The organism is Musicola paradisiaca NCPPB 2511 (assembly GCF_000400505.1).
GTDB lineage: Bacteria > Pseudomonadota > Gammaproteobacteria > Enterobacterales > Enterobacteriaceae > Musicola > Musicola paradisiaca.
In genome coordinates this window covers 924,838-982,508 of sequence record NZ_CM001857.1, presented here as the reverse complement: position 1 = coordinate 982,508, position 57,671 = coordinate 924,838, and the positions used below count along the sequence as shown (strand labels likewise).

Annotated in this window: 46 protein-coding genes (1 of these 46 running past the window's edge); 10 read left to right on the top strand and 36 right to left on the bottom strand. The window is 57.1% G+C overall.

What is annotated here, in order from left to right; genetic code table 11:
* From nlpD to cysJ, 14 genes are all read right to left on the bottom strand, one after another.
* Nucleotides 1-500: the beginning of a murein hydrolase activator NlpD gene (gene nlpD, locus DPA2511_RS04465; protein ID WP_012764499.1), read on the bottom strand. 706 nt of this gene lie to the left of the window's left edge; 500 of the gene's 1,206 nt are visible here — the first part of the coding sequence; its start codon is at nt 498-500; its stop codon lies beyond the left edge, outside the window.
* Nucleotides 501-757: 257 nt separating this feature from the next.
* Nucleotides 758-1,384 (bottom strand): protein-L-isoaspartate(D-aspartate) O-methyltransferase, encoded by a 627-nt coding sequence (locus tag DPA2511_RS04460; RefSeq protein ID WP_012764498.1) that lies wholly within the window; start codon nt 1,382-1,384, stop codon nt 758-760.
* 107 nt (nt 1,385-1,491) lie between these two features.
* A complete protein-coding gene (gene truD, locus DPA2511_RS04455) occupies nt 1,492-2,565 on the bottom strand; it encodes a tRNA pseudouridine(13) synthase TruD (protein ID WP_012764497.1) in 1,074 nt (357 codons plus the stop codon).
* Entirely contained in the window at nt 2,559-3,056 is a 498-nt protein-coding gene (ispF, locus tag DPA2511_RS04450; protein WP_012764496.1) for a 2-C-methyl-D-erythritol 2,4-cyclodiphosphate synthase, read from the bottom strand. Before ispF ends, truD begins: the two co-directional genes overlap by 7 nt.
* A gap of 29 nt (nt 3,057-3,085) precedes the next feature.
* Nucleotides 3,086-3,787, bottom strand: a complete 702-nt coding sequence (gene ispD / locus DPA2511_RS04445) for a 2-C-methyl-D-erythritol 4-phosphate cytidylyltransferase (protein WP_012764495.1) — start codon at nt 3,785-3,787, stop codon at nt 3,086-3,088.
* Between the two features lie 2 nt (nt 3,788-3,789).
* On the bottom strand, nt 3,790-4,137 hold the full coding sequence (gene ftsB / locus DPA2511_RS04440; RefSeq protein WP_012764494.1) for a cell division protein FtsB: 348 nt from the start codon (nt 4,135-4,137) through the stop codon (nt 3,790-3,792).
* Between the two features lie 152 nt (nt 4,138-4,289).
* Complete coding sequence (locus DPA2511_RS04435; RefSeq protein WP_012764493.1) at nt 4,290-4,613, bottom strand: DUF3561 family protein; 324 nt, start codon at nt 4,611-4,613, stop codon at nt 4,290-4,292.
* An 82-nt stretch (nt 4,614-4,695) separates the two neighbouring features.
* A complete protein-coding gene (gene cysC / locus DPA2511_RS04430) occupies nt 4,696-5,319 on the bottom strand; it encodes an adenylyl-sulfate kinase (protein ID WP_012764492.1) in 624 nt (207 codons plus the stop codon).
* A gap of 1 nt (nt 5,320) precedes the next feature.
* Entirely contained in the window at nt 5,321-6,751 is a 1,431-nt protein-coding gene (gene cysN, locus DPA2511_RS04425; RefSeq protein ID WP_012764491.1) for a sulfate adenylyltransferase subunit CysN, read from the bottom strand.
* Nucleotides 6,752-6,762: 11 nt separating this feature from the next.
* Entirely contained in the window at nt 6,763-7,671 is a 909-nt protein-coding gene (cysD, locus tag DPA2511_RS04420; protein WP_012764490.1) for a sulfate adenylyltransferase subunit CysD, read from the bottom strand.
* 9 nt (nt 7,672-7,680) lie between these two features.
* Entirely contained in the window at nt 7,681-9,099 is a 1,419-nt protein-coding gene (gene cysG / locus DPA2511_RS04415) for a siroheme synthase CysG (RefSeq protein WP_012764489.1), read from the bottom strand.
* Nucleotides 9,100-9,395: 296 nt separating this feature from the next.
* On the bottom strand, nt 9,396-10,130 hold the full coding sequence (locus tag DPA2511_RS04410; RefSeq protein WP_012764488.1) for a phosphoadenylyl-sulfate reductase: 735 nt from the start codon (nt 10,128-10,130) through the stop codon (nt 9,396-9,398).
* A 12-nt stretch (nt 10,131-10,142) separates the two neighbouring features.
* Nucleotides 10,143-11,858 (bottom strand): assimilatory sulfite reductase (NADPH) hemoprotein subunit, encoded by a 1,716-nt coding sequence (gene cysI / locus DPA2511_RS04405; RefSeq protein ID WP_012764487.1) that lies wholly within the window; start codon nt 11,856-11,858, stop codon nt 10,143-10,145.
* A complete protein-coding gene (gene cysJ, locus DPA2511_RS04400; RefSeq protein ID WP_012764486.1) occupies nt 11,858-13,675 on the bottom strand; it encodes an NADPH-dependent assimilatory sulfite reductase flavoprotein subunit in 1,818 nt (605 codons plus the stop codon). The genes cysI and cysJ overlap by 1 nt, the downstream gene beginning before the upstream one ends.
* A gap of 416 nt (nt 13,676-14,091) precedes the next feature.
* On the opposite strand from cysJ, the gene queD reads away from it, so the two are divergent.
* Nucleotides 14,092-14,457 (top strand): 6-carboxytetrahydropterin synthase QueD, encoded by a 366-nt coding sequence (gene queD / locus DPA2511_RS04395; RefSeq protein WP_012764485.1) that lies wholly within the window; start codon nt 14,092-14,094, stop codon nt 14,455-14,457.
* Between the two features lie 8 nt (nt 14,458-14,465).
* On the opposite strand, the gene queE is transcribed toward queD, so the two are convergent.
* Nucleotides 14,466-15,140, bottom strand: a complete 675-nt coding sequence (gene queE, locus DPA2511_RS04390; protein WP_012764484.1) for a 7-carboxy-7-deazaguanine synthase QueE — start codon at nt 15,138-15,140, stop codon at nt 14,466-14,468.
* A gap of 295 nt (nt 15,141-15,435) precedes the next feature.
* On the opposite strand from queE, the gene DPA2511_RS04385 reads away from it, so the two are divergent.
* Entirely contained in the window at nt 15,436-16,410 is a 975-nt protein-coding gene (locus DPA2511_RS04385) for an MBL fold metallo-hydrolase (protein ID WP_012764483.1), read from the top strand.
* A 41-nt stretch (nt 16,411-16,451) separates the two neighbouring features.
* On the opposite strand, the gene bglB is transcribed toward DPA2511_RS04385, so the two are convergent.
* The 7 genes from bglB to rlmD form a co-directional block, all read right to left on the bottom strand.
* Nucleotides 16,452-17,591: a beta-galactosidase BglB gene (bglB, locus tag DPA2511_RS04380; RefSeq protein WP_012764482.1), complete on the bottom strand. Its 1,140-nt coding sequence runs from the start codon at nt 17,589-17,591 to the stop codon at nt 16,452-16,454.
* Between the two features lie 31 nt (nt 17,592-17,622).
* Entirely contained in the window at nt 17,623-19,194 is a 1,572-nt protein-coding gene (locus tag DPA2511_RS04375) for an MFS transporter (RefSeq protein WP_012764481.1), read from the bottom strand.
* A 469-nt stretch (nt 19,195-19,663) separates the two neighbouring features.
* Nucleotides 19,664-20,962 carry a phosphopyruvate hydratase gene (eno, locus tag DPA2511_RS04370; protein ID WP_012764480.1) on the bottom strand — a complete coding sequence of 433 codons (1,299 nt, stop codon included), beginning with the start codon at nt 20,960-20,962 and terminating at the stop codon, nt 19,664-19,666.
* An 80-nt stretch (nt 20,963-21,042) separates the two neighbouring features.
* Nucleotides 21,043-22,680, bottom strand: a complete 1,638-nt coding sequence (pyrG, locus tag DPA2511_RS04365) for a glutamine hydrolyzing CTP synthase (protein ID WP_012764479.1) — start codon at nt 22,678-22,680, stop codon at nt 21,043-21,045.
* Between the two features lie 232 nt (nt 22,681-22,912).
* A complete protein-coding gene (mazG, locus tag DPA2511_RS04360) occupies nt 22,913-23,713 on the bottom strand; it encodes a nucleoside triphosphate pyrophosphohydrolase (protein ID WP_012764478.1) in 801 nt (266 codons plus the stop codon).
* Nucleotides 23,714-23,848: 135 nt separating this feature from the next.
* Nucleotides 23,849-26,089 carry a GTP diphosphokinase gene (relA, locus tag DPA2511_RS04355; RefSeq protein WP_012764477.1) on the bottom strand — a complete coding sequence of 747 codons (2,241 nt, stop codon included), beginning with the start codon at nt 26,087-26,089 and terminating at the stop codon, nt 23,849-23,851.
* Nucleotides 26,090-26,103: 14 nt separating this feature from the next.
* Nucleotides 26,104-27,432: a 23S rRNA (uracil(1939)-C(5))-methyltransferase RlmD gene (rlmD, locus tag DPA2511_RS04350; RefSeq protein ID WP_012764476.1), complete on the bottom strand. Its 1,329-nt coding sequence runs from the start codon at nt 27,430-27,432 to the stop codon at nt 26,104-26,106.
* A 63-nt stretch (nt 27,433-27,495) separates the two neighbouring features.
* Here rlmD and barA point away from each other — a divergent pair, with 63 nt between their 5' ends.
* On the top strand, nt 27,496-30,252 hold the full coding sequence (gene barA / locus DPA2511_RS04345) for a two-component sensor histidine kinase BarA (RefSeq protein WP_012764475.1): 2,757 nt from the start codon (nt 27,496-27,498) through the stop codon (nt 30,250-30,252).
* Nucleotides 30,253-30,358: 106 nt separating this feature from the next.
* On the opposite strand, the gene DPA2511_RS04340 is transcribed toward barA, so the two are convergent.
* The 6 genes from DPA2511_RS04340 to DPA2511_RS04315 form a co-directional block, all read right to left on the bottom strand.
* Nucleotides 30,359-31,501: a glycerate kinase gene (locus tag DPA2511_RS04340; protein ID WP_012764474.1), complete on the bottom strand. Its 1,143-nt coding sequence runs from the start codon at nt 31,499-31,501 to the stop codon at nt 30,359-30,361.
* Between the two features lie 102 nt (nt 31,502-31,603).
* A complete protein-coding gene (gene garR, locus DPA2511_RS04335) occupies nt 31,604-32,494 on the bottom strand; it encodes a 2-hydroxy-3-oxopropionate reductase (RefSeq protein ID WP_026595118.1) in 891 nt (296 codons plus the stop codon).
* Nucleotides 32,495-32,684: 190 nt separating this feature from the next.
* A complete protein-coding gene (gene garL, locus DPA2511_RS04330; RefSeq protein ID WP_012764472.1) occupies nt 32,685-33,455 on the bottom strand; it encodes a 2-dehydro-3-deoxyglucarate aldolase in 771 nt (256 codons plus the stop codon).
* 52 nt (nt 33,456-33,507) lie between these two features.
* The gene (gene gudD / locus DPA2511_RS04325) at nt 33,508-34,848 is read right to left on the bottom strand and encodes a glucarate dehydratase (RefSeq protein ID WP_012764471.1); all 1,341 of its coding nucleotides are present in this window, start codon (nt 34,846-34,848) and stop codon (nt 33,508-33,510) included.
* Between the two features lie 16 nt (nt 34,849-34,864).
* Nucleotides 34,865-36,226 carry an enolase C-terminal domain-like protein gene (locus DPA2511_RS04320; protein WP_012764470.1) on the bottom strand — a complete coding sequence of 454 codons (1,362 nt, stop codon included), beginning with the start codon at nt 36,224-36,226 and terminating at the stop codon, nt 34,865-34,867.
* A 22-nt stretch (nt 36,227-36,248) separates the two neighbouring features.
* Nucleotides 36,249-37,601: an MFS transporter gene (locus DPA2511_RS04315; protein ID WP_012764469.1), complete on the bottom strand. Its 1,353-nt coding sequence runs from the start codon at nt 37,599-37,601 to the stop codon at nt 36,249-36,251.
* Between the two features lie 531 nt (nt 37,602-38,132).
* Between DPA2511_RS04315 and garD the strand changes: the two genes are divergently transcribed.
* The 4 genes from garD to DPA2511_RS04295 all read left to right on the top strand — a co-directional run bounded on the left by garD (nt 38,133) and on the right by DPA2511_RS04295 (nt 43,192).
* Nucleotides 38,133-39,707 carry a galactarate dehydratase gene (gene garD, locus DPA2511_RS04310; RefSeq protein ID WP_012764468.1) on the top strand — a complete coding sequence of 525 codons (1,575 nt, stop codon included), beginning with the start codon at nt 38,133-38,135 and terminating at the stop codon, nt 39,705-39,707.
* 818 nt (nt 39,708-40,525) lie between these two features.
* Nucleotides 40,526-42,061 (top strand): methyl-accepting chemotaxis protein, encoded by a 1,536-nt coding sequence (locus DPA2511_RS04305; RefSeq protein ID WP_012764467.1) that lies wholly within the window; start codon nt 40,526-40,528, stop codon nt 42,059-42,061.
* Nucleotides 42,062-42,201: 140 nt separating this feature from the next.
* The gene (locus DPA2511_RS04300) at nt 42,202-42,585 is read left to right on the top strand and encodes a FlxA-like family protein (protein WP_012764466.1); all 384 of its coding nucleotides are present in this window, start codon (nt 42,202-42,204) and stop codon (nt 42,583-42,585) included.
* A 220-nt stretch (nt 42,586-42,805) separates the two neighbouring features.
* On the top strand, nt 42,806-43,192 hold the full coding sequence (locus DPA2511_RS04295; RefSeq protein ID WP_012764465.1) for a FlxA-like family protein: 387 nt from the start codon (nt 42,806-42,808) through the stop codon (nt 43,190-43,192).
* Between the two features lie 192 nt (nt 43,193-43,384).
* On the opposite strand, the gene DPA2511_RS04290 is transcribed toward DPA2511_RS04295, so the two are convergent.
* The 5 genes from DPA2511_RS04290 to DPA2511_RS04270 all read right to left on the bottom strand — a co-directional run bounded on the left by DPA2511_RS04290 (nt 43,385) and on the right by DPA2511_RS04270 (nt 51,618).
* Nucleotides 43,385-43,597, bottom strand: coding sequence for a DUF3820 family protein (locus tag DPA2511_RS04290; protein ID WP_012764464.1), 213 nt, complete (start codon nt 43,595-43,597; stop codon nt 43,385-43,387).
* A gap of 4 nt (nt 43,598-43,601) precedes the next feature.
* Nucleotides 43,602-45,638, bottom strand: a complete 2,037-nt coding sequence (gene ligA, locus DPA2511_RS04285; protein WP_194250219.1) for an NAD-dependent DNA ligase LigA — start codon at nt 45,636-45,638, stop codon at nt 43,602-43,604.
* 29 nt (nt 45,639-45,667) lie between these two features.
* Nucleotides 45,668-47,095: a bifunctional D-glycero-beta-D-manno-heptose-7-phosphate kinase/D-glycero-beta-D-manno-heptose 1-phosphate adenylyltransferase HldE gene (gene hldE / locus DPA2511_RS04280; RefSeq protein ID WP_012764462.1), complete on the bottom strand. Its 1,428-nt coding sequence runs from the start codon at nt 47,093-47,095 to the stop codon at nt 45,668-45,670.
* Nucleotides 47,096-47,310: 215 nt separating this feature from the next.
* On the bottom strand, nt 47,311-50,160 hold the full coding sequence (glnE, locus tag DPA2511_RS04275; RefSeq protein WP_012764461.1) for a bifunctional [glutamate--ammonia ligase]-adenylyl-L-tyrosine phosphorylase/[glutamate--ammonia-ligase] adenylyltransferase: 2,850 nt from the start codon (nt 50,158-50,160) through the stop codon (nt 47,311-47,313).
* A gap of 126 nt (nt 50,161-50,286) precedes the next feature.
* Nucleotides 50,287-51,618: a CYTH domain-containing protein gene (locus DPA2511_RS04270; RefSeq protein ID WP_012764460.1), complete on the bottom strand. Its 1,332-nt coding sequence runs from the start codon at nt 51,616-51,618 to the stop codon at nt 50,287-50,289.
* A 187-nt stretch (nt 51,619-51,805) separates the two neighbouring features.
* Here DPA2511_RS04270 and DPA2511_RS04265 point away from each other — a divergent pair, with 187 nt between their 5' ends.
* Together DPA2511_RS04265 and DPA2511_RS04260 are read left to right on the top strand one after the other, a co-directional pair.
* Nucleotides 51,806-52,420, top strand: a complete 615-nt coding sequence (locus tag DPA2511_RS04265) for a TIGR04211 family SH3 domain-containing protein (protein ID WP_023638161.1) — start codon at nt 51,806-51,808, stop codon at nt 52,418-52,420.
* A 231-nt stretch (nt 52,421-52,651) separates the two neighbouring features.
* Nucleotides 52,652-53,890 carry a multifunctional CCA addition/repair protein gene (locus tag DPA2511_RS04260; RefSeq protein ID WP_012764458.1) on the top strand — a complete coding sequence of 413 codons (1,239 nt, stop codon included), beginning with the start codon at nt 52,652-52,654 and terminating at the stop codon, nt 53,888-53,890.
* Nucleotides 53,891-53,955: 65 nt separating this feature from the next.
* Here DPA2511_RS04260 and bacA read toward each other — a convergent pair whose 3' ends face one another.
* Nucleotides 53,956-54,774: an undecaprenyl-diphosphate phosphatase gene (gene bacA / locus DPA2511_RS04255; protein WP_012764457.1), complete on the bottom strand. Its 819-nt coding sequence runs from the start codon at nt 54,772-54,774 to the stop codon at nt 53,956-53,958.
* Nucleotides 54,775-54,917: 143 nt separating this feature from the next.
* Entirely contained in the window at nt 54,918-55,271 is a 354-nt protein-coding gene (folB, locus tag DPA2511_RS04250) for a bifunctional dihydroneopterin aldolase/7,8-dihydroneopterin epimerase (RefSeq protein WP_012764456.1), read from the bottom strand.
* Nucleotides 55,272-55,380: 109 nt separating this feature from the next.
* On the opposite strand from folB, the gene plsY reads away from it, so the two are divergent.
* Nucleotides 55,381-56,013 carry a glycerol-3-phosphate 1-O-acyltransferase PlsY gene (gene plsY / locus DPA2511_RS04245; protein WP_012764455.1) on the top strand — a complete coding sequence of 211 codons (633 nt, stop codon included), beginning with the start codon at nt 55,381-55,383 and terminating at the stop codon, nt 56,011-56,013.
* Nucleotides 56,014-56,055: 42 nt separating this feature from the next.
* Here plsY and DPA2511_RS04240 read toward each other — a convergent pair whose 3' ends face one another.
* The gene (locus DPA2511_RS04240) at nt 56,056-57,645 is read right to left on the bottom strand and encodes a methyl-accepting chemotaxis protein (RefSeq protein WP_012764454.1); all 1,590 of its coding nucleotides are present in this window, start codon (nt 57,643-57,645) and stop codon (nt 56,056-56,058) included.
* Between the last annotated feature and the right edge of the window lie 26 nt (nt 57,646-57,671).

Sequence of the window (57,671 nt, the reverse complement as noted above, 5' to 3'; positions counted from 1 at the left end):
CCGCCACTATTCATATTATTTCCCAGCGACAGACTTTGCCCCACATTCAGGCTATAGGGCTCGGCAATATTGTTGCGCTGAGCCAAATCCCGGTAATCAGTGCCGGTGATCCACGCAATATAAAACAGGGTATCGCCGCGTTTAACGGTATAGCTATTGCCGGTATAACTCCCTTTGGGGATAGAGTTATAGCTGCGGTTATAGACAATCTTACCGTCATGAGTGGTAACTCCGGCCTCATCGGAGGACTGAGATGAAAGCACGCCATCACTTGCCGCGCTCACCGGCTTGATGGAAGGCTGGGCCGCCGGCGCACTATTGATGGAGGAAATCCTGGGAGGCGGTGTATAACCGGTATTATTACTCCGACTGGCAGCACTGTTATCACCTATGTTACTGATCGGCGCCGACTGACTACTATCATTGCTACAGCCAGTCACTCCCAGTACAACTGCCGCACATAAAGCGATCTGACGCCAACTTACAATCTGGCTTCCCATGCGCCGAACTCCCCCTATAACTCTTAAAGTCGACTATTCTATCCAGCCACCCTGTCACCAGCATCCCTAAACATCATGAAATACTGGTAAACAATTCCGAAATCGATGCCCCCTCCTTCCACGCCTTCCTATGAGCATTTTCCAGACGAACAAGGAGAGCTGACTGCGCTGATGCTAACAATATCAAGCCATTGCTGCTACAAAACGGTTGTATTGAAATTTTAAAAGTCGGCCCGGTATCTTGCGATGCCACGGTATCAGGCCAGTTCGCCTTTGACCAGAGGAACAAAGCGAACGGCTTCCACCGTTTGCACCAGAAATTCCCCACCGCGACACACAACCATCTGCAATGTCTGCTGATGCTCTCCGACCGGCAACACCATCATGCCGCCGTCGTCCAGTTGTTCCATTAAAGCGGAAGGGATTTCAGGTGGTGCCGCCGTAACGATAATGGCGTCAAACGGCCCTTTGGACGCCCACCCTTGCCAGCCATCGCCATGCCGGGTAGACACATTATGAAGATCGAGTTGCTTGAGGCGCCGCTTGGCCTGCCACTGCAACCCTTTGATACGTTCAACAGAAAAAACATGACGCACCAGATGCGCCAGAATGGCGGTCTGATATCCGGAACCCGTGCCAATTTCCAATACCCGAGATTCCGGCGTCAAATGCAGCAACTCCGTCATTCTGGCGACCATATAAGGCTGAGAGATCGTCTGGCCAAACCCGATCGGCAGAGCAATATTGTCATAAGCTTTATGCTCGAAAGCTTCGTCAACGAAACGCTCACGGGGAACCGCAGTGATCGCCTCCAGCAGGCGCTCATCCTGAATGCCCTGCCGACGCAACTGCGACAGCAATGTTTGCATACGTTTGTTCACCATCCCCTGCAAACTCCAACGTTGGCTAACGTCATCAACGTGCCCAGTCCTCTGCAGAAAAATCATCCGCCCGAACAACGCCGATCGACATGATTACGCGCCAGGAAGCATCAACCGACAACGTTTTCCCGATGCTCGTCGGCATTCTGTACCCGCTCACACACCAGTTCTCTCACCACGCTGGTGGCGAAACAACCGGCCGGCAACCAAAAGCCAAGTTCCAGCGTCTGCTCGTCAAGCCACGACCATGTCATATGCTGCGGATAAAGCATGATGGCACGTCTGGCGGGCTCCACACGCTCGCGCCGTAGCAGAGACAACAATGCGGCATGATGCGACAGACAGTCCAGTTCGAACGCCAATGCGTCACCCTGTGTTCCCGGTTCGCCATCGCCAGGAAGGGGAGCGGTTATCTGCAACTCTCCGGCAGCCACCCGTGGTTCAACGCTGTCGAGCTCCTCCGGTTTAACCACAAACCAGCTGCCGCGACCGCTTAGCTGCAACGCATCGCCGCAAAACACTGTTCCAACGCCATAAGCCGCCAGACGTTTGCTGACAACCTGATTAAACAGCTCACTACGGGCGGCGGAGAGATAGAAACTGCGCTTGCTGCGTTCCCTGATACGGATTTCGTCATTGGCCCAGCGCAGCGCCTGAACCAGATTATTTCCTTCGCGGCCGAATCGCTGATTGCCGAAATAATTGGGAACGCCATGGCGGGCGATCAGACTAAGCCGAGCATCCACATCCGCAGTATTGCTGATATGCCGCAGCACCAACGTGAAGGCATTGCCTTTCAGCGCGCCGGTGCGCAGTTTACGACGATGTCTGGTCGCTTCAAGAATCTCACATCCTTCCAGCGTAAATGATGACCAGTCCAGTTCCGCTTTTCCGGGCATATGCAGGCAAAACCACTGCTCAGCGACGGCATGACGATCTTTCAGCCCAGCGTAGCTCACAGAACGAGCCGGAATGCCGGCAAATTTGGCCAGCGCTTCGGCGACGAAAACCGTATTGCAGCCACGCTTCCTCATCCGCAACAACACATGTTCGCCGTCGCCATCCAGCGCAAACCCGAGATCTTCCATGACGACAAAGTCCTCTGGCGCCGCTTTCAACACCCCTGAGGCCAGGGGGTGCCCGTGGAGCCAGAACAGAGCCTCATCGACTGCCGCCATCACCATGCCACCACTCCGGCGGTATCGTTTTTCACCAACAGTACCACCGCTTCGCAGGCAATCCCCTCGCCGCGCCCGGTAAAGCCCAGTTGCTCCGTCGTCGTCGCCTTCACGTTGACGTCATCCATATGGCTCTGCAAATCTTCCGCCAGATTAACGCGCATCTGTGGAATATGCGGCGCCATCTTCGGCGCCTGCGCAATGATGGTGACATCCAGATTACCCAAGGCGTATCCCTTGGACACAATGCGACGCCAGGCTTCACGCAGCAACTCGCGGCTGTCGATCCCCTTATATGCCGGATCGGTATCCGGGAACAATTTGCCGATATCACCCAGAGCGGCGGCGCCCAAAAGAGCGTCAGTTACCGCATGCAAGACAACATCGCCATCGGAATGCGCCAGCAAACCGCGCTCATAGGGAATTCGCACCCCGCCGATCACCAGCGGGCCCTCGCCGCCGAACTTATGCACATCAAAACCGTGACCGATACGCATCGCACAGGCTCCTTTTTTATTGTTGTGGATTATTCACTGCGGCGTGTCAGATAAAACTCTGCCAACGCCAAATCTTCCGGCCGGGTCACTTTGATATTGTCAGAACGCCCCGGAACAAGCCGCGGCTGGTAGCCACAATACTCCAGCGCCGAAGCTTCATCGGTGATGGTCGCTCCGTCCTGCAACGCCTTCGACAGGCAATCTCTTAATAGCGCCAGAGGGAAAAGCTGTGGCGTTAAGGCGTGCCAGAGTTCATCTCTGGATACGGTGTGGGTGATCCGACCATTGTCACCGCGCTTCATGGTATCACGTACCGGCACAGCCAGAATGCCGCCAATCTCACTCTCCCGCGTCAACATCAACAGACGATCAAGATCATCCGGATGCAGGCAAGGCCGGGCGGCGTCATGCACCAACACCCATTCGGCATCCTGAATCTGCGCCAGCCCGGCGAGTACGGAATCCGCGCGCTCACGCCCGCCGGTCACTACCTGAATACGCGGATCGGACGCCAGCGGCAAACGCGCGAAATAAGTATCCCCAGCGCTGACGGCAACCACTATTCGCCGGATACGAGGGTGCTGGAGCAAAGCGGACAGCGTATGCTCGATAATAGTTCGGTCATGGATAGTCAGATACTGTTTGGGGCGGTCGCTGCACATCCGGCTGCCGTTACCGGCTGCCGGCAAAACGGCCACGACGTCTGGCAAAGAATCAAGGGAAATAGACATACCTAACGAGACGTTGATGTAGAAGAAGAAGTACCAACCGGGGCTGAAGATGAAACGGCGCCGACGCGACGAGCGGACTGGTCAGCCACCAGACGGTAAAAACTTTCGCCCGGCTTCGTCATCCCCAGTTCATTACGCGCGCGCTCTTCAATAGCTTCCTGACCGCCGTTAAGATCGTCGATTTCGGCAAATAACTGCTCGTTACGGGATTTTAGTTTGACGTTATTGGCTTGCTGCACCGCCACATCATCCTTCACCCGCACATAATCGTGGATACCATTTTTCCCCAGCCAGAGCGAATACTGCAACCAGCCAAGAATAATCAACAATAACAGCGAAAGTTTTCCCATCCAGCCCCCTGAAAAGCCGCCTAATCATCCCATAACTTTTATCAGGACTCCACACTACAAAGGGAATTGACCATCAGGCCCGCCGTGCGCAGACGTCGAACAATCACCTGCAACATGAGGGTTCAGAACCATGGAATACGGGGAAAATCAGGCTACCAACCGACAATCAGTGAAAAAACCAGCCAGAACATAGCGAAAATGCTGCCGCCGCAACACAGCAACATCAGCACCACATGATGGGGCCACAGCACACGGCAGACCACGCCGGCCAGTATCGAAAGCGGCATCAATGCCAGAAAGAACGGCCAGGTATACAGCATCAGCAGCAGGGTGCTGCCAGGTTCGTACATCAGCAGCAACAGGGAAAACACCAGCAGATAAAAACAGAATCCGGCCAGCGCGCCGGAGGAAGATGAGGTATCCTCCTCCAGGTCGCTATGCGCATCACTGCCAGACAGGGGGGTTACACTCTGCATCGTCAAACTGCTCTGCCTCGTCACATCAGGAGTGATGCTCACGCCCAGAGAGCGAATGCCTCAGGACAGACCATCGGAATAATCAGTTTTTGATGATAGCGCGATTGTGTAACACAACTAATAACTCGGCGACCAAATTTGTTACCAATTGTTGGCCATCAAGGCGCAATTCCGGCTGTTCCGGCGCCTCATAAACCGAATCGATACCGGTGAAATTACGCAGCTCGCCGGCGCGCGCTTTGCGGTAGAGGCCTTTCGGATCGCGGTTTTCACACACTGCCAGCGGCGTATCCACAAACACTTCAATAAATTGTCCCTCGCCCAGCAGTTCCCGCACCATCTGACGCTCGGCACGGTGCGGAGAGATAAAGGCGGTTAATACAACCAGCCCGGCATCCACCATCAACCGCGCCACTTCCCCGACCCGACGGATATTTTCACGCCGGTCATCGTCGCCGAAACCCAGATCACGACACAGCCCATGTCGGACGTTATCGCCATCCAATAAATACGTACCGACCCCCTTGGCATGCAACGCCTGTTCAAGCGCCCCGGCCAGCGTAGACTTGCCGGAACCGGACAACCCGGTAAACCAGACCACGACGCCCCTGTGCCCGTGCAGGCGCTCACGATCCTCACGGGCAATCGCATGGGAATGCCAGACAATATTTTCATCCGTCGTCGAACGGGAATGCGAATCCACCACGCTATTTTCCCCCCAACAGGTCGCGCGCGCCCCAATGCGGGAAATGACGACGAATCAGCGCATTCAATTCCAGCTCGAACTCACTATAACGGCCACTATTCCGCGCATCATCCTGTTCGATAGGCTCACGCACCAACCCCGCGCCCACGGTGACATTACTCAGCCGGTCGATAAAAATCATCCCGCCGGAAACATGATTCTGTTGATAGCGATCCAGCACCAGCGGCTCGTCAAACGTCAATGCCACCAGACCGATACCGTTCAACGGTAGCGACTCCGTCACACGCTGAGTCAGGGTATTGATTTCCACCTGGTAACGAATATTCTCCACCCGCGCACGGGTTTTCCTGCCGGCGATCTTGATATCGTAGCTCAGCCCCGGCACCAGCGGTTGCTCCGCCATCCACACCACATCCACTTGCGCACCGCGCACCGCGGTCAGCGACTCACCGGCATCCACCAGCAAATCACCGCGGCTGATATCGATTTCATCATTCAGCACCAGCGTCACCGCCTCGCCCGCCTGCGCCTGCGGCAGATCGCCGTCAAACGTCACAATCCGGCTGACGGACGACTCTACACCGGAAGGCAACACTTTCACACGCTGACCGACGCTCACCACGCCGGAGGCCACCGTGCCGGCATAACCACGGAAATCCAGGTTCGGCCGGTTCACATACTGCACCGGGAAACGCATCGGCTTTTGCAGCGCCACGCGGTTCACTTCAACGGTTTCCAGCACATCCAGCAACGTCGGGCCGGTATACCAGCTCATGGCGGTACTGCGCGCCGCAACGTTATCCCCGTCCAGCGCCGAGAGCGGCACAAAGGTAATATCGAGTTCAGCCGGAAGCTGCCGGGCGAAATCCAGATAGTCCTGTTTGAACTGCTCAAACACCGCCTGCTGGTAATCCACCAGATCCATCTTGTTCACGGCGACCACCAGATGGCGAATGCCCAGCAAAGTGGCGATAAAACTGTGGCGACGGGTTTGATCCAAGACCCCTTTACGGGCGTCGATCAGCAGAATCGCCAAGTCACAGGTCGATGCGCCGGTCGCCATATTGCGGGTGTACTGCTCATGTCCAGGGGTATCAGCAATGATGAATTTGCGTTTTTCCGTCGAGAAATAACGGTAGGCCACATCAATGGTGATGCCCTGCTCGCGCTCGGCCTGCAGGCCGTCCACCAGCAGCGCCAGATCCAGCTTTTCTCCCTGAGTCCCCAGACGTTTGCTGTCGCTATGCAGCGTGGAAAGCTGATCTTCATAAATCTGGCGGGTATCGTGCAGCAAACGGCCGATCAGCGTACTTTTGCCATCGTCAACGCTGCCGCAGGTCAGAAAACGCAGCAGGCTCTTGTGTTGCTGAGCCTGCAGATAGGCTTCAACCCCGCCCTGTTCGGCAATCTGTTTTGCAATGGAATGGTTCATTCGATGATTCCTCAGAAATATCCCTGACGCTTTTTCAACTCCATGGAGCCGGCCTGATCGCGGTCGATAACCCGTCCCTGACGTTCGCTGGTGGTGGAGACCAGCATCTCCTCAATGATTTCCGGCAGTGTTTGCGCCTGGGATTCCACCGCACCGGTCAACGGCCAGCAACCCAACGTGCGAAAGCGCACCATACGCTCGGCCACAACCTCGCCGGGCTGCAGGTCGATACGGTCATCGTCCACCATCAACAGCATGCCGTCACGCTCCAGCACCGGGCGCGGCGCCGCCAGATACAAAGGGACAATATCGATATTTTCCAAATAGATGTATTGCCAGATATCCAGTTCCGTCCAGTTGGAGAGCGGAAACACGCGGATGCTCTCCCCTTTATTAATCTGGCCGTTATAGTTGTTCCACAGCTCCGGCCGCTGGTTTTTGGGATCCCAGCGATGAAAACGGTCGCGAAAGGAGTAGATACGCTCTTTGGCGCGGGATTTTTCCTCATCGCGCCGCGCGCCGCCGAACGCGGCATCAAAGCCGTACTTGTCCAGCGCCTGCTTCAGCCCTTCGGTTTTCATGATGTCGGTATGCTTGGCGCTGCCATGCACGAAAGGGTTAATCCCCATCGCCACGCCTTCAGGGTTACGGTGCACCAGCAGTTCGCAGCCATAAGCCTTGGCGGTACGATCGCGAAATTCATACATCTCGCGGAATTTCCAGCCGGTATCCACATGCAGCAGCGGGAACGGCAATGTACCCGGATAAAACGCCTTGCGAGCCAGATGCAACATGACGGAGGAATCCTTGCCGATGGAATACAGCATCACCGGATTGCTGAACTCCGCCGCCACCTCGCGAATGATATGAATACTTTCCGCTTCGAGCTGTTTTAAATGCGTAAGCCTTTTCTCGTCCATAACGCTACCTTAAGCCAAATTCACTACCGCTGGACGACCGTCTGACGCCGCCTGCGAATGTTCACCAAACCAGGCAATGTGCTGATGCAGAGTCACCACTTCGCCAATCACCACCAGCGCCGGGCGCGGTGCCTGTTGCGCCAGCGCATCCAGCTGGGCCAGTTCGCCCGTCAGCACCTGCTGATCCTGTCTTGTGCCGCGGCTGATCACCGCTACCGGCGTTTGCGCCGCCCTACCGTGGACGATCAACTGCCGGGCGATTTCCGCCGCATTGACCGTGCCCATATAAATCGCCAGCGTCTGCCGTCCCCGCGCCAGCGTCGACCAATCCAACGCATCGCCGTCCGGCCGACAGTGTCCGGTGATAAACACCACGCTTTGCGCGTAATCCCGGTGCGTCAACGGAATGCCGGCATACGCTGTCGCTCCCGACGCAGCGGTAATACCCGGCACAATGTGGAAGGGAATGCCGGCCTGCGCCACATGCTGTATCTCCTCGCCCCCACGGCCGAAAATAAACGGGTCGCCCCCTTTCAGCCGCACGACTCGCTTACCCTGTCGGGCCAGCGTCACCATCAGTGCGTTGATGTCCTCCTGCGGCAACAGATGCGCGCTGGCACGTTTGCCGACGCAAATCCGCTCCGCATCGCGCCGCACCAGCTCCATCACGTCATCGCTCACCAGATGGTCATATAGCACCACGTCTGCTTGCTGGATCACCTGCAACCCGCGTAGCGTCAGCAATCCGGCATCACCGGGCCCGGCGCCCACCAGCGCCACCTCCCCCAGCGGCGTTTCCGGTTGAGCCAGCTGCCGACCTAACTCCTGCTCGGCCTGAGTCAGTTGCCCCGACGCCACCAGGCTGGCGAAACGCCCACCGAACACCCGCTCCCAGAAACGGCGACGGGCGGTAACGGAAGGCAAATGCTGCTTAATACGCTCGCGCCAGACGCCGGCGATTTGCGCCATCACGCCCAAACGCGCAGGCAGCAGCGCCTCCAGCTTCTCTCGCAGCAGACGCGCCAACACCGGCGCCTGTCCGCCGGAGGAAATCGCCACCATCAAAGGGGAACGATCGACCAGCGACGGGAAAATAAACGAGCACTTAGGCTGATCGTCCACCACGTTGACCAGCAAATGCCGTTGGGCTGCCGCTTCAGATACGCGGGCATTCAGTTCGGCATCATCCGTGGCGGCAATCACCAGAAAGACATCGTCCAGCAATGCAGGCATAAACTCTCGCGCCACCCAGGCTAATTGCCCGGCAGTATGCGCTTTATCGACAGCGTCGCTCAACGCCAGCGCCGCCACCCTCACCTCGGCGCCGGCGCGCAGCAGCAGACTGATTTTACGGGCCGCAATGTCTCCGCCCCCAACCACCAGTACGGGGCGCTGCCGGAGATCAGCGAAAATAGGGAGATAGTTCACAGATGCCTTTACTAAGCTAAAAATTTTATAAAGCGACTATAGAACGGGAAGAGAAACGTTCTGAAATGCCGAATTCGCATGATTAGTTCCGTAATGGAATAAAAAACCATGCAGGAAATAATAAAAAGGCTTAGCACCGTTCCCCCTCGTCAGAAGCAGCCACAGGCCATTTGAGTACCCCGTCAGAACCAGATTGGGCGGAAAAAACAGGGACATGCCAGAAAGACATATCCCCAATACCGCCGCACCGGCCTCGTTCGGCCATCGGCAATCAATCGGTCATAAACCGCAAGGCATTACCCTTCATGCAGCCCGCATTCACGTTTCAACCCGAAGAAGCGGGTCTCTTCTTCGCTCATGCCGGGCTCCCATTTACGGGTGGTATGGGTATCACCCACGGAAAGGTAGCCTTGCTCCCACAGCGGGTGATAATTCAGGCCATGAGTTTTGAGATATTGGTACACCTGACGGTTATCCCAGTCGATGATCGGCAGAAATTTGAACACGTCATGTTGCACCGCCAACACCGGCAAATGACTGCGACTGCCGGATTGCTCACGGCGCAGCCCGGCGAACCAGGTACTGGCGCCCAGATCCTGCAACGCACGGTTCATCGGCTCAACCTTGTTGATGTGGTTGTATTGTTCGATGCCTTCCACACCGTTCTCCCACAACTTGCCATAGCGCGCTTCCTGCCAGGCGGGCGTCAGCGGGGAACGGTAGACCCGCAAGTTCAGACTCAGCTGTTCGGTCAACTCGTCGATAAAGCGATAGGTTTCCGGAAACAGATACCCGGTATCGGTCAGGATCACCGGAATCTCCGGCCGTTGACGTGTAACCAAATGCAGACAGACGGCCGCCTGAATACCAAAACTGGAAGAGAGTACAAACTCGCCCGGCAGATTATCCAACGCCCAGTTCACCCGTGCTTCGGCGGACAGCGTTTCCAACTGACCATTGACGACGGCCAGTGCCGCGTCCTGTTCGGGGGCAGACAAGGCGCGCAGCGCCTCCAGATTGAATTCAGACATCAGGCTCTCCTGTCAGTCATAAAAATCGACGGCCGGATCCAGCACCGGGCGAACAATCCCGGCACGAATGGCGAAATCACCGAATCCTTCATCAGGTTGACGCTCGGCGGCCCAACGGCCGACCAGGGCGTCGATCTCTCTGAGGATCTCCGCTTCGGTAATATTTTCCCGATACATGCGCGGAATGCGCGTCCCTTCGCGGTTGCCGCCGAGATGCAGGTTATAGCGGCCAATCGCCTTGCCCACCAGGCCGATTTCCGCCAGCAGAGCACGGCCGCAGCCGTTCGGGCAGCCGGTGACGCGCAGCACGATATGCTCGTCGCCGACGCCGTGATTACGCATGATGGCTTCCACTTCCGTGACAAACTGCGGCAGGAAACGTTCGGCTTCCGCCATCGCCAGCGGACAGGTCGGCAATGAGACGCAGGCCATCGAATTTTTGCGTTGCTCGGTTACGCTGTCGTCCATCAAGGCGTATTGGCGCGCCAACGCCTCGATACTGGCCTTATCGCGACTGGCGACGCCCGCCACGATCAGGTTTTGGTTGGCGGTCAACCGGAAATCCCCTTTATGGATTTTGGCAATCTCCGCCATCCCGGTTTTCAGCGGCCGGCCGGGATAATCAAGAATACGGCCGTTCTCGATAAACAGCGTCAAATGCCATTTTTTATCGATCCCTTTCACCCAACCGATGCGATCGCCGCGACCGGTAAATTCATAGGGGCGAACCGGCTCGAAAGTCACCCCCGCGCGCCGCTCCACTTCCTGCCGGAACGTATCGATGCCGACACGCTCCAGCGTGTATTTGGTTTTGGCATTCTTGCGGTTGGTACGGTTGCCCCAATCACGTTGCGTCGTTACTACCGCTTCGGCGATCGCCAGCGTATGGTCTACGGAAATATAGCCCAGCTCGCTGGCAGTGCGCGGGTAAGTCGCTTTATCGCCGTGCGCGATGGACAAACCGCCGCCCACCAGTACGTTGAAGCCGACCAGACGGCCGTTATCCGCAATCGCCACAAAATTCATATCATTAGCGTGCAGATCAACATCATTCTGCGGCGGGATCACTACCGTGGTCTTGAACTTACGTGGCAGATACGTCGGCCCGAGGATCGGCTCTTCATCGGTCGCCGCCACCTTTTCCTGATCCAACCAGATCTCGGCATAGGCACGGGTACGCGGCAACAGATGCTCGGAAATGCGTTTCGCCCATTCATATGCCTGGCTGTGCAATTCCGACTCCACCGGGTTAGAAGTACACAGCACATTGCGGTTGACATCGTTGGCGGTCGCCAACGCATCCAGCCCCAGTTCATGCAGCAACTGATGAGCGGATTTCAGATCAGACTTCAAAATGCCATGAAACTGAAAGGTCTGACGGTTGGTGATACGAATGCTGCCATACAGCGTATTTTCGCCGGCGAATTTATCAATGCCCAGCCACTGCTGCGGCGTCATGACGCCGCCAGGCAAACGGCAACGCAGCATCATGGCATGGCGCGGCTCCAGTTTCTGTTCCGCGCGCTCGGCACGAATATCCCGATCATCCTGCTGATACATGCCGTGAAAGCGGATCAACAGAAAATTGTCGCCGTTGAACCCGCCGGTCAGGCCGTCGTTCAAATCCTCTGCGATGGTGCCGCGCAAATAATGGCTTTCCTGCTTCAGGCGCTCGGCATCAGCCAGTTTGCCTTCCACCACCAACGGGCCGGAGTATCTTTCGCTCATCAGTACACATCTCTCTGGTAACGCCGCTCAAGACGCAGCTCACTCAAAAATTCATCCGCTTGCTCCACATCCATACCGCCCTGTTCAGACAGCACCGCCAGCAGCGCCTGCTCCACATCCTTCGCCATACGGTTGGCATCGCCGCACACATAGATATGCGCGCCATCCTGGATCCAACGCCACACGTCGGCGCCCTGCTCGCGGATCCGATCCTGCACATAGACCTTGTGCGCCTGATCGCGCGACCAGGCCAGATCGATACGAGTCAGCAGGCCGCCCTTCACGTAGCGCTGCCACTCCACCTGGTAAAGAAAATCCTCGGTAAAGTGCGGATTGCCGAAAAACAGCCAGTTTTGACCACCGGCGCCCTGTGCTTCACGCTGCTGCATAAAGGCGCGGAACGGCGCGATACCGGTGCCGGGGCCAATCATGATCACCGGGGTCTGCGGGTCGGCCGGCAGGCGGAAATGGTCATTGTGTTCGATAAAGACCCGTACCTCGCCCTCCTCACCCACGTAGTCGGCAAGATAACCGGACGCCCCGCCGGTGCGGGCCCGCCCTTCATATTCATAGCGCACCACGCCCACGGTGATATGCACTTCGCCGCCAACCTCATCCTGCGCGGACGCGATGGAATACAAACGGGGCGTCAGCGGGCGCAGCAGGCCGGTCAGTTGCTCCGGCGTCAATTCCACCGGCGCTTCCCGTACCATGTCGACCAGCGGCGTCCGCTGCGCGTACTGTTGCAGCGCCGCCTTATCCGCCAGCAGCCCGAGCAGTTTCTCGTTGCGCGCCAGCGCCGCATATTTTTCCACCAGCGGCGCGGTATTCTGCGTCAGCTCGAAGTGCCGCTGCAACGCCTGCTCCAACGGCAGCGTGGCGCCATTCACCACGACCGGTTCATCCCCTTTCAGCCACAGCAGCGCCAACAGTTCGCGCACCAGTTCGGGGGCGTTTTCATACCACACGCCGAGCGCGTCGCCGGGCTGATACTGTAAGCCGGATTCGCCCAGGTCGATTTCAATATGACGGATGTCCTTTTCGGAATGGCGGCCGGTGATCTTCTGATTCACCGTCAGCGATGCGGTATAAGGCGATTCTTTGCTGTAGATGCTGGCGGCCGCGGCCGGTGCCGACGCAATCCCAGCAGTCGTCGTCACGGGTTGAACGGCCAGTCGGCCTTTCAATGCGTCAACCACCTGACGACGCCACTGCTCCGCCTGCGGCTGGAAAGCGACATCCGCATCCACACGCGCCAGTAGCCGAGTCGCCCCCAGCTCCGCCAGACGGCTGTCGAAATCTTTACCCGCCTTGCTGAAAAATTCATACGACGTATCGCCCAGCCCGAACACGGCGAATGCGGTATCCGTCAATTGGGGGGCTTTTTTCGAGAACAGAAACTTATACAGCGCCACCGCCTCTTCCGGCGGCTCCCCCTCGCCCTGCGTGGAAGTCACTATCAGCAGGAGTTTTTCCTGCCCAATTTGCTTGAACTTGTAGTCGCCTGCATTGACCAGCGAGACCGGTAGACCGGCTGCCTGTAGATCGTCACGCATCTGTTCGGCCACACGCCGGGCATTACCGGTCTGCGATGCGGCGATCAGGGTGATACTGATGGGCGGCGCGGCAGCGATCGCTGTAGACGCGGCGTCTGCCGTCTGGGCAACCGCGACGCCGGGCTGCTGCGCCACACCCCAGAAATAACCGGACAGCCAGGCCAGCTGGGTAGGCGACAAATCGCCGATCGCCGCCTGAAGACGCGAAAGTTGCTCCGCGCTCAACGGGAGCAGCGGAGTCGAAGAAACCGGGCTTGTCATTGTGATGTTTATTTCCTTGTTCTGATTCGCGGGCGCTAATGCCAATTTGGGGCAATAGATAGTTGAACGGAATATAAAGTAACCATCCTTATGCTAACAATTAAAGACGGTATGGAAATATTAAATAACCAAAATACCTAAGTGGTTTTTTTGATAAACCTTATTGGTTTAAGTGTTATTAACTGCGGTTTATCACGTTGATTATTTAAATTTTTTTGCTGCATTACACCGACTGAGCCCCCCCTTCTTTAGCCGCAGAACATCACGTCGTGGCGGGCGCTGGCAAGGAATAGTTCGTGTTTTAGCGGGCAAACCCGCGGCCCCCCACGCAAACCGACGAAAACGTGCTTCAACCGGCACTTTCCGGTAGTATGCGACGGTTTTTTGATTGATCCGACTGATACGAGAACGTCACTATGGCAACCACGCTATTCAAAGATTTCCAGTTCGAAGCCGCCCACCGGCTGCCCCACGTTCCTGAGGGACATAAATGCGGCCGTCTGCATGGGCACTCTTTTATGGTTAGGCTGGAAGTGACCGGCGAGGTTGACCCTCATACCGGCTGGGTGATGGATTTCGCCGAACTGAAAGCCGTGTTCAAACCGATCTGGCAACGGCTGGATCACTACTATCTCAACGACATCCCTGGGCTGGAGAATCCGACCAGCGAAGTGCTGGCCCAATGGATCTGGCAGCAGTTGAAACCCTCTCTGCCAGAACTGAGCGCGGTGACGGTCAAAGAAACCTGCACCGCCGGATGCGTCTACCGCGGCGGTGCCTGACCGCCGCCTCAGGCGATATTCAGGTACTTGTGCGTCTGCATCGATAACCGCCAGTTGCGGGCGATGCAGGTCGCAATACAAAGCCGAGTCGCCTCTTCTTTCTGACTGACCGGTTGCAGCGCCACGACCCGCGATTTATCGTCATCAAGACGCGCCAGCAAGGCATCCAACGCGTCCACATCACGCTCCCGCGCCACAGGGTGCTTAATCTCATCGGCGCGTTGCAGCGCTGACAACAACACCGCCATACCGCCGCGCATATTCACTTTAGGCGATACCGTCACCCAGGTTGCGGGCGAACAGCGCACATCATGGGTACCGCTGGTTTCAATCTGCGTGCTGAACCCTTGCTGCTCCAGCGCCAGCGTCAGCGGCGTCAGATCGTGAATACAAGGCTCGCCGCCGGTAATCACCACATGCCGGGCGGTATAGCCCAGTTCACGCATCGACGACAGAATCTCCGTTGCATCAGCCGCGCCCCACACATCGCTTTCAGCGGTTTTCGCCAGCACCTCCGCCAATGAGCTTTGTCGCTCAGCGAGCTTCTCCCAGGTATGTTTGGTATCACACCAGCTGCACCCTACCGGACACCCCTGCAGGCGTATAAACACCGCCGGAACGCCGGTAAAATAACCTTCGCCCTGCAAGGTCTGGAACATTTCATTAATCGGGTACTGCGGCATGGTGATTCATCATTCCTTCTGGTCAAACCGCTATTATCACCGATAGACGGCCACATGCCAAACCGCGCCATTCGGGAACACATATCGGTTAAGCGCCCTGGCGCCGCCAGCCTCATCTCCCGTCGTGTTTCTCCGCCCAACCGGGCTTGAATGCGGGTACTACGCCAGCTCGGAAACCCTGTGTGCGCTCGGCAAAGGGAACTGAGAAGCGTTTATTTGTATAACCGGTATTCACCGTCAATAATCAACAGGCGGCGATTACCGGCAACGCCGTCCTCAAATAAGGAAATGTAAGATGAATCTATTGAAACCTATCGCTTTTTTATGCCTCTCATTCTCCGTCGCTCCGGTACTGGTTCATGCCGACGCGGTGACGCAGGTCAAAACCCAACCAGGTTACTACCGTATCCTCGTCGGGCAATATGAAATCACCGCGTTATCCGATGGCACCAACGTCATGCCGATGGACAAGCTGCTGATCAAAACGCCGCAGGAAAAAGTCGTCAGCCTGCTGGAAGCCAGCTACCTGAAACCGCAAGTGGAAACGTCCATCAACGCCTATCTGATCAATACCGGTGACAACCTGATTCTGGTCGACGCGGGAACCGGCGCGTTGGGCGGTAAAAATACCGGTAAGACGCTGAGTAACCTGAAAGCGGCCGGTTATCAGCCCGAACAGGTAGACACCGTACTGATAACCCACCTGCACGCCGATCATTTCGGCGGGCTGGTTAGCAATGACAAGCTGGTTTACCCCAACGCCACCGTGTACGTGAATCAAAAAGACACCGATTTCTGGCTGAGTCAGGACAACCTGAAGGCCGCACCGCAAGATAAAAAAGCCGGCTTTGAGCGCGTGCAGTCGGTATTCCGCTATATTCGCGACGCCGGCAAGCTGAAAACTTTCGGCGATAACCCATCGTTGCCTGCCGGTATTGCCGCCGTACAGACACCGGGCCATACCCCCGGTCACACCTCATTCCTGGTGAGCAGCAACGGACAGAACATGCTGTTGTGGGGTGACATTGTCCACGCCGAGGCGGTGCAAATGCCGCTGCCGGGCACCGCCATCGCGTTCGACGCCGATAGCGATCAGGCGGTACGCACCCGCGACGCCTTGCTGAAAGAAACCGTGAAGCAGGGATATTGGGTGGCCGGCGCGCATTTGCCGTTTCCCGGTATCGGGCATGTCGCGGTGAAATACGACACAGCAGGAAACGCCAACGGCTATCGTTGGGTACCAGCCAACTACAGCCTGGCCGGTTTGTAAGCATAGAAAAAATGGGCTTCCGCAAGGAAGCCCGAAAGGACTTACAGGTAGACTCGTAAATATTCGGAAAGACACAGGATGGCCATCGCCTGACCATAGGGCATCGACGTCAGCGGGATCTGGCGATAGTAGTCCAGATCCTTGCCCATGGCGGTGCCAAACGACACCTGCAGCAGTTCGCCTTCGGCATTGATGTTGCCCACCACGCCGCGCACCGCTTTCTCCGCCATTTCAGCATAGCGACGGTCGATATAGCGTTTGCGTACCGCTTTCAGAATGCCGTAGGCGAAACCGGCGGTTGCGGAACTCTCCAGATAGGAATTGGGGTCGTCCAACAATGTGTGCCACAGACCGCTGTCATCCTGATACGTCGCCAGCGCTTCAATTTGGCTTTCCAACACCTGAACCAGGAAACGGCGGGTGGCATTGTGTTCCGGCAGATCCAGCAACTCGATGAATTCCGGAATGACCATGGTCAGCCAACTGTTGCCACGCGCCCAGCGCGCCTGAGCAAAGTTGTGGTTGCCGTCGAAGGTCCAGCCGTGGAACCACAACCCGCTTTGACGATCCATCAGATACTGGACATGCAGCAAAAACTGGTAGGTCGCTTCTTCGACAAACTCCGGCCGGTTGAACAACTTGCCGATCTTCGCCAGCGGCAACACGCTCATCATCAGAGTATCGTCCCACAGTTGATCAGTGTTTTCGCTGTTGTAGACAATATGCTGCAGGCCGTTTTTGCGGGTACGCGGCATGTCGTACATCACCCATTCGGCCCAGCGTTCCAGATAAGGCTGCCAGTGACTGTTACCAGTCTCTTCGTAGCGGTAAGCCAGCGTCAGGAACGGACATACCGTGTTGACATTTTTGGTGGGCGTCCCTTCCGCCAGACGGGCGCTAAACCAGTCGTCAATGATGGCGCGCATGCTGTCATCGCCGGTCTGACGGTAATACTGATACATCCCGTACAGCCCGATACCGTGCGTCCACTCCCAGCCGGCCCAGCCCTTGGTGTCAATCACCCGACCATCATCCAGCCGCAGCAGAAATTCGCCGGTCTTATCCTCAATATTGATCAGATTGTCAGTAATGCGGCAAATCAGCGCCTTCAGTTCCTCGCGGGAGATGAAATACTCCGGCTGACACAGCAGCGCACTCTGTTTTACAGGGAATATGGTCATAACGTATATCCAGTTGCAGTCTCATTACACATCAATGAATGCCATGCTGCGCCGTATGACTGAGCGGTCGAGCGGGCGCCTTGTGGCGGTTAAGGTAGCCAATATTGTTGTTCCCCCACAGCGACGCATAAGGCAGGCCGGCCAGCATTTCTACGGTGGCACGCGCCTCCGGGGTAATCTTTTCAGGCACAATACGGCCGGCTTCGCGCATTTTCGCCGTCTCATCACGCAGCACGCCGTGCGTCTGCAGGTTCAGCTTGAAGCGCAGCGAAACCAGGAAACCCAGAGTCAAAACGATGACCGTACCGAAGCACAGCACCATCAGGATGGTATGGCTGACGCCCGGCGCCTGGGTCGCCTGGCCGGACACAAAACCGGAGAACTGCAGAATCACCCCGACCAGCATCACCGCGCCGGCCTGGGACGCTTTGCGGGTCAAGGTCATAATGCCGGCGAAGATCCCCTCACGGCGTTGGGCAGTAATGATTTCATCGATATCCGCGATATAGGTATAGGTGTTCCAGGGAACATAGTTGATACCACCGCGCCCCAGCCCCGCCAGCGCGGAAACCAGCAACAGCAGCGTGAAGGTGTTGTGCATGCCGCTGTAATACAAGAAACCGTAGGAAAGCGCGCTCAGGCCGAACAGGCAGACCACCATCCGATAAGACGGGGCCGGGCCGAATTTGATGCACAGCGGGATCATCAACAGTACGGAAATAAACTGCAGGATCGCCATGGTACCCATCAGGTTGGAAGCCATGGTCGGGCTTTGCATCAGCACGAACACCACATAATAGGTAAATACGGCGTTGAAAACGTCCTGCGCGATGTAGCCGCCCAGATACATCCCCAAATGCTGGCGGAAAATGCGAATTCTGAGCGTCGAAAGCAACTCGACATTCAGGCGTTTTAGGCTCTGCCCCAACGTCAGCGATTGGCGTTCTTTTTCCGCCCGCAGCGACGCTTCCGACATCTGTTCGCGCGGCCGCTCCCAGGTAAAGAAGTACACCATGGTCAATACGAAGGCGCAGATCACCGAGAACACCAGGCTGGAGTAGAAGAAGGAAACGGCGTTGTCCTTACCAAAGTAGCCCAGCAGAATACCCGGCAAAAACGCCGCCAGAATCGCCGACAGCTGAGCCAGCGCGATACGCGCACCGGAAAATTTGGTTTTTTGTTTGAAATCGTCGGTCATTTCCGGCACCAACGTTTCATACGGCACCAGCACCATGGTGTACACCACGTCAAACAACAGGTAGGTCAGCAGGTAGTACCAGTAACTCATGTGACCGACCCACATCAAGCTGTAGCTGAATACCAGTGGAATGCCCAGCAGGATAAAAAATTTGCGGCGACCGAAGCGTTTTCCCAACCAGGTAGAACCGAAGTTGTCGGTCAGGAAACCCATCAACGGGCTGACAACCGCATCTAGCACCCTGGCCATGGCAAAAATGAAGGTCGCCTGAATCGGCGTCAGCCCGCAAAAGGTCGTGTAGAAGTAGAGTAGCCAGCCGGCCGTCAGCGCGGTGGTTCCCGCACCGAGGAAATCGCCTGACCCATAGGCCAGGTAATTCGCCAGCCCAATCTTACGTGTTTTCATCGCCGTCCTTCCTCATTCATTGTATTTATGAAGGTATCGTGGCAGGCACAGGAGTGTTGCCGCCGTAGCGTTAAGGTAGCCGCCGGGCTATGTAAAAACCTTTGCACTTTTGCCATCACACTGCCGCCGCTGGCACCCGCAGGAAGAACAGCCCGATCTGCTTCAAATTTCCGGTCGAAATACAGTTTCAATTCATTAGAACCCACAGTCCGCAGCCACTCTACTGGCTACCGACGCTAACGACATGCCGGGAAAACAGGATTTGGGATCGGGTTCATTGTTTGTCGCTGTCAGGATTCAAACAAGGAGCAACGCCTGGAAATGGCTTCACATTTCAGACGGTCTGCGCGGTGGCGACGAGTGACGAGATACCGGCGGGAAGACGGCGGACAAAAAAAATCCGGCAGCCGCGAAGCTACCGGATTTTCCATTACGATGCCCGGCGCACAGCACGCCGGACGGCAGGCGCTTATGCCTGGCCTTTCACTTCTTTCAGGCCGTTGAACGGTGCAGCAGCACCCAGCGCTTCTTCGATACGAATCAGCTGGTTGTATTTAGCCACACGGTCAGAACGGCTCATGGAACCGGTCTTGATCTGGCCAGCCGCAGTACCTACCGCCAGGTCGGCGATGGTAGCGTCTTCGGTTTCGCCGGAACGGTGAGAGATAACCGCAGTGTAGCCCGCGTCTTTCGCCATCTTGATAGCCGCCAGCGTTTCGGTCAGAGAACCGATCTGGTTGAATTTGATCAGGATGGAGTTAGCGATGCCTTTCTCAATACCTTCTTTCAGGATCTTGGTGTTGGTGACGAACAGGTCGTCGCCCACCAGCTGGATTTTGTCGCCCAGCACTTTGGTCTGGTAAGCAAAGCCAGCCCAGTCGGATTCGTCCAGACCGTCTTCGATGGATACGATCGGGTACTGTTTGGTCAGCTCTTCCAGGAAGTGGGTGAATTCTTCAGAGGTGAACGCTTTGTTGCCTTCGCCAGCCAGAACGTATTTACCGTCTTTGTAGAATTCAGATGCAGCGCAGTCCATCGCCAGCGTGATGTCTTTGCCCAGCACGTAACCAGCCGCTTTCACCGCTTCAGCGATAACAGCCAGCGCTTCGGCGTTGGAACCCAGGTTCGGCGCGTAGCCGCCTTCGTCGCCAACGGCAGTGTTCAGGCCTTTGCCTTTCAACACTTTCGCCAGGTGATGGAACACTTCAGAACCCATACGGATGGCTTCTTTCACGCTTGAAGCGCCTACCGGCTGAATCATGAACTCCTGGATGTCGACGTTGTTGTCGGCGTGTTCACCACCGTTGATGATGTTCATCATCGGCAGCGGCATGGAGTATTTGCCCGGGGTGCCGTTCAGTTCAGCGATGTGAGCATACAGCGGCAGGCCTTTGGATGCCGCAGCGGCTTTGGCGCTGGCCAGGGAAACCGCCAGAATGGCGTTGGCGCCGAAGTTGGATTTGTTTTCAGTACCATCTAGGTCGATCATGATTTTGTCGACGGTAGCCTGATCCTTGGCGTCTTTGCCCAGAATAGCCTGTGCAATCGGGCCGTTAACCGCAGCAACCGCTTTGGTTACGCCTTTGCCCAGGAAACGGGATTTGTCACCGTCACGCAGTTCCAGCGCTTCGCGAGAACCGGTAGACGCACCTGACGGTGCCGCAGCCAGACCAACGAAGCCGCCTTCCAGATGCACTTCAGCTTCAACAGTCGGGTTTCCGCGTGAGTCGATGATTTCGCGGCCGATGACTTTAACAATTTTGGACATTAGATTTTCCTCAGTACAAGTTAAACTAAAACCTCAGACAAACAACGCGCGTTCAGAGAACCGCGCGTTGCTGCAAAACCTTATTTCACCTGACCTTTCTGGTACGCCCCGGCGGCTTTCACAAAACCGGCGAACAGCGGGTGTCCGTCTCGTGGGGTGGAGGTGAATTCCGGGTGGAATTGACACGCCACAAACCACGGATGATCAGGCAGCTCAACAATTTCCACCAGTTTGCGGTCGGCGGAAACGCCTGCAACGCGCATCCCAGCAGCCTCAATCTGCTTCAACAACATATTGTTGACTTCGTAGCGATGGCGGTGACGCTCGATAATGGTCGGCTCCGCATAGAGCTGACGCACCAGACTGCCCTCCACAAGATGGCATTCCTGGCCGCCAAGGCGCATGGTACCACCGAGATCGCTATTTTCGTTACGCACTTCAAGATTGCCTTCTGCATCGCGCCATTCGGTAATCAGCGCCACCACCGGGTACTTACAGTCCGGCATAAACTCGGTAGAGTTTGCCCCTTCCATACCGGCGACGTTACGGGCAAACTCCATCAATGCGACCTGCATTCCCAGGCAAATGCCCAGATACGGGATCTTGTTCTCGCGGGCATAACGCGCCGCCATCACTTTCCCTTCAACGCCGCGGTAGCCAAAGCCCCCCGGGATCAGAATCGCATCCAGCCCCTTGAGGACATCCACGCCGCGTGTTTCAACATCCTGCGAATCAATCAACTTGATGTTGATGGTGAGGCGATTTTTCAGACCGCCATGGCGTAACGCCTCAATCACCGACTTATAAGCGTCCGGCAATTCCACATATTTGCCGATCATCCCGATAGTGACTTCACCAACCGGGTTGGCTTCCTGATAAATGACCTGCTCCCATTCTGACAGATCGGCTTCCGGACAGTTCAAGCTGAATCGTTTACAAATATAATCGTCCAGCCCCTGAGATTTCAATAGCGCTGGAATTTTATAAATAGAATCAAGATCCTTCAGTGAAATAACCGCTTTCTCCGGCACGTTGCAGAAAAGCGCGATTTTTGCGCGCTCGTTCGCGGGTACGGTGCGATCGGAACGGCAAATCAGTACGTCGGGTTGAATCCCGATCGACAGCAGTTCTTTCACGGAGTGCTGGGTCGGTTTGGTTTTCACCTCGCCGGCTGCCGCCATGTAAGGCACCAGCGTCAAATGCATGAACAACGTATGCTCGCGGCCCACATCCACCGCCATCTGGCGAATGGCTTCCAGGAACGGCAGGGATTCGATATCACCCACAGTACCGCCGATTTCCACCAGCACCACGTCATGACCTTCGCCGCCTTCGATAATGCGTTCTTTAATCGCGTTGGTGATATGCGGAATAACCTGAATGGTCGCACCCAGATAATCGCCACGGCGCTCTTTGCGCAGGACGTCAGAATAAATGCGTCCGGTGGTGAAGTTATTGCGGCGCGTCATTTTAGTGCGAATAAAGCGCTCATAGTGGCCCAGATCGAGATCAGTTTCGGCGCCGTCTTCCGTCACGAACACTTCGCCGTGCTGCGTCGGGCTCATCGTTCCCGGATCCACATTGATGTACGGGTCCAGTTTCATGATGGTCACGTTGAGGCCACGGGCTTCGAGAATAGCCGCCAGAGAGGCTGCGGCAATGCCTTTACCCAGAGAGGATACGACCCCGCCGGTCACAAAAATATAATTAGTTGTCATGCTGAACCTGAGAATTTGGGTTTATTTAAGGACGATAAGAAAAGACCAAGACGGGAAAGTAGTATACCCTAAGCCGCTGAACGCCACAAATGTTCGTTTTGCTGAACCAGCAGCGCACATCCGGTTGTTGACAGGTTTCTCTTTGCGAAAGAACAGATTAAAAACACAATTTAAAAACAAACAGATAAAAATAAAGAGCGGCAAAAAGACATTTTTCCCCGCTCTTTTTTCATCAAAGTGCTTTTTCTCGTTCTTTCACCTGCTGCCATGCGGCATCCATCTCGTCCAGACTCGCCTCGGCAAGGGTTTTCCCTTGTTCGGTAATCAACTGTTCTACCTGCCGGAAACGGCGGCAAAATTTATGATTAGCCTGCTGCAGTGCGATTTCCGCCTTATGCCCCAGATGGCGGGAAAGATTCACCGCTGCAAACAGCATATCGCCGAGCTCCTCCCCCAACCGTTCCGGATCGACGACAGCCTGCTGCGCTTCATGCATCACCTCGTCGATTTCCTCGTACAGCTTGTCCACCACCGGCCCCAGCGTATGCCAGTCAAACCCGACGGCGGCGCAACGCTGCTGGATTTTATGCGCGCGCATCAACGCAGGCAGCGCGTCGGGAATATCATCCAGCTGTGAGTGGCGATCTTTCTCAGCCCGCTCCTGCGCCTTGGTTTGTTCCCAATTGGCCAGTACCGCTTCGCTGTCTTTCAGCACCGGGCGCTGTGTGCCAAAAATATGCGGATGCCGACGCTCCAGTTTGTCGCTGATGGCATCGCAAACATCTGAGAAATCAAACAGATTCTCTTCTTCCGCCATGCGTGCGTAGAACACCACCTGAAACAGCAAGTCGCCTAACTCGCTGCGCAAGTCGTCAAAATCCTTGCGGCTGATGGCGTCCAACACTTCGTAGGTTTCTTCCAACGTGTAAGGCGCGATGGTGTCAAACGTCTGTTCCCGATCCCACGGGCACCCGTTTTCCGGGTCGCGCAGTTGCTTCATGATGTCGAGCAGACGTTCCGTCGATGAAGGCATTTTTCTATCCTGAGTGTATTTCGGTGAAAGTATGTCGGTGTGGCTGGCCGCATCACCTGCCGGACTGTTCGCAGACGACGCCGTCAGCCGATAAACGCGGCCTCCCGATGCAGGGAGGCCGAAGGGGCCGTGTGCTTAGCTATTCCCCTGCAAACGGCGGGCATCGATCACATCCGGCAGCTGATTCAGCTTAGCCAGCACTCGCCCCAACACCTGCAGGTTATAGATCTCCATCTCCATATCGATGGTCGCCAGTTGCTGCTTCACATCGCTACGGCTGGAAACGCCCAGCACATTGACTTTTTCGTTGGCGAGGATCGTAGTGATATCGCGCAGCAAGCCGCTGCGGTCATTGGCCGTGACCCGAACCACCAGCGAATAACCGCTGGAGTAGCTTTCGCCCCACACCGCTTCCACAATGCGTTCCGGCGCATGACCACGCAGATCGTCCAACTGCTCGCAATCGGCGCGATGGATGGAGATCCCCCGGCCGCGGGTGATAAAACCGATAATGTCATCGCCAGGAATCGGCTGGCAGCAGCGGGCGATGTGATGCATCAGATTACCGACGCCTTCTACTACGATGCGGCCATTATCCTTGGCGGCGGCGCGTGTCGCCGGCTGCTGCGATTTTTGCGTCAGTTGGCGCAATGCTTCGCGATCCTGCTCTTCCGCGCTGGGCTGGTTCACCTTCGACTGCAGGAAATTCACCATCTGGTTCAGGCGAACATCGCCGCCGCCGATGCCGGCCAACAGTTCGTCCATCGAATTCATGTTGTAGCGCGGCAGCAGCAGTTTCTCCGCCATCTTCAGGCTGATGCCCAGATGCTCCAGCTCATTGTCCAGGATCTGTTTGCCCGCCAGAATGTTCTTGTCCCGATCCTGCTTGCGGAACCAGTTATGGATCTTGGAGCGGCCGCGGCTGGTGGTGATGTATCCCAGATTCGGGTTCAGCCAATCCCGGCTGGGGTTCGGCTGTTTCTGGGTGATAACTTCAATCTGATCGCCCATCTGCAACTGGTAGGTGAACGGCACGATACGCCCGCTCACTTTGGCGCCGATGCAGCGATGACCGATATCGCTGTGAATATGGTAGGCGAAATCCAGCGGCGTCGACCCGGCGGGCAGATCCACCACGTCGCCTTTCGGTGTAAACACATACACGCGATCGTCGAACACCTGGCTGCGCACCTCGTCGAGCATCTCGTCCGAGTCAGCCATCTCCTCCTGCCAGGACAACAGTTTACGCAGCCAGGCAATACGTTCTTCGTAGCCGGAACGGCCGGCAGAGGCGGTGCCTTCCTTGTATTTCCAGTGGGCGGCGACCCCTAACTCAGCGTCTTCGTGCATCTGACGGGTACGGATCTGAATCTCCACCGTTTTACCGCCCGGCCCCAATACCACGGTATGAATGGACTGGTAGCCGTTGGGTTTGGGGTTGGCGACATAATCGTCGAACTCGTCCGGCAAATGGCGGAAATGCGTATGCACGATCCCCAGCGCCGCGTAGCAATCCTGCAAACGTTCCACCACCACGCGCACCGCGCGCACATCGAACAGCTCATCGAACGACAGCGATTTTTTCTGCATCTTGCGCCAGATGCTGTAGATATGCTTGGGACGGCCGTACACATCCGCCTTCAGCCCTTCCAGCTCCATGGTGCCGCGCAGGTTTTTCACAAAAGTCTCGATATACTGCTCGCGATCGATACGGCGCTCATGCAGCAGCTTGGCGATGCGTTTGTACTCATCCGGATGCAGATAGCGGAAACAGAAATCCTCCAGTTCCCACTTGAGCTGGCCGATACCCAGCCGGTTGGCCAGCGGCGCATAGATATTGGTACACTCTTTGGCCGCCAGTACACGCTCTTCTTCTGGGGCGTCCTTCACCTCGCGCAGGTGGGCGATACGCTCCGCCAGTTTGATGACCACGCAGCGGAAATCTTCCACCATCGCCAGCAGCATGCGACGAATGTTGTCGACTTGCTCGGAACCGACCGAATCGTTCTGGGTGGCTTTCAGCTGGCGGATCGCATCCATATCGCGCACGCCATGCACCAGGTTAACAATGTTCTTGCCGAAGGTTTCGCGCAGCGTGTCTTCGTCCACCACGTTGGCGTTAGCCAGCGGGAACAGCATGGCCGCACGCATACTGTCGTTATCCATGCTCAGCGTAGAAAGGATCTCCACCATCTCGATGCCACGCCACAACAGCAGCATGGCGTCGGGGTGTCCTTGCGTCTTTTCTTCGCAATAACGCCAGGTTTCGGCGAGGCGGTCACACGCCTGCTTGCTGGCGATCCCCAACGAAGCAATCCAGGCGTCCGGCACAAATTTGCCTTCGGTATTCAAATGCGCACTTCTTACCGCAACCATAATTTCTCCCTGTTTTACCGCACGTTGGAGTCAAGCAAAAACAGTGCCATCGACTCAAGATGTCCGGTATGTGGAAACATGTCCAGCATCGCCAGCTTCTCCAACCGGTACCCTGCCGCCAGCAGTACCCGGCTGTCACGCGCCAGCGTAGTCGGATTACAGGATATATAAACCACGCGGCCGGGGGTCAACTTCACAATCTGTGACATCACACCGGGCGCACCGGCTCGCGCCGGATCGAGCAATATCTTATCAAAACCCTGGGCGGCCCACGGCTGCCGTGTCACGTCTTCTTCCAGGTTCTGGTGAAAGAATGTGACATTACCGAACGCATTGCGCTCGGCGTTTTCACGCCCTTTCTCCACCAGAGCGGCCACACCTTCCACGCCGACCACGCTGGCTGCCCGGCGCGCCAGCGGCAGCGTAAAGTTTCCCATGCCGCAAAACAGATCGAGCACCCGCTCATGCGGCTGCGGGTCAAGCCATTCCAGCGCTTGCGCCACCATGCGCTGATTAACCTCGTCGTTGACCTGAATAAAATCGCGCGGGCTGAATGCCAGCGATAACCCATCGATCCGGTACGAAGGCGCTGCGCCACGCAGACACGCCAGCGCACCCGCCTCCGGCGCCAGAAACAACGCGCAGCCAACGCGAGCGCCAAAATCGTTCAGCGCCTGCCGATCGGCCTCCTGCAATACATCCAGATGACGCAGCACCACCAACGGCCCCTGCTCCGCCATCACCAGTTCCACATGCCCAAGCCGTTTGGCCGCCTTCAAACCGGCCAGACAATCGCGCAGCGGAGTCAGCAACGCCTCCAGCGCCGGATGCAGAACAGGACAAACATGAATATCCGCCAGATCGTGCGACCCTTCCCGGCGGTACCCCATCAGCAATTGACGAGTTTTCGGTTGATACAGCAATGCCAGCCGAGCCCGACGGCGATAGCCATAATCAGGGCCGTCGATCACCACCGGTTCCGGCATCTCCACGCCGGTTTCCCGCCGCATCAGATGGCGCAACGCCGCCGCTTTGCTGCGCTGCTGCAACGCCATGCCGGCATGCTGCTGCTGGCAACCGCCGCAGACGGAAAAATGCGGACACCGCGGTTCAACCCGCTCAGCGCTGCTGTTCAACCGGCGGCGCAACCGGGCATGGGCAAACTGGCGCTTTTCTGTCGTCAGTTGGACTTCGGCTTGTTCCCCCGGCAGCACTCCGGGAATAAACAGGGTCTTGCCCTCATGGCGGGCGACGCCCTGCCCGAACGAATCGAGTGAGTCCACCGTCACGGTGAGGATTTGCCGGGTCGTCACGCGCCGGTTTGGAGAGTAGAATTGCGCCATAAATGTGCTGTCATTGATGATTTAATGGATTAGTCGGCCTCAATTCTCCCACATTGGAACCCCATGACCAAATACAGTCTGCGCGCACGCATGATGATACTGATCTTGGCCCCCTCACTGCTTATCGGGTTGTTGCTCAGTAGCTTTTTCGTCATTCACCGCTACAACCAGCTACAAAATCAATTGGCCGAAACCGGCATCAGCATTATCGAACCGCTGGCCGTCAACAGCGCTTACGCCGTCTCGCAACGCCAACTGGAGCCGTTGCAAACGCTGATCAACGTACTCCACCGCCACCATTCCGACATCGTGCACGCTATCAACGTATACGATGCCGGCAACCGGCTTATCGCATCCAGCAATCCGCACCCGTTCAGCGCAAAAATCCAATTGCCGCAGGGCGCGCCCATACCCGACGCCCTGCGGTTGCAGCAGGATGACGACAATCTGATTCTGATGGCGCCGATGGAGCAGAACAGTCGGGTCGCCGATATGCCCGCCATGAAGCGACCACCGCTGGGATACGTCGCGATCGAACTCAACCTGAGCGCCATCCGGCTGCAACAGTATCGGGAGATGTTCATGGCGTCATGCCTGCTGCTGGGGTGCATGGGAATAGCCCTGTTGCTGGCCTACCGTCTGATGCGGGATGTCACCATTCCCATCCGCAACATGGTGGAAACCGTGGATCGCATCCGCCGTGGTCAGTTGGACAGCCGGGTAGAAGGCCGCATGCTGGGGGAACTGGACATGCTGAAAAACGGCATCAACTCGATGGCGATGTCGCTGACGGCGTACCATGAGGAGATGCAGCAGAATATCGATCAAGCCACCTATGATCTGCGTGAAACGCTGGAACAGATGGAGATCCAGAACGTCGAACTGGACCTGGCCAAAAAACGCGCGCAGGAAGCGGCGCGCATCAAATCCGAGTTTCTGGCCAATATGTCCCACGAACTGCGCACGCCGCTTAACGGCGTCATCGGGTTTACCCGTCAAACCCTGAAGACCCCGTTGACGCCGACGCAGCAAGACTACCTGCAAACCATCGAACGTTCCGCCAACAATCTGTTGAATATCATCAACGACGTACTGGACTTCTCCAAACTGGAAGCGGGCAAGCTGGTGCTGGAAAACATCCCGTTTTCGCTGCACAACACGCTGGATGAAGTGGTGATGCTGCTGGCCCACACCGCCCATGAAAAGGGGCTGGAACTGACGCTCAACATCCAGCACGACGTACCGGAACAGTTCATCGGCGACCCGTTGCGGTTACAGCAAATCATCACCAACCTGCTCGGCAACGCCATCAAATTTACCGAGCAAGGCAACATCGACATCCGTATCGAGAAACGCAAACAGGAGCAGCATCAGGTTCTGCTGGAGATCCAGATCAAGGATACCGGCATCGGCATCGCCGAAATTCAGCAGGCGCAATTGTTTCAGGCATTCCGGCAAGCGGACACCAGCATTTCCCGCCGTCACGGCGGTACCGGGCTGGGGCTGGTGATTACCCAGAAACTGGTGCGGGAAATGGGCGGCGACATCAGTTTCCACAGCAAACTGAATCAGGGAACCACCTTCTGGTGCACCCTCAAACTGCAACTCAATCCGCATGTGCTGGAGCCGAATCACCTTTTCGACATGCTGAAAGGCAAAAATCTGGCTTATGTGGAGAGTAACCCCACCGCCGCGCAGGCGACGCTGGATATTCTGGTGCATACGCCGCTGACGGTCAGCTACAGCCCGACGCTGGAGCAATTACCGAACCGCGCCTTCGATATCCTGCTGGTCGGCGTTCCCATCAGTTACCGCAATACCCTGCTGGACTTCACGCCGACTATCCGCGAATTCTGTCGTCTGGCGTCAAACGTTATCCTGGCGCTGCCGAGCCTGGCGGAAATGGACGCCGAACAGTTGAAGTCCTTCGGCATCCATGCCTGTCTGAGCAAACCGATTACCGCCCCCCGCCTGTTGACGATACTGCAGGACAACCGGCTGTTCAGCCGCAGCACCGCCGTGGCCACACAGCCCGCCCCGCATTCTCAGCTGGAACGCCTGTCGCTGACCGTGATGGCGGTGGACGATAATCCGGCCAACCTCAAGCTGATCGGCGCCCTGCTGGAAGAACAGGTGGAAAATATTATTTTGTGCGACAACGGCGCCGAAGCCGTCGCCAAAGCGAAGAAAAATGCGCTGGACGTCATCCTGATGGATATCCAGATGCCGGGTATGGACGGGCTGCAGGCCAGCGAACTGATCCACCAGATTCCACTGCATCGCAACACGCCCATCGTGGCAGTCACCGCCCATACCATGAACGGCGAACGCGAGCAGTTGCTGAAATCCGGTATGGACGACTATCTGGCGAAACCGATCGACGAGCACATGCTGCGGCAAGTGCTGCTGCGCCGCATGTCCCGCCAGGAACCGACGGAATTGCCCGCCGCCGCGACGCCGAATCCGGAAGCGCCCTCACTGTCTCTGGACTGGGATCTGGCGTTACGGCAAGCGGCGCGCAAACCCGATTTGGCTCGCGACCTGCTGGGCATGTTGCTGGCGTTTCTGCCGCAGGTACGTCAACAGGTCGATCAGGTGTTGGACGGCTGCCCGCCGGACGACATGCTGGATCTGATCCATAAACTGCACGGCAGTTGTAGCTATAGCGGCGTCCCGCGCCTCAGGCAAATCTGCCGCTGCATCGAACAGGAACTGCGTAAGGGCACGTCAGTGACCGATCTGGAGCCGGAATGGCTGGAACTGATCGACGAAATGGCCAACGTGGAAAACGCGGCGCGCAAGCAAATGCAAAAGATTTAAGCGCGACACGGGGCTCAGGACGAACCCCGCTTTAGAGCAGACAATATGACCTGCCTGACGGCAACGGGTGCCGGCTACTGTACAAGCGGTTCGCCGGCGAAAACGGTCAGACCAGCGCCTGGCCAATCTTGAGCGTAGCGGCAATATTGCGCGCCGCCATGCGGACATTGTCGGCGGCGTTGTCCAACGCCTCTTCCAGCGAGCAGATGTTGTACAGCACGCTGAAAACCGCATCCAACCCATGCTCGTGTACGATACCGACATCGGCGCTCAGGCTGCCGGCGATACCGATGACCGGTTTGTTATAACGTTTGGCGACCCGCGCCACCCCAATCGGCACCTTACCGTGGATAGTCTGACTGTCGATGCGGCCTTCGCCGGTAATCACCAGCGACGCATCCTGAACCAGCGCATCCAGGCCCAGCGCCTCGGTCACGATCTCAATCCCGCGCCGCAGTTCCGCGCCGCAGAACGCCTGCAAGGCGGCCCCCATCCCCCCGGCGGCGCCCGCGCCCGGTACGTGTTCCACATCCATATCCAACTGGCGGCGGATCACCCCGGCGTAATGTTGCAACGCCTGATCCAATTGCGCGACCATATCGCGGGTAGCGCCCTTCTGCGGGCCGAACACCGCAGACGCGCCTTGTTCGCCGGTCAGCGGGTTGGTCACATCGCAGGCCACCTCAAACCGGCACTGCCGAATACGGCTATCCAGTGCGCTGAGATCGATATGCGCCAGACGGGCCAGTTCCGCACCGCCAAACCCCAGCGGTTGCTGCTGGTCGTCAAGCAATCGGGCGCCCAGCGCCTGCACCATACCGGCACCGCCGTCATTGGTGGCGCTGCCGCCGATGCCGATGATGCAATGCCTGACGCCGTGATCCAGCGCGCAGCGGATCAATTCGCCCGTCCCATAACTGGTGGTCAACAATGGGTTGCGCTGATACGGAGGCACCAGTTCCAGACCGCTTGCCGCCGCCATTTCGATAAACGCCGTTTGTTCATCACCCGACAGCCCAAAAAAGGCTTCAATCTCATCACCTAACGGGCCGGTGACGTTCACTCTGACAATCTTACCGCGAGTCGCCGCCACCATGGCTTCCACGGTTCCCTCTCCCCCGTCCGCAACAGGCAGTTTGACGTAGCTGGCCTCAGGAAAGACTTCCCGGAATCCGGCCTCGATCTGCGTTGCAACTTCCTGTGCGGACAAGCTCTCTTTATAAGAATCCGGTGCGATAACTATTTTCATAAACTACCCGCGTCATCAACTCCCCGTGCGCTGCTGAACCGGCGCTCGTTAACGGTATGCCGCTAACCGGGCGGCGCATGGATACCCGCGCCGCCGGGCTAACTATCGAGTCACTTCAACCTTGGCCAGCTTCTCGTAGTAACGAGCCAGCGCACTGTGGTCGGCAGAGCCGAGATCGTCGGCTTTCAGCGCCTGCATCATTTCCATCACCGCCGCCGTCAGCGGCAACTGCGCGCCCACGCCATGAGACGTATCCAGCGCGTTCGCCAGATCCTTGATATGCAGATCGATACGGAAACCCGGTTTGAAGTTGCGATCCATCACCATCGGCGCTTTGGCGTCCAATACGGTGCTGCCGGCCAATCCGCCGCGAATCGCCTGATACACCAGATCCGGGTTCACGCCGGCTTTGGTCGCCAGCACCAGCGCTTCGGACATGGCGGCGATATTCAGCGCCACGATGACCTGGTTGGCCAGTTTGGTGACGTTACCCGCGCCGACGTCGCCGGTATGCACCACGGAGCCGGCCATCGCTTTTAATACGTCATAGCAGCGGTCGAAAATCGCTTTGTCGCCGCCGACCATCACGGACAGCGTGCCGTCGATGGCTTTCGGCTCGCCGCCGCTTACCGGCGCGTCCAGCATGTCGACGCCTTTTTCCGCCAGCGCGGCGGCAATTTCACGGCTGGCCAGCGGCGCGATAGAACTCATATCGGCCACAATCGTCCCTTTACGGGCGCCCTCGATAATGCCGTTTTCGCCCAGTACCACCTCTTTCACATGCGGTGAATTGGGCAGCATGGTGACGATGATGTCGCTCTGCTCAGCCACTTCCTTCGGCGTGGCGGCGGCGCTAGCGCCTGCGGCGACCACTTCGGCAACGGCTTCGGTATTACGATCCAGCACCACCAATGAGTAACCTGCCTTGATCAGGTTTTTGCTCATCGGTTTACCCATAATGCCCAGCCCAATAAATCCAATTTTCATCGTGATAACCCCATTGTCTGATGCGTTCATCAATCTATCGTCGCCGGGAAACCCCGCTCCCGGCAGCCTGTTTCTGCGGCCGTCATCCCCGTCAACGCCGGTATCTCCCGACGGCCTGCCGGTGGTGTTTACCGCCAGCGCCACTCATGGTAAATCAGCCTTCGCCCGGCAACACCGGGCGGCTGGGTTGTCCGGTTTACTGCTTGAACTTATCGCACAGCGCCTGCGTCGCGCCGCGGAATACACCCAAATCGCTACCGACGGCGACGAACCGGGCGCCCCATTCCAGATAACGACGGGCATCCGCTTCCACCGGCGCCAGAATGCCGCTCGGTTTGCCGTGTGCGGCAGCGCGTTCGAAAATGTGACGAATCACTTTCTGAACTTCCGGATGGTTGGGCTGCCCCAGATAACCCAGCGCGGCGGACAGGTCGCCGGGGCCGACGAAAATGCCATCCACACCGTCAACCGCAGCGATGGCGTCCAGGTTATCCACCCCTTCCTGACTCTCGATCTGCACCATCACCGTGATGTTGTCGTTGATGGTGGCGAAATAGTTCGGTTCGGTACCGAAAGCATTGCTGCGGTGCCCCACGGAGACGCCGCGGATACCCGCCGGCGGATAACGGGTCGACGCGACCGCACGGATGGCTTCCTCTTCAGATTCCACAAACGGGATCAGGAAGTTGTAAAAACCGATATCCAGCAAGCGCTTGATGACCACCGGCTCATTACAAGGCGGGCGGACTACCGGCGCGCTGTGGCTGCCTTTCAGCGCCATCAACTGCGGAATAAAGCTGAGTACGTCGTTCGGCGCGTGCTCTCCATCGAGCACCAGCCAGTCAAATCCCGCCAGCCCCAGTACCTCGGTAGAAATGGGATTGCCCAGCGCGCACCAGCAGCCGAACAGGGTCTTCCCTTGCCGTAAATCCTGGCGAAATTGATTAGGTAACAGTGGCGTCTTCATGTTTTGTCCTTACTTTTTCCGCGCCGCCCCACGGGACGGCGCACATCATGGATTAACGAACCAGACAGGGGCGTTTGTTATCGAACGTCCAGCCGGGAACCAGATACTGCATGCCGACGGCGTCGTTGCGCGCCCCCAGCCCCATGTTTTTGTACAACTCATGGGCCTTCATCACCTGCGCCATATCCAATTCAACGCCCAGACCCGGTTTTTTCGGCACTTCCACCATGCCGCCGACGATCTGGAACGGTTCTTTGGTCAGACGTTGGTTGCCTTCCTGCCAGATCCAGTGGGTGTCGATGGCGGTGATATGGCCCGGAGCCGCCGCCGCGACATGGGTGAACATCGCCAGCGAAATGTCGAAATGGTTGTTGGAATGCGAACCCCAGGTCAAACCCCATTCATGACACATCTGCGCAACGCGCACCGAGCCTTGCATGGTCCAGAAATGCGGATCCGCCAGCGGGATATCCACCGACTGCAAGGAGATGGTGTGCCCCATCTGACGCCAGTCGGTAGCGATCATATTGGTCGCGGTCGGCAGGCCGGTGGCGCGACGGAATTCCGCCATCACTTCACGGCCGGAGAAACCCTGCTCCGCGCCGCACGGGTCTTCGGCATAAGCCAGCACGCCACGCAGTTGTTTGCCCAGACGAATCGCTTCGTCCAACGACCAGGCGCCGTTTGGATCCAGCGTAATACGTGCCTGCGGGAAACGTTTGGACAGCGCCGTGACCGCCTCCGCTTCTTCGCTGCCGGCCAGTACGCCGCCCTTCAGTTTGAAATCATTGAAACCGTATTTTTCATAAGCGGCTTCCGCCAGACGCACCACCGTTTCCGGCGACAACGCTTCTTCATGGCGAAGACGATACCAGTCGCATTTTTCATCCGGCTGGCTCTGATACGGCAGGTCGGTTTTATTGCGATCGCCGATGTAGAACAGGTAGCCCAACATTTCCACCGCATCGCGCTGTTGACCATCGCCCAGCAGCGCGGCGACCGGCACATTCAGGAATTGGCCCAGCAAATCCAGCATGGCCGCTTCGATACCGGTCACGACATGGATGGTGGTACGCAGGTCGAACGTCTGCAGGCCACGACCGGAGGCATCGCGATCGGCGAACTGGTTACGCACGGCGGTCATGACATTCTTGTATTCACCCAGCGTTTTGCCGATGACCAACTGAGCGGCATCTTCCAGCGTCTGACGGATTTTCTCGCCGCCAGGGATTTCACCCACGCCGGTATTACCCGCGTTATCCTGCATAATCACGATGTTACGGGTGAAATACGGCGCATGCGCCCCGCTTAGGTTCAGCAACATGCTGTCATGGCCGGCCACCGGGATCACCTGCATACGGGTAATAACAGGCGTGGTACTTTGTGAAGCCATTAGCGAGCCCTCAATATTAAAACTTGGCATTAGCCGGGATTTCACGCCCGAAAACCGGACGTTTGCGATCGAACGTCCAGCCGGGGATCAGGTACTGCATTGCGACGGCATCATTGCGCGCGCCGCTCGGCAGTTTCTTATGCAGCTCGTGCGCCTTCATCACCTGTTCCATATCCAGTTCGATACCCAGCCCCGGACGATCCGGCACTTTGATCTTGCCGTTGACGATTTGCAGCGGTTCTTTGGTCAGATGCTGCCCTTCCTGCCAGATCCAGTGAGTATCGATAGCGGTCGGTTTTCCCGGTACCGCGGCGCCAACATGGGTAAACATCGCCAGCGAAATATCAAAGTGGTTGTTGGAATGGCAACCCCAGGTCAGGCCCCAGTCGTCGCACAGCTGCGCGACGCGCACCGCGCCGTGCATGGTCCAGAAATGCGGATCCGCCAGCGGGATATCCACCGCCTGTAACATCACGGCATGGTTCATTTCACGCCAGTTGGTGGCGATCATATTGGTGGCGACCGGCAGACCGGTGGCGCGCCGGAATTCGGACATCACTTCGCGACCGGAGAAGCCCTGCTCGGCACCGCATGGATCTTCGGCGTAGGTCAGGACATCTTTCATGTCCCGGCACAGACGGATCGCCTCATCCAGCAACCAGGCGCCGTTGGGGTCGACGGTGATACGGGCATCCGGGAAACGTTTTTTCAGCGCCTTGACGGTGTCGATTTCCAGCTCGCCCGGCAGCACGCCGCCTTTCAGTTTGAAATCTTTGAAGCCGTAACGATCGGCCGAGGCTTCCGCCAACCTGACGACAGCCTCGCTGTCCATCGCTTTCTGATGGCGCAGGTGGTACCACTCGTGACCGCCGGTTTCGCCCGCCAGATACGGCAGGTCGGTTTGGGTGCGATCGCCGATGTAGAACAGGTAGCCCAGCACAGTGACTTCATCACGCTGTTTGCCCGGCCCCAACAGTTCGGCGACCGGGACGCCCAGATGCTGGCCCAACAGATCCAGACAAGCGGCCTCCAGCGCTGCCACCGCATTCACCCGCAGCTCGAACGTCCAGGCGCCTTTGCCGAACGAGTCGAAATCGGAAGACTGGTTCCCTTTGTGGATCTGGTGCACCAGGCGGTTCATGCGCGCCACCTGGTTGCCCACGACCTGGGGAATGGCGGCCGTCAGCGTGTTGTAAATCACCTCGCCGCCGGGCGCTTCGCCCACGCCGGTATGACCGGAACTGTCCGTCAAAATGACGATGTTGCGGGTGAAGTAGGCGCCGTGGGCGCCGCCGATATTCAGCAACATGCTGTCATGGCCGGCCACCGGGATGACCTTCATATCAGTAATAATTGGGGTGTCCTGAGTGCTACTCATGCTTTTCTCCTTATCCCCTGAATCAGTTGTTGTTGTACGGTTTCAATTCGACACGCTTGATGTCCTGAACAATGAACAGGAAGCTCAGGATCGCGACGAAGGCATGAATGCCCACATACACCAGACCGCCGTTGAAAGAACCGGTAACGCCTACGATATAACCGATGGCGATCGGGGTGACGATGCCGGAGATGTTGCCGAACATATTGAACAGACCGCCGCTCAGGCCGCTGATTTCTTTCGGTGCGGTATCCGCCATCACCGCCCAGCCCAGCGCACCGATGCCCTTGCCGAAGAAGGCCGTCGCCATCACCGCGATAACCACCCACTCGGTGGAAACATAGTTACAGATCACCATGGACATGGAGAGCATCATCCCCAGCACGATCGGCGTCTTACGCGCAATGTTGAGCGACTGGGTGCGACGCATCAGGAAGTCGGAAATCACACCGCCCAGCACACCGCCGACGAAACCACAAATTGCCGGGATCGAGGCGACAAAACCCGCTTTCAAAATCGACATGCCGCGCGCCTGCACCAGGTACACCGGGAACCAGGTAATAAAGAAGTAAGTCAGCGCGTTGATACAGTATTGACCGAGATAGATCCCCAGCATCATGCGGGAGGTCAGCAGTTGTTTAATCTGGTGCCATTTTTCCGCACCGGAGACTTTGGCCTTATTCGCTGCGGCATCCATGTTGACCAGCGCGCCGCCCGCTTCGATATATTCCAGCTCAGCTTTGTTAACGCTCGGATGGTCTTTCGGATCGTGGATAACCTTCACCCACAGGAAGCTGATGATGATACCCAGGCCGCCCATGAACCAGAACACGTGCGACCAACCGACGGCGTGCGTCAGCCAGCCCATGATCGGTGCAAAAATGACCGTGGCGAAATACTGCGCCGAGTTAAAGATGGCGACAGCGGTACCACGCTCCTGAGCCGGGAACCAGGCCGCTACGATACGGCTGTTACCAGGGAAGGACGGAGATTCACAGATCCCCACCATAAAGCGCAGCATAAACAGGGAAATGACGATGGCCGAGCCGTGGAACAAATCCACAAACCCCTGCAACAGCGTAAACAGCGACCAGGTAAAAATACTCCAGAAATAAACCCGTTTGGATCCGAAGCGGTCAAGCAACCAACCACCAGGAATCTGACCAATTACATAAGCCCAGGAAAAGGCAGAAAAGATATATCCCATGCCGACGGCATCCAGACCTATCTCCTTCGACATGGCCGAGCCGGCAATGGAGATGGTGGCGCGGTCGCCATAGTTGAATGACGTGACGATAAACAGCATCACGACAATCCAGTAACGGGCATTCGTTTTCTTTTGTATTACGCCTGCCGTTGTGCTGGCTGTATTCATAATGAACTCCTACTGGTATAGCGGTTAGCTCATTCATTCCGAATAACAAAACAATGTAGGGTCGGTTATCAGAATGAAATCGAGTGTCGATATTGGTTTTAATGTTGAGCAGAGCAAAAAAGTAGAACAGCGAAAATAAACGACGATGACCTCTTCGACTTCGAGAGAAATTATAAAAGCAGTGGTTTGGCGGCTCACTAGATAAACGCCCAAGAATCCACAGGGTAGACAAAAGAAGTTATGGCAACCGCCCAAGCGCCTGGGAGTTATTTCACGAAACCGACGTATCGGGCGTTATCATTGGAAAATAGGATGACCATGGCAGGCGCCAAAGACAGCAAACCTGGAATGTGATGACTCTCACTCAGGGTTGTTTTTTCGCACGATAAATTGAGCCGAAGTCTGCGGGATGTCATTCAATTGCATAATGCCGGTGTATTCCCCGTTCATCTATACTGGCGCGGAGCAAAGAAATAAGTAGCATCCGCAGTGAAAGTAAGCTGTATGTCATAATTATGAAAGGTTTGCATCATGTTAAATGATACAGAAAACCGGGCGGCAAAGGATCGGCCGCTTTATATCAAAGTGCACGATTCAGATAATGTGGCCATTGTCGTCAACAATAATGGACTACGTGCCGGAACGCGATTTAGTTGTGGTCTGGAGCTGACGGAGCATATACCTCAGGGCCATAAAGTGGCGCTGTCCGATATTGCCTGCGGCGCGCCGATTGTTCGTTACGGCGAAATCATCGGTTACGCCGTGAAAGATATTCCCCGGGGAAGTTGGATAGACGAATCGCTGGTGGCATTGCCCAAAGCACCCGCGCTGGACACCCTCCCGCTGGCAACCAAGGTACCCGAGCCGCTGCCGGCGCTGGAAGGTTATACCTTCGAAGGCTACCGCAATCCGGACGGCAGCGTCGGCACCAAGAACATGCTGGGCATTACCACCAGCGTGCACTGTGTCGCCGGCGTAGTGGATTACGTGGTCAATATCATTGAACGGGACTTGCTGCCGCGCTATCCAAACGTGGATGGCGTTGTCGCGCTCAACCATCTCTACGGATGCGGCGTCGCCATCAATGCCCCCGCCGCCGTGGTGCCGATCCGCACCATCCATAACCTGGCGCTCAACCCCAATTTCGGCGGAGAGATTCTGGTCGTCGGGTTGGGTTGTGAAAAACTCCAGCCGGAACGCCTGTTGCAAGGGACGCCGGATGCACAGCCGATTTCGCTGGACGACGCCAGCATCGTGCGTTTGCAGGATGAGCACCATGTCGGTTTCAAAGCCATGGTGGACGATATCCTCGCCATGGCGGAGAAACACCTACAGCATCTGAACCAACGTAAACGGGAGACCGTTCCCGCCTCCGAGCTGGTCGTCGGTATGCAATGCGGCGGTAGCGATGCATTCTCCGGCGTCACCGCCAATCCGGCGGTCGGCTTCGCCTCCGACCTGCTGGTGCGCTGCGGCGCCACCGTTATGTTCTCGGAAGTGACGGAAGTTCGCGATGCTATCCATCTGCTGACGCCTCGCGCCATTAACGAAGAGGTGGGCAAACGCCTGCTGGAAGAAATGGCCTGGTACGATAATTACCTGGACAGCGGCCAAACCGACCGCAGCGCCAACCCCTCCCCCGGCAACAAAAAAGGCGGGCTGGCGAACGTGGTGGAAAAAGCGCTCGGTTCAATTGCCAAATCCGGTAACAGCGCTATCGCTGAGGTGTTGTCCCCCGGACAGCGCCCCACCAAACGCGGCCTGATTTACGCCGCTACGCCCGCCAGCGACTTCGTCTGCGGCACGCAGCAAATGGCGTCGGGCATTACGGTTCAGGTATTTACCACAGGGCGCGGTACGCCTTACGGCCTGAAAGCGGTGCCGGTTATCAAGATGGCGACCCGTTCGGCATTGGCGGAGCGCTGGCACGATCTGATGGATATCGACGCCGGTACTATCGCCACCGGCGAAGCCACCATTGAGCAGGTAGGTTGGCAGTTGTTCCAGTTCATTCTGGATATTGCCAGCGGCAGGAAACAGACCTGGTCTGATCGGTGGGGCTTACATAACGCCTTGTCGGTCTTTAACCCGGCGCCCGTAACGTGATCCCAAGTCCCCCCGAATGTGCTGTGCTTTCGGGGGGACTGGCGGATGGCCAGGCGATCGGCGTCAGTTTCACGCCCATTCGCTCTGTACCTGTCATATTTCAGTTGTCGCTGTGGGCTTGATGACTCGGCCCATTCAAGGACATTACCCTTGAGGCCACAGCACGTTGTGTTCTCACCGTTGTATTCCCATCTGCCCCCAGCGGATTCGTCGCGCCCCCGCATCACTGACTTGCCGCTGTTCTGCGGCGCGAATTATTTGGGGCATAACAGATTGGCAATACGTGAAGCATTTAACGTTCCGGAGAAGACTCCATGAAATAACGCCGATGTCGTCAATACTTATTCATCCCGTCATTTATTCTCATCGCATATATTATTATTAATACTTATTTATAAATCCCCCGCGCTTATTAACATTTACGCTGCGATTTATTCATCATGAATGATGACTTATCCCTGTCATAACAATGTTAATAACAAATTTAATTTGTAGTTCTTTTATTAAGAAAAAAAACCGCCGGTGGCTATAACACAGATCTGGATTAATGAATCATTTAAAAAAAGCGTAATTACGAATGATTGTATTGACAATAACCAGATACGATGCATAAATTCCGCCTGTAAAAAATAAAAAAAATTTTACTTCAGGGCAGATTGTAAAAATCGTGCCCCGATTACGCTAACGCATATGTTGGCCTTTGGCGTAATTAAAAAACCACCTCTTAACCTGTGACTAAATCTGACCACCATGTCATTGGTGGTCCGCTGCAACGTATTTCACAGTATTGGTTCAATACATAGACATCGGGGTTTCTCATGAGAGTCAATTCACCTGTCACACAACAAGAGCATGTGCTGGATGCCAACACGACATTGATGTCAACCACGGATGTAAACAGTCACATTACTTATGCCAATTCCGCGTTCATTCACATCAGCGGTTTTGATGAAACTGAATTAATGGGCGAACCGCACAATGTTGTCCGCCATCCGGATATGCCCATCGAAGCATTTGCCGATATGTGGTACACGCTACAACAGGGTGACAGTTGGACCGGGCTGGTAAAAAACCGGCGAAAAAACGGCGACCATTACTGGGTTCGCGCCAATGTGACGCCGGTTTATCATAACAACCGGTTGACTGGTTATATCTCTGTTCGCAATCCACCGACACAGGAAGAAATCCGTCAGGTAGAGCCTTTGTATGAAGCCGTGCAGAACAAGCAAGCGCGCAACATCAAGTTCCACAAAGGTCTGGTTGTTCGCACCGGCGTGTTGTCCATTTTATCCCTCTTTCAGAAACTACCGGTCAGTTGGCGGCTGCGTGTCGCTGTTTTCGCCAGCGGCATCATTCCGGCAGCGCTGGCGCTGTACGGCGTCAACGCGGTAGCCATCGCCGTCATCGCCATACTGCTGATCGGTGGATTGGATGTATTCCTGCAGCGCCATATCGCCGTTCCGCTGAAAACGATTCTGCAACAAGCACAACAGGTAGTCTCAGGCCGCAAGTCGGATCATATCCGCTTCAACCGCGTTGATGAAATCGGGCTGCTGATGCGGGTCGTGAATCAGTTCGGGCTGAATCTGCATTCACTGGTTGATGACGTCGGCACGCAAATCAACGGGATGCAGGATGTTTGCCAGCAATTGGTCGACAACAACGAAGCACTGGGCCGCCGAACCGAAGAAACCTCCATGAACCTGCAACAAACCGCGGCGGCCATCGAAGAGATCACCGTTGCGGTACAGCAGAGCGCGGAAACGGCTACACAAGCGACGCACATGTCGGAAAGCGCCAGCCAGTCGGCACGAAAAGGCGGAGACATCATGCAAGAGACGATTAGCATGATGGAGGACATCTCCAGCGCCAGCCGTAAAGTAGTTGATATTATTGGCGTTATTGACAGCATCGCGTTTCAGACCAATATTCTGGCGCTGAACGCGGCGGTGGAGGCCGCCCGGGCGGGCGTACAAGGTCGTGGTTTCGCGGTCGTCGCCGCGGAAGTGCGCAACCTGGCCCAGCATTCCGCTTCCGCCGCCAGAGAAATCAAAACGCTGATCGACGCCAACATGACCAGCGTCATGAACGGTAACGCGCTGGTGGAAAAAGCCGGCAACCATATCAGCGATATCGTGAACGAAGTGCATCAGGTCGCGACCATGATTCGGGAGATCAGCAACACCACACAGGAACAGACTTCCGCGCTATCGCTGATTAATGATTCCATCGCCCAGATTGAACAGATGACGGCGGGAAATACCGACATGGTGGAGCAATCGATGGAAGTGGCGGCCGGCCTTAATAACCAGGCAACCCGTCTCACCGACGCTATTCATGTTTATGGTAAATAAAGAATCAGGTTATGGTAAAAAACCAAGCGGCAACAAATATAAACATCGCCAGCTTATAAACAAAGAGTCTTAATTAAACAATATTACTTGCCGAAAATGACTAAGCACCCTGGTGCAATCATTATATCAAGGGAGGAAACATGGCCAGTATCAGCGCGGTTTCTTCGAGCAGTAGTTCATCAAGTACCAGCTCGACCAACTACACGCAGAAGATTAACCAGCTAAACCAGAAGCTGCAGCAACTGACTCAGCAACTTAAAGAAGTCAGCAGTTCCAGCTCCACTGACACGACTGGTGTTGCTCAAACTCAGCAAGAAGCCATCCAGCAGCAGATCGACATGATCGAAGCACAGATCCAGCAACTTGAGAGTCAGCAAACCCAACAGGCCCAGCAAGCCCAACAGCAGCAAACGATGGATTCTGAGGAAGATAGCCTTTCCACCTCTTCCGATTCAGACTCCGCCAATAAAACTGAAGGCGTAAACCTGGCCAGCGGCGAAAACCAGATCGATATTTATATCTAAAGACGCTCATCACCGAGGCATAACCTGGTTATGCCTTTTTCTTCTTTGTTGCTCTTCATACTCATCCGAACGTAATAATAACTGCTGGAAAGCAATATCCCTTTACACTTATCCACCTACCCTGACAAACGCACGACAGGATACAGATAAGTCTTAACCTTCTCGCGAAATTGTATGTTCTATAATCAATACAAGAGTAAGGCCAGTGGGAGGAATCCATATGTCAGGTATCAGCGCCGTATCTTCGATAACGTCTTATAACGGAATATCTGATGACCAGAGCAACAGTCAGCTGATTGCGCGACTACAGCAAAAGATACAGCAACTCACCAGCCAGCTTGCCGGATTGACGTCCTCGACGGACGATACATCTCAAACGCAGGCGCAGGTGGTGGAATCTGAAATTCAATCGCTGGAAGCGCAGCTATCGCAACTGCAATCGCAGCAGTCTCAGCAAAATGTCGGCAGCAGTTCGGAATTGGCCGCTGCGGCGAACGACAGTAGCACAGGTCAGTCCGCCTCTGGCGGCAGCATCAGTATCAGTTCGATTATTGCCGACGGTGTGAATCGCCCGACGGAAAATAATCTGGTCAATGTTTATATCTGACCATCTCTGTGGTGCAAAAAAATCGCGCTCCGTGGAGCGCGATTTTTTTTACCGAAACAGGAAGTGGAATACCCCAACGCAGCGAGGAAATATAACGACCTGCGATTCGCCAAGGCCGGATGCAATAGCCCGAAACGGCCCTGATGGCGGCTTTTGCGGGCCAGTAACCGCGAATAACCGCAGCAGGTGCGCCTAACGCTTCAGCGGCTTAACCAGCCCTTGCAAGCCTTCCATCTTGATCGCCAGCGTGATTTGCATCAGCTCACCCAAGCGCCCAGCCGGAAATTCGCCTTTACGGGCAAACCACAGCAAATACGCTTCCGGCAGGTCGATCAACGCCCGCCCCTGATATTTGCCAAACGGCATCGGTGTATTGGCAATGGCCAGTAAATCGTCCTTTTCCATCAGCTTACTGCCCCAGCAGCCGCATCATTTCCACTTCATCAATCACGTCGATCCCCAGCGCCTGCGCTTTCGCCAGTTTGGAGCCCGCCGCCTCGCCCGCGATCACCAGATCGGTCTTCTTCGACACACTGCCGCTGACCTTCGCCCCCAGCGCAGTCAGGCGATCTTTCGCCTCATCGCGGGACAACAGGCTGAGCGAGCCCGTCAGCACCACGGTTTTACCCGCGAACGGGTTATCCAGCGCCCCGGCGTCGACCACCACCGGATCTGGCCAGCGCAGGCCAACCTCCGGGCCGATCAGTTCACGAATTATCTGCTGGTTATGCTCCTCATCCAGAAAATGCCGCACATGCGTCGCCACCACGATGCCGACATCCGGTACCTGCTGCAGCGTGTCCACATCGGCGGTCATCAGCGCGTCCAGCGTTCCGAAGTGCGCGGCCAGGCCAGCGGCCGTCGCTTCGCCGACATCCCGAATGCCCAACGCATACAGGAAACGGGCAAACGTGGTGGATTTGGCTTTATCCAGCGCATTCACCAGATTCTGCGCCGACTTCGGCCCCATACGTTCCAGGCGGGTAAGAATGCCGATGTCCAGACGAAACAGCTCCGCCGGCGTCTTGACGTATTCTTTTTCGACCAGCTGGTCGATAATTTTATCGCCCATCCCTTCCACATCCAGCGCACGGCGGGAAACGAAGTGCTTGAGCGCCTCTTTACGTTGTGCAGCGCAGAACAAGCCGCCAGTGCAACGAGTCACCACTTCACCGTCCACCCGCTCAACATCGGAACCGCACACCGGGCACTGCGTCGGAAACACCACCGGGCGGGCATCCGCCGGGCGATCCGGCAATACCACGCTGACAATCTGCGGGATCACATCACCAGCACGTCGAACGGCAACGCGATCGCCAATCTGGATCCCCAACCGGTCGATCTCATCCGCATTGTGCAACGTGGCGTTGCTGACGATAACGCCCGCCACCGCCACCGGCTCCAATCTGGCGACCGGCGTGATGGCGCCGGTGCGCCCTACCTGAAACTCCACATCGCGCAGCCAGGTCAGCTGTTCCTGCGCCGGGAATTTGAACGCCACCGCCCAACGCGGCGCCCGCGCCACAAACCCCAGCCGCTCCTGCAACGCCAAATCATCGACCTTGATCACCACGCCATCGATATCAAATCCCAGCGTATCGCGTACCGCTTCCACATGCTGGTAAAACGCCAGCACCTCATCGCCGCCGGTACACAATCGGATACGATCACTGACCGGCAACCCCCACTCGCGAAACTGCATCAGTCGCTGCCAGTGGCTGTCGGGCAATGAACCGCCCTCCATCAACCCCACGCCGTAGCAGAAAAAAGTCAAGGGACGTTTAGCGGTAATACGCGGATCGAGCTGACGCAACGAGCCTGCCGCCGCATTACGCGGATTGGCAAACACCTTGCCGCCGGTACGGCGCGCTTCCTCATTGAGCGCTTCGAAGCCTTTATGCTTCATAAACACTTCACCGCGCACTTCCAGGCGACGCGGAATGTTGTCACCCCGCAACCGCAGCGGTATCGCACCGATGGTACGGATATTGGAAGTGATATTTTCACCGGTGGAGCCGTCGCCGCGCGTCGCCGCGCGCACCAGCACGCCGTCCTCGTACAACAGACTGACCGCCAGGCCGTCCAGCTTCAGCTCGCAACAAAACCTCAAGGCTTCGTCGCTTTTCAGCCGATCGCCGATACGTTTCACGAAAGCCTGAAAACTCTCTGCGTCAAATACATTGTCCAGCGACAACATCGGGACTTCATGTTGAACGTTATCGAACCCCGCCAACGGCGTCGCTCCCACCCGCTGGGTCGGCGAATCCGACGTCACCCACTCGGGATGCGCCTGCTCCAGCAGTTTCAGCGCGTTCATCAGCTTGTCGTATTCCGCATCGGGAATTTCCGGGGCATCTTCGACGTGATACTTGTATTCGTGATAACGCAGTTGGGCGCGCAGCGCATCAATCTGCACTGCGGCGGCGGAGGTATCATTCATTGGCATCGGCTTTTTTTCTGACATGATACCGCCCGTTAGTCTCGGGTCAGGATGGTGTTGATAATATTGGTCGTCGAGCAACCGTCTTCAAAATTCAGCACCTGCACGTCGCCGCCATTCGCCCAAACCTCTTTGCTGCCGGCAATATCTTCCGGCTTATAATCGCCGCCTTTCACCAAAATATCCGGCAACACGCCGGCAATCAGGCGCTGCGGCGTGTCCTCTTCAAACGGCACCACCCAGTCCACCGCCTCCAGCGCGCCCAGGACGATCATCCGTTGCATCAGCGGGTTGATCGGCCGGGTCGGCCCTTTCAGACGACGGGTGGAATCATCGCTGTTGACCGCGACGATCAGGCGATCGCCCAGACGACGGGCATTCGCCAGATAAGACACATGTCCGGCGTGAAGAATATCGAAGCAACCATTGGTCATCACGATCCTTTCGCCGCGCTGACGGGCCAGCGCCACCGCCTGTTTGAGCTGTTCTTCGGTCATCACGCCAAAGCCGGTATCGGCGCGGCCACGCACCGCGTTCTCCAGTTCAATCGGGCTGACGGTGGATGTCCCCAGCTTGCCGACCACCACGCCTGCCGCCGCATTGGACAGAAAACAGGCTTCTTCCAGCGGTTTACCCGCCGCCAGCGACGCCGCCAGCACACCGATCACCGTATCGCCGGCGCCGGTCACGTCATAAACTTCCTGCGCCTGCGTCGGCAGATGCAACGGGGGTTTGCCGGGTTGCAGCAGCGTCATGCCCTGCTCGGAGCGAGTAATCAATAACGCGGAAAAGTCAAAATCCGCCAGCAGCTTCATACCGCGCGTCACCAGATCGTCTTCGTCTTTGCAACGGCCGGCCACCGCTTCAAACTCCGACAGATTCGGCGTCAACAGCATCGCACCGCGATAACGGGCGAAATCGGTGCCTTTCGGGTCGATCAGCACCGGCACGCCGGCGGCGCGCGCCAGTTGGATCATATTCTGCACATGCGCCAACGCGCCCTTGGCGTAATCGGACAGCACCAACGCGCCGATTTTCGGCAACGCCTGCTGAATACGCTCAAGCATCGGCTGCGGATCAACACGCTCAAAGCCTTCTTCAAAATCCAGCCGGATAAGCTGCTGATTGCGGGAAAGTACGCGCAGCTTGGTAATGGTGGGATGGGTCGGAACGGAAACAAAATCACACTTCACGTTCACTTCGTTCAGCCTGGCGCTGAGGGCGCGGGCAGCATCATCGATGCCGGTCAGCCCCACCAGCCGGGAACCGGCTCCCAGCGCGGCAATGTTCATTGCCACGTTCGCCGCGCCGCCGGGACGTTCCTCAATGGTATCCACTTTGACCACCGGCACCGGCGCTTCCGGAGAAATACGGCTGGTCGGCCCATACCAGTAGCGATCCAGCATCACATCGCCCACAACCAACACCGCAGCATGACGAAAATCGGGTAGCGTAACTTTCATTCCCTGGCTCCAAAAACAGGTTCATTTTTAACGCGCGCTATACTACCACAGCTCACACAACGACACCGTTTTCCGCACGAAAATCCGCGCACCAACAGGAAATAACCGGCCGGCGTCAGACGCTGAAACCAGAGCGAGAGGCCGTTCCCCTTTGTCCGAAAAACCACCCCGGCGTTGTACGCCTGCCAACGAGCGGCGCATCGCCGGTGACGGGGTCAATCCAGCCAGCGCGCCCAACTCTGTTGTACCTGATGGCGTTCAGCGCGGAACTGTTCAGCGCTCACCCTGCCGGGCAACTCCTGCAATGCCAGATGGTGGATTTCATCGCGCATAGTGATATAAGCCAAACGCAAGGCATCGGCTTCTTCGTCGGCCATCACGTCATGCTGCGCCATCAGTTCCAGAATACGCACATTATCTGACCAGCGCGTCAGCCTCGGTTCCTGCGCGGCGTAACGCAACATCAGATACTGCGCGATAAATTCGATATCGGTAATCCCGCCGGCATCGGCTTTGATATCGAAGCGGGCGGCATCTTTGCTGCCGTGGTGCTGACGCATTTTTTCCCGCATCTCCCGCACTTCGGTACGTAGCATCCCGGCATCGCGCTCACGGCACAGGATCTGCTGGCGAATGCGATCGAATTGCTGCTGGATGGCAGGTTCGCCGTATACCACTCTGGCGCGCACCAGCGCCTGATGTTCCCAGGTCCAGGCTTCGTGCTGCTGATAATCCTCGAACGCTTCCACCGAACTCACCAGCATGCCCGCTGCGCCGGATGGCCGCAGCCGCGCATCCACCTCGTACAGAATGCCGGACGACGTCCGGGTGCTGAACAGATGCATCACCCGTTGCGCCAGCCGCAGGTAGAACTGGCGGCCGTCGATACTGCGCTCGCCGTTCGTCACCGCATCGGTCGGGCAATCGATCAGGAACACCAGATCCAGATCGGAACTGTAACCCAGTTCCCACCCGCCCAATTTGCCGTACCCCACCACAGCGAAACCGCGCCCCACCGCCTCGGTCAGGTGAGACGGCTGCCCATAACGCGCCACCATCTGGCTCCACGCCTGTTGCACCACGGCGGCGATGATCGCCTCCGCCAGATAGGTTAAGTGATCGCTCACTTTCATCACCGGCAACGCACCCGCGATATCCGCGGCGGCAATACGCAAATGCTGAGCCTGTTTGAACTGGCGCAACGCCTCCAGCTGTTGCTCTTCGTCCTCTTCCGGCACGCGCATCAGATACTGACGCAGTTCGTCGGCATAGGCGTTTGGCGCCGTGGGTTGATACAACGTGGCGGGATCCAGCAATTCATCGAGCAACAGCGGGTAACGCGCCAGTTGGCTGGCGATCATCGGCGAAGCGGCGCACAGCCGGATCAGATGCTTCAGCGCCGCGCGGGACTCCAGCAACAGTTCCAGATAAGTGGTTCGGGTCACAATCCCCAGCAGCAGTGGCGTAATGCGGGTAATGATCACATCCGCCTGCGCATGGAGGCAGGCTTCGGCCAACAGCGCGGGCATTAAATGATCGAGCACATCCCGGCCGCGGGGGCCGATAGTACGGCGCGCCAGTTCGTTACGGAAATCCTGTATCCGGGACAACAGGTTCTCTCTCACCGCTACCGTTAACTCCGGCGTGAGGGCCGCCAGTTCATCGCCGTCCAACAGATCCTGCCACAGGCTGTTGTAATGGCCGTGCTCCGGGGTTTCACTGCCGTCCGGCGCATCATCGCCAATCAATTCGTCGAACACCCGGCGTACCGCCGACATCTTCTGATGTAAGCGTTCACTTAGCTGTGTCCAATCCGCACACGCCATTCCCCAAGCCAATCGCGCCTGGTTCAGCGCATCCTCCGGCAGGGTCTGGGTCTGCTCGTCGGCGATCGACTGCAACAGGTTTTCCAGCCGCCGCAGAAACAGGTAAGCGTCGCGCAAACAACCGACCTGTTCAGACGTCAACAACCCCAACGCCTCCACCTGCACCAGCGTCGGCAACAGCGAACGCCGTTGTAGCCCCGGCTCGCGTCCGCCGCGGATCAACTGGAACACCTGGGTAATAAACTCGACCTCGCGGATACCGCCCGCCCCCAGCTTGATGTTGTTGCGTAAATCACGGCGACGGACTTCGCGGGCAATCATGCTCTTCATATTGCGCAGCGACTGAATCACGCTGAAATCGATATACCGACGGAACACAAAGGGCCTGAGCATATTGGTCAGTTCCTGGCTATAGGCGTCGTCGCCACCGCCCATCAGGCGCGCCTTCACCATGGCGTAACGCTCCCAATCGCGCCCCTGTTCCTGATAGTAGTCTTCCAGCGCGGCGAAGCTCATTACCAGCGGGCCGCTGTCGCCGAACGGCCGCAGACGCATGTCTACCCGGTAGACAAAACCATCCGCGGTCTGTTGATCGAGCGCTTTGATCAGGCGCTGTCCCAGGCGGGTAAAAAACTGCGCGTTGTCCAGTTCACGCCGTCCGCCGCGGGTTTGTCCGTTTTCCGGGTAAGCAAAAATCAGATCGATATCGGAAGAAAAGTTCAGTTCGCCGCCGCCCAGTTTGCCCATCCCCAGAATCAACAGCGGCTGCGGCGCGCCTTCGGCATTGCACGGCGTCCCCCATTCCCGGCAACAGAGGTCATACAGCCAGTCACGCGCCGACACGATCAGCGTTTCCGCCAACACGCTCAATTGGGTCAGCGTCTGTTCCGTGGTACTGATGCCGAGCCACTGCCCCCAGGCGATGCGCACCAGCATCCGTCGGCGGAACACACGTAAGGCCCGCATCAACGCATTTTCATCAGCCACATCGCCGGTTTCCGCCGCCAACCAGTCAGCATACTGCCGCCACTCGTCCGGCTGCGGCGCCTGCTGCAACAACGCGTGCCCCCAGGCCGGATAGCGACCCAACGCTTCGACGACGAAGTCGCTGTTCGCCGCCACGGCGCTGGCGTCCGGCGGCATCGTTTCCGCCATGTCGGTTAGCCGGGAAACTGCCCGGCGGGCCTGTTCAATCAAGGGGGCAGACAAAGGAAACTGCGGTCTGGAGTGACTGGGCATAACGATATCCTTGTAATAACGTCCGGTTGGCGCCGTGGAGCAAGGCGGCATCTGCGGTGGAATAGGCGGCAACGGGGCCATGTAAAGCACTGCCGGGGGATCCCCCCCGGCGTCGACCAACACCGATTACTGACCGCTGTGCAGCCAGAATTGTGGCTGTGAAATGGCGGCCCTGCGGCATGCTTCCAGCAGATCCGGCACCGGGCTATCCGACGGCAGCTCGGCGATCATCCGATTCAGTTCGTGCCACAGCCTGAGATACTGCCGAACCGACGCCTCCGGGTAAAAGCCCCCCAGCAGTAGGAAAGCGAACAAACCGCGCTGCAGACGCGGCAGTTGCTGCGCATAATGCAAAGCATCGAGCGGGCGACCGAAACTGGTTTTCAGATCCGCCAGACAGCGGCTCATCATGATATCGGCGAAACGTTTATACGCGCTTTGCAGCCGCATGCGCTCACGATTATCCATGTGCTGACGCCAGCCATCCTCCAGCAACCAGGACACCAGCACCATTTTGTCTTTCAGATAGTGACTCTGGTAACACAACGGCTCCGCATCCGGTGATGACTCCACCAACGCTTCCAGATTATTCAGCGCGGCGCGGAACAGCGTCGTCACCTTGCGCGGCACCACGCCGCCCACCAACACCAACAGTTCGCGCATCATGCCTGCGGCGTCGCGTAACGACAGACGCGCTTCGCTGTCGCCCCGCGCCCACAGCTCCTCATGGTATTGCCAGTGAGCGAGCGCATACTCCAACCCGGCGGCGATCCCCTGATCGAGCGTCATTTTCGCTTCCGTCGGCACAATCCCCAACGGACGCCGTTCCCGCGGCGGGTTGCCCTTCGCGAGGTGATACCCGCGCGCCGCCTTGCTCAGGCTGCCCTGACGCAGACCGCCGATGTCCACCAGTTCGTCGGCAAAGGACAGCAAATCCTCCTGCCGACCGACTTTCAACTCCAGCTCAAGCTCGCAAATCGGTTCACGCTGTTCCCCCGCAACGACTTCACCACGGTCGAATGCCACCTCGAGCACGCTCTGACGGTAAGTCACCGCCCATACTTCCCGGGAAAAATCCGTACTGAACAATGGGTTAAGGGCCGACGCCAACCACGCGACGTCACATCCCTCCGGCCAGATCTCGGCCGGCAACAGCGCGACGGCCAGCTCCGGCCCGGTCAACGCCACATTGTATTCCGGGTGCTGATGCAGCCCACCCACCACTTTTCCGGCGGTTTTCGCCGTCATTTCGTAGCGGCCGTTTTCCCCGCGAACCCGTAGACCAATGCCGTTAGCGCGCAAATAGCCGTCCGGGGTTTCGTAGTAAATGTTGGCCAGATGGCAGGCCTGCAGGCGGTTGCAATGGCTGAACTCGCTCTGCCAATGATTCAGTTGTTCGCGCAGGGCGTCGACGGAATCGGGATGGACAATAAATTTTAATTCAATCTCTTCACTCATGGTCTGTTGCACCGGATGCTGCGGAAATGCCGCCAGTAAATAACATTTTACTTTCGGTTGCCACTGTTGCCGCACGCAGCCCGCCGAACCAGGCAAGATAGGAGAGTTCTCATTCAGGTTTTGCGCCCGTCTCGTCAGACTTAGCCCGCTAACCACTCACTCAGAGACGGAATAACTTATTGATATGATGAAAAAATTAATCTTACTCTCCATCAGCCTGTCCACGTTGCTGCTCGCCTTTGGCCTACGCGCCGAAGAAAAACGCTATATTTCCGACGATCTGACCACCTATAGCCGTAGCGGCCCCGGCAACCAATACCGTATCGTCGGCGCGCTAAACGCCGGGGAAACCGTCACCGTCCTCGGCATCAATCGTGACGCAGGCTACGCCCAGATCCGCGATGACAAAGGCCGCGCCAGCTGGATTGCGCTTGACCAACTCAGCGAAACCCCCAGTCTGAAAGCCCGGGTTCCTGAACTGGAGCACCAGGTACAGACCCTGACGGATCAGCTCAACCGCATCAATGGCGACTGGAATCAACGCACCGCCGGCCTGCAGCAGAAAGTGGGCGCCAGCGACAGCGCCATCACCGAACTGCAGCGGGAAAATCAGGATCTGAAAACCCAGTTAGAGGTCGCACAGAAAAAACTCAACGCCGCCAGCCTGCAATTGGACGACAAGCAACGCATGCTGATCATGCAGTGGTTTATGTACGGCGGCGGCGTGGCCGGCGGTGGTCTACTGTTGGGGCTGCTGCTGCCGTATCTGATGCCGCGCCGCAAAAAAGCCGAACGCTGGTAGCCAACCCCCGTCAGCGCACAGGTCTGACGGGCCCGCGCCGTTTTCAACCCTGTTTCGATCCCCCAAACACGTTCCGATCTCCCCAAAGAGGCGAGCCGCCTCGCGTTTCATTTTTCTCGCCATTGAGATGCAACACGGGTTAGTCAACAATACGCATTGAAACAGTTTGCATTGCCCGGAACGGGGCCGAATTCGGCCGGTTGACGGGCATCACCATATCGGGAGACGGGTTTGAATATATACCTCGTGGGGGGCGCCGTGCGTGACAACCTGCTGGAGCGTCCGGTGACAGAACGCGACTGGGTGGTGGTCGGCGCCACCCCGGAAGCGATGCTGCAACAAGGCTATCAACAGGTCGGGCGGGATTTCCCGGTATTCCTGCATCCGGAAACCAAAGAGGAATACGCGCTGGCGCGTACCGAACGCAAATCCGGCCACGGGTATACCGGCTTTGTCTGTCAGGCGACGCCCGATATTACGCTGGAGGAGGATCTGCTGCGACGGGATCTGACCATTAACGCTATCGCGCAGGATGATGCCGGGCGGTTGATCGACCCTTACGGCGGCCAGCAGGATTTGCAGGATCGCATCCTGCGCCATGTCTCCGATGCGTTTAGCGAAGATCCGCTGCGCGTGTTGCGGGTCGCGCGCTTCGCCGCCCGTTATGCCCATCTGGGGTTTCATATCGCCGAAGAAACCCTGACGCTGATGCAGATGATGACCCGCGCCGGCGATCTGGATTATCTGACGCCGGAGCGCGTATGGAAGGAAACGGAAAAAGCGCTCGGCACGGATGCTCCGCAGGTTTACTTTCAGGTACTGCGCGATTGCGGCGCGTTGGCGGTGTTGTTCCCAGAAATCGACCGGCTCTACGGCGTACCGGCGCCGGCCAGATGGCACCCGGAAATCGACACCGGTATCCATGTCATGATGAGTCTGTCTATGGCGGCGCGCCTCAGCCCGGATATCGACATCCGTTTCGCCGTGCTGTGCCACGATGTGGGCAAGGGCCTGACCCCGCAAGCCTTATGGCCCCGTCATCACGGTCACGGGCCGGCAGGCGTACCGTTGGTGCAGGCACTGTGTCAGCGTTTGCGCGTTCCCAACGCGCCGCGCGATCTCGCTTGTCTGGTGACGGAATACCACGATCTGGTGCATACCGTGCAGATTCTGCGGCCGCAAACGCTGCTGAAACTGTTCGACGCCATCGACGTATGGCGTAAACCGCAACGACTGGAGCAGTTGATCATCAGCAGTGAGTCGGACGCACGCGGCCGGGCCGGCTTCGAACAGAATCCCTACCCGCAGGGCGACTATCTGCGCGAGGCGTTCAGGATTGCCAGTCAAGTCACCAGTGCGGAGGTGGTGGCCGCCGGGTTCCGTCACGGCGCGATCCGTGAAGAGATGCATCGTAGACGTCATCAGGCGCTGGAGAACTGGAAAGCCAGCCAGTCGACGCCGGCCGAGTAACCCGGAACAACACACAGCGGGCGCATGCCGACGTTCGATGTCAGAATGCGCCCAGCGCCGGGAAATTACATGAACACCAGCCAGACAGCGGCGGCGACGATAAAGCGATAAATCGCGAAAGGAATAAACGAAATACGTTTGATCAACTGCAGGAACGTTTTGATGGCGATCATCGCCACCACGAATGCGGTAACGAAACCCACGGCAAATACGGGTAAATCCGCCAGCGACAGGAAGTGCCAGCTTTTGTACAGATCCAGCGCGCTGGCCCCCAGCATCATCGGTACCGCCAGAATAAAGGAGAACTCGGAAGCGGCATAACGGCTCACGCCGAACAACATCCCCCCCGAAATGGTCGCGCCGGAACGCGAGAAGCCCGGCCACAGCGCCAGACACTGGAAACAACCAATCAGAAACGCCTGTCCGTAAGTGATGTCGTCCAGCCCTTCGGCGCGAGGGCGCGTTGGGCGTACCCACTCGGCGAGCAGTAACAGGATCCCTCCGGCGACCAGCGCGTAGGAGACCGTTGTCGGGTTGAACAGCGTCTTGATGGCATCATGAAACACCAGCCCCAGCACCACGGCCGGGATCATCGCCAGCAGGATATGCCCCAGCGTCAGATGCCCATTCCCCCGCCCTTCATGCGGAACTTGCCCGAAATGGATGCCAATCAGCCCGAACAGCCGGCGCCAGAACACCACCACCACCGCCAGAATCGACCCCAATTGGATAATGACTTCAAATGTTTTAGCCGTATCGCCCTCAAACCCCAACAGATGACCGACAATGATCATGTGTCCGGTCGACGATACCGGTAAAAACTCGGTGAGCCCTTCCACAATCCCCAGAATGAACGCCACCAGCAACGTATGTACATCCGCCATGAAACCCACTCCCCTGCACATAAAAAAGCGGCGCTGATCATCGCAGGCCGCAACGGTTCGACTCCGTGAATACGGAGCGCCCTAAAATAATAGGATTACCTTTTGTTTACCTTAAGAAAAAAGCGGGTTTATGTAACAATCCGTCACCGATTACCACGTTCAATCACCACCCCGACCGTGCGCGCCTGCGCCACTGCGCCCGGCTTCCCAACCCGAATGCGCAGCCAGGTAATCCCGAAACGCGACATCAGCATGGCGGCAACCTCTTCCGCCACCCGCTCCACCAACGCAAAACGCCCGCCGCTCACCAGCGCGATCACCGCCTCGCTGACATCGGCATAACTCAGGCAGTCGCTGACATCATCACTGGCCGCCGCTTTGCGGTTATCCCACGCCATTTCGATATCGAACACCAGCTTTTGCTGAATAGTCTGTTCCCAGTCATAAACACCAATGGTGGTGATCACGCTAAGTTCTTCGATAAATACGATATCCATCACGCCATACCCTGTTTTTGCCTCGGCTGGATACCACTTCCAGCGGAAAGTGCGTATTATCCACAGATAACGAAACGAAAACGACCCCCCTATTAAACGGAAGCCGGTTATGAGTGTTATCGCGCCTGGAATGATTCTCGTCGCCTATTTGTGTGGCTCAATCTCCAGTGCGATTCTGGTATGCAGGATCGCCGGTCTGCCGGATCCCCGGGAGCAAGGCTCAGGCAATCCCGGTGCAACCAACGTGCTGCGTATCGGCGGCAAAGCCGCCGCGGCTACGGTGCTGGTTTTCGACGTGTTGAAAGGTATGTTGCCGGTATGGGGCGCCTATCTGCTGGGCAGCAGCCCGCTTTATCTGGGCCTGACGGCCATTGCCGCCTGCCTCGGCCATATCTACCCCGTTTTCTTTCAGTTTCGCGGCGGCAAAGGCGTCGCCACTGCGTTCGGTGCCATCGCGCCGATTGGCTGGGATCTCACCGGCCTGATGAGCGGCACCTGGCTGTTGACTGTGCTGCTGAGTGGTTACTCATCGTTGGGTGCCATCGTCAGCGCGCTGATCGCCCCTTTTTATGTCTGGTGGTTCAAGCCTCAGTTTACCTTCCCGGTCGCGATGCTCTCTTGCCTGATCCTGATGCGTCACCATGACAATATCCAACGCCTGTGGCGTGGCCAGGAAAGCCGGATCTGGAAAAAACTGCGGACAAAAAAAACGGCGGGAGCCCCTCCCGCCGACAAACAGTAACCCTTATTCAACCAGCGGCCGTTCCACCACCCTTGCCCCGGTTCAAAACCGGCCAAGCGCCGCTACGGCATCCTGGCGTTCCAATCTAAATAGCGCCATGCTGGCCGCCAACTCCCGCGCCTGTTCTTCCAAAGAGCGCGTCGCCGCGGCCGACTCCTCCACCAGTGACGCATTTTGCTGAGCCACTTCGTCCATCTGAGCCACCGCCTGATTCACCTGTTCGATGCCGTTGCTCTGTTCGTGCACCGCCGTTGAAATCTCATGCATCAATGCCGTCACCTGATTCACCGCACGGGTCACGTCATTCATGGTTTCACCCGCAACGCGGGCAATATCGCTGCCGTCATTCACCTGCCGTTGCGAATCTTCCATCAGCAAGCGAATCTCTTTGGCCGACTGCGCGCTGCGCTGCGCCAGGCTGCGCACCTCACCGGCCACCACGGCGAATCCCCGTCCTTGTTCCCCGGCGCGCGCCGCTTCCACTGCGGCATTCAGCGCCAGAATATTGGTCTGAAAAGCGATGCCGTCAATCATCGCCAGAATGTCCGCTACCCGCGCCGCCGTGGCGGAGATCAAGCCCATTTTCTCCAGCATCTGACCGACGGCCTCGCTGCCTTTGCCCGCGATGGTCGATACCTGTTGTGCCAACAGATAGGCCTGATCGGCATTTTCCGCGTTCAGTTTCACCGTGGCAGCCAGCTGTTCCATGCTGGATGCCGTCTGTTCCAACGAAGCGGCAGACTCCTCGGTACGCTCCGCCAGATGGTTATTGCCGGAAGCCAACTCGCTGGTGCCGATGTCGATCTGGCTACCGGCATCGCGCACCCGAGACACCGCGCCCGCCAACGCCTGCTGCATGGTTTTCATCGCCTGGATCAGACGGCCGATTTCATTACGACCGCCATCCTCAATCGGGCGGGACAAATCGCCGGCCGCAATCGCTTCCAGTTGACGCACCGAGCCATCCAGCGGCAGCAGGATCAGGTGGCGAATCGCCCCCCACGCCAGCACGACCATCAGTACCGCGATAACGAATGCGATACCCATAATGATGAGCCGACTACTGGCAACCTCCTCTGCCTGCGTCACCATGTTTTCTCCCACCTGCTGGGCGAAATCACTGAAATTGCGTATCGCATTTTCCGCGTCGATACTCAGCGGCGGCAGGGCCTCCTGCATGACCGTGTAATACTCATCGAGATACTCTTTCTGCAGTGCCGCCAGTAAGGGTTCCATCCCCTTACTGATATAGGCGCCGTAGCTGATCTTGATCTGTCCAGCCAGCTCGGCGCCGCGTTGAGTCACCGTGCCATACCCCAGAAAGCGATCCATCTCCTGTCGCGACAGCGCCAGGTACTTTTCCGCCCGGGACAGCGTCTCTTTCGCCTGATCGATCTGACCGGTCTCATACAGACGAACCGCTTGCGCGGCGGCGGTGCGGGCTCGTAATGTGGCGATGTAACTGGCTGACAACGCGCTCAGCTCCTTGCCCTGAATTTTGTCGATGGAGACCAGCGAACGGTTCCCCTGACTGATGGCGCTGGTGCCGATCCCGACAACAATCGCCAATAGCAGCAGCATAGCGCCGACCAGCGCAAGCAGGCTGTGCCTGACCCTGATGTTTTTTAACATCGAACTTCTCCCTTGAATTCATAAAT

Coding starts and splice junctions, on each gene's coding strand:
- cysN (WP_012764491.1), bottom strand. CDS start 6,751: ATGAACCATTCCATTGCAAAACAGATTGCCGAACAGGGCGGGGTTGAA.
- DPA2511_RS04265 (WP_023638161.1), top strand. CDS start 51,806: ATGAAAAAATTAATCTTACTCTCCATCAGCCTGTCCACGTTGCTGCTC.
- pyrG (WP_012764479.1), bottom strand. CDS start 22,680: ATGACAACTAATTATATTTTTGTGACCGGCGGGGTCGTATCCTCTCTG.
- eno (WP_012764480.1), bottom strand. CDS start 20,962: ATGTCCAAAATTGTTAAAGTCATCGGCCGCGAAATCATCGACTCACGC.
- bglB (WP_012764482.1), bottom strand. CDS start 17,591: ATGACCATATTCCCTGTAAAACAGAGTGCGCTGCTGTGTCAGCCGGAG.
- folB (WP_012764456.1), bottom strand. CDS start 55,271: ATGGATATCGTATTTATCGAAGAACTTAGCGTGATCACCACCATTGGT.
- DPA2511_RS04315 (WP_012764469.1), bottom strand. CDS start 37,601: ATGAATACAGCCAGCACAACGGCAGGCGTAATACAAAAGAAAACGAAT.
- DPA2511_RS04270 (WP_012764460.1), bottom strand. CDS start 51,618: ATGAGTGAAGAGATTGAATTAAAATTTATTGTCCATCCCGATTCCGTC.
- ispD (WP_012764495.1), bottom strand. CDS start 3,787: ATGTCTATTTCCCTTGATTCTTTGCCAGACGTCGTGGCCGTTTTGCCG.
- relA (WP_012764477.1), bottom strand. CDS start 26,089: ATGGTTGCGGTAAGAAGTGCGCATTTGAATACCGAAGGCAAATTTGTG.
- DPA2511_RS04385 (WP_012764483.1), top strand. CDS start 15,436: ATGAATCTATTGAAACCTATCGCTTTTTTATGCCTCTCATTCTCCGTC.
- DPA2511_RS04305 (WP_012764467.1), top strand. CDS start 40,526: ATGAGAGTCAATTCACCTGTCACACAACAAGAGCATGTGCTGGATGCC.
- DPA2511_RS04240 (WP_012764454.1), bottom strand. CDS start 57,645: ATGTTAAAAAACATCAGGGTCAGGCACAGCCTGCTTGCGCTGGTCGGC.
- queD (WP_012764485.1), top strand. CDS start 14,092: ATGGCAACCACGCTATTCAAAGATTTCCAGTTCGAAGCCGCCCACCGG.
- DPA2511_RS04375 (WP_012764481.1), bottom strand. CDS start 19,194: ATGAAAACACGTAAGATTGGGCTGGCGAATTACCTGGCCTATGGGTCA.
- hldE (WP_012764462.1), bottom strand. CDS start 47,095: ATGAAAGTTACGCTACCCGATTTTCGTCATGCTGCGGTGTTGGTTGTG.
- bacA (WP_012764457.1), bottom strand. CDS start 54,774: ATGGCGGATGTACATACGTTGCTGGTGGCGTTCATTCTGGGGATTGTG.
- truD (WP_012764497.1), bottom strand. CDS start 2,565: ATGGTGATGGCGGCAGTCGATGAGGCTCTGTTCTGGCTCCACGGGCAC.
- ligA (WP_194250219.1), bottom strand. CDS start 45,638: ATGCCAATGAATGATACCTCCGCCGCCGCAGTGCAGATTGATGCGCTG.
- queE (WP_012764484.1), bottom strand. CDS start 15,140: ATGCCGCAGTACCCGATTAATGAAATGTTCCAGACCTTGCAGGGCGAA.
- gudD (WP_012764471.1), bottom strand. CDS start 34,848: ATGGCTTCACAAAGTACCACGCCTGTTATTACCCGTATGCAGGTGATC.
- plsY (WP_012764455.1), top strand. CDS start 55,381: ATGAGTGTTATCGCGCCTGGAATGATTCTCGTCGCCTATTTGTGTGGC.
- cysD (WP_012764490.1), bottom strand. CDS start 7,671: ATGGACGAGAAAAGGCTTACGCATTTAAAACAGCTCGAAGCGGAAAGT.
- DPA2511_RS04290 (WP_012764464.1), bottom strand. CDS start 43,597: ATGGAAAAGGACGATTTACTGGCCATTGCCAATACACCGATGCCGTTT.
- ftsB (WP_012764494.1), bottom strand. CDS start 4,137: ATGGGAAAACTTTCGCTGTTATTGTTGATTATTCTTGGCTGGTTGCAG.
- DPA2511_RS04320 (WP_012764470.1), bottom strand. CDS start 36,226: ATGAGTAGCACTCAGGACACCCCAATTATTACTGATATGAAGGTCATC.
- barA (WP_012764475.1), top strand. CDS start 27,496: ATGACCAAATACAGTCTGCGCGCACGCATGATGATACTGATCTTGGCC.
- DPA2511_RS04435 (WP_012764493.1), bottom strand. CDS start 4,613: ATGCAGAGTGTAACCCCCCTGTCTGGCAGTGATGCGCATAGCGACCTG.
- DPA2511_RS04410 (WP_012764488.1), bottom strand. CDS start 10,130: ATGTCTGAATTCAATCTGGAGGCGCTGCGCGCCTTGTCTGCCCCCGAA.
- DPA2511_RS04460 (WP_012764498.1), bottom strand. CDS start 1,384: ATGGTGAACAAACGTATGCAAACATTGCTGTCGCAGTTGCGTCGGCAG.
- garL (WP_012764472.1), bottom strand. CDS start 33,455: ATGAAGACGCCACTGTTACCTAATCAATTTCGCCAGGATTTACGGCAA.
- cysI (WP_012764487.1), bottom strand. CDS start 11,858: ATGAGCGAAAGATACTCCGGCCCGTTGGTGGTGGAAGGCAAACTGGCT.
- DPA2511_RS04300 (WP_012764466.1), top strand. CDS start 42,202: ATGGCCAGTATCAGCGCGGTTTCTTCGAGCAGTAGTTCATCAAGTACC.
- ispF (WP_012764496.1), bottom strand. CDS start 3,056: ATGCGTATCGGTCACGGTTTTGATGTGCATAAGTTCGGCGGCGAGGGC.
- DPA2511_RS04295 (WP_012764465.1), top strand. CDS start 42,806: ATGTCAGGTATCAGCGCCGTATCTTCGATAACGTCTTATAACGGAATA.
- garD (WP_012764468.1), top strand. CDS start 38,133: ATGTTAAATGATACAGAAAACCGGGCGGCAAAGGATCGGCCGCTTTAT.
- mazG (WP_012764478.1), bottom strand. CDS start 23,713: ATGCCTTCATCGACGGAACGTCTGCTCGACATCATGAAGCAACTGCGC.
- rlmD (WP_012764476.1), bottom strand. CDS start 27,432: ATGGCGCAATTCTACTCTCCAAACCGGCGCGTGACGACCCGGCAAATC.
- DPA2511_RS04340 (WP_012764474.1), bottom strand. CDS start 31,501: ATGAAAATAGTTATCGCACCGGATTCTTATAAAGAGAGCTTGTCCGCA.
- cysJ (WP_012764486.1), bottom strand. CDS start 13,675: ATGACAAGCCCGGTTTCTTCGACTCCGCTGCTCCCGTTGAGCGCGGAG.
- glnE (WP_012764461.1), bottom strand. CDS start 50,160: ATGCCCAGTCACTCCAGACCGCAGTTTCCTTTGTCTGCCCCCTTGATT.